The 57,671-nt window shown below is 63.7% G+C and carries 50 protein-coding genes, 1 tRNA gene and 1 pseudogene (2 of these 52 running past the window's edge); 32 read left to right on the top strand and 20 right to left on the bottom strand.

Annotated features, from left to right (window positions below; translation table 11 throughout):
- Positions 1–679 carry the beginning of an arginine/lysine/ornithine decarboxylase gene (locus QZH52_RS21575; protein ID WP_286531817.1) on the bottom strand. 1,652 nt of this gene lie to the left of the window's left edge, so 679 of the gene's 2,331 nt are visible here — the first part of the coding sequence; its start codon is at positions 677–679; its stop codon lies beyond the left edge, outside the window.
- A gap of 163 nt (positions 680–842) precedes the next feature.
- Between QZH52_RS21575 and QZH52_RS21570 the strand changes: the two genes are divergently transcribed.
- Positions 843–933: transfer RNA gene (locus tag QZH52_RS21570), tRNA-Ser, on the top strand.
- Between the two features lie 203 nt (positions 934–1,136).
- Entirely contained in the window at positions 1,137–1,511 is a 375-nt protein-coding gene (locus QZH52_RS21565; protein WP_301812644.1) for a response regulator, read from the top strand.
- Between the two features lie 57 nt (positions 1,512–1,568).
- Here the strand turns inward: QZH52_RS21565 and QZH52_RS21560 are convergent, their stop codons facing one another.
- The 4 genes from QZH52_RS21560 to QZH52_RS21545 all read right to left on the bottom strand — a co-directional run bounded on the left by QZH52_RS21560 (position 1,569) and on the right by QZH52_RS21545 (position 5,309).
- Complete coding sequence (locus QZH52_RS21560; protein ID WP_301812643.1) at positions 1,569–2,774, bottom strand: branched-chain amino acid ABC transporter substrate-binding protein; 1,206 nt, start codon at positions 2,772–2,774, stop codon at positions 1,569–1,571.
- 126 nt (positions 2,775–2,900) lie between these two features.
- On the bottom strand, positions 2,901–3,269 hold the full coding sequence (locus QZH52_RS21555) for a hypothetical protein (RefSeq protein WP_301812703.1): 369 nt from the start codon (positions 3,267–3,269) through the stop codon (positions 2,901–2,903).
- A gap of 112 nt (positions 3,270–3,381) precedes the next feature.
- Positions 3,382–3,822 carry a DNA polymerase III subunit chi gene (locus tag QZH52_RS21550; RefSeq protein WP_301812642.1) on the bottom strand — a complete coding sequence of 147 codons (441 nt, stop codon included), beginning with the start codon at positions 3,820–3,822 and terminating at the stop codon, positions 3,382–3,384.
- Positions 3,819–5,309: a leucyl aminopeptidase gene (locus QZH52_RS21545; protein ID WP_301812641.1), complete on the bottom strand. Its 1,491-nt coding sequence runs from the start codon at positions 5,307–5,309 to the stop codon at positions 3,819–3,821. Before QZH52_RS21545 ends, QZH52_RS21550 begins: the two co-directional genes overlap by 4 nt.
- A 21-nt stretch (positions 5,310–5,330) precedes the next feature.
- Here QZH52_RS21545 and lptF point away from each other — a divergent pair, with 21 nt between their 5' ends.
- The 6 genes from lptF (at position 5,331) to QZH52_RS21515 (ending at position 10,362) form a co-directional block, all read left to right on the top strand.
- Entirely contained in the window at positions 5,331–6,440 is a 1,110-nt protein-coding gene (lptF, locus tag QZH52_RS21540; RefSeq protein ID WP_301812640.1) for an LPS export ABC transporter permease LptF, read from the top strand.
- Positions 6,437–7,543, top strand: a complete 1,107-nt coding sequence (gene lptG / locus QZH52_RS21535) for an LPS export ABC transporter permease LptG (protein WP_301812639.1) — start codon at positions 6,437–6,439, stop codon at positions 7,541–7,543. Before lptF ends, lptG begins: the two co-directional genes overlap by 4 nt.
- A 13-nt stretch (positions 7,544–7,556) precedes the next feature.
- On the top strand, positions 7,557–7,925 hold the full coding sequence (locus QZH52_RS21530) for a sirohydrochlorin chelatase (RefSeq protein WP_301812638.1): 369 nt from the start codon (positions 7,557–7,559) through the stop codon (positions 7,923–7,925).
- A gap of 63 nt (positions 7,926–7,988) precedes the next feature.
- Positions 7,989–8,930 carry a CysB family HTH-type transcriptional regulator gene (locus QZH52_RS21525; protein ID WP_301812637.1) on the top strand — a complete coding sequence of 314 codons (942 nt, stop codon included), beginning with the start codon at positions 7,989–7,991 and terminating at the stop codon, positions 8,928–8,930.
- Complete coding sequence (locus QZH52_RS21520) at positions 8,927–10,093, top strand: pyridoxal phosphate-dependent aminotransferase (RefSeq protein ID WP_301812636.1); 1,167 nt, start codon at positions 8,927–8,929, stop codon at positions 10,091–10,093. Before QZH52_RS21525 ends, QZH52_RS21520 begins: the two co-directional genes overlap by 4 nt.
- Positions 10,094–10,203: 110 nt before the next feature.
- Positions 10,204–10,362, top strand: a complete 159-nt coding sequence (locus tag QZH52_RS21515; RefSeq protein WP_214685614.1) for a DUF3309 family protein — start codon at positions 10,204–10,206, stop codon at positions 10,360–10,362.
- A gap of 64 nt (positions 10,363–10,426) precedes the next feature.
- Here the strand turns inward: QZH52_RS21515 and hrpA are convergent, their stop codons facing one another.
- On the bottom strand, positions 10,427–14,311 hold the full coding sequence (hrpA, locus tag QZH52_RS21510; protein ID WP_301812635.1) for an ATP-dependent RNA helicase HrpA: 3,885 nt from the start codon (positions 14,309–14,311) through the stop codon (positions 10,427–10,429).
- A 75-nt stretch (positions 14,312–14,386) separates the two neighbouring features.
- Between hrpA and QZH52_RS21505 the strand changes: the two genes are divergently transcribed.
- The 11 genes from QZH52_RS21505 to QZH52_RS21455 all read left to right on the top strand — a co-directional run bounded on the left by QZH52_RS21505 (position 14,387) and on the right by QZH52_RS21455 (position 24,974).
- Complete coding sequence (locus tag QZH52_RS21505) at positions 14,387–14,632, top strand: hypothetical protein (RefSeq protein WP_286531806.1); 246 nt, start codon at positions 14,387–14,389, stop codon at positions 14,630–14,632.
- Entirely contained in the window at positions 14,629–15,048 is a 420-nt protein-coding gene (locus QZH52_RS21500) for a PIN domain-containing protein (RefSeq protein ID WP_301812634.1), read from the top strand. The genes QZH52_RS21505 and QZH52_RS21500 overlap by 4 nt, the downstream gene beginning before the upstream one ends.
- A 25-nt stretch (positions 15,049–15,073) precedes the next feature.
- Positions 15,074–16,420 (top strand): amino-acid N-acetyltransferase, encoded by a 1,347-nt coding sequence (gene argA, locus QZH52_RS21495; RefSeq protein WP_301812633.1) that lies wholly within the window; start codon positions 15,074–15,076, stop codon positions 16,418–16,420.
- 58 nt (positions 16,421–16,478) lie between these two features.
- Positions 16,479–17,678, top strand: coding sequence for a succinyldiaminopimelate transaminase (dapC, locus tag QZH52_RS21490; RefSeq protein ID WP_301812632.1), 1,200 nt, complete (start codon positions 16,479–16,481; stop codon positions 17,676–17,678).
- 8 nt (positions 17,679–17,686) lie between these two features.
- The gene (gene dapD, locus QZH52_RS21485) at positions 17,687–18,511 is read left to right on the top strand and encodes a 2,3,4,5-tetrahydropyridine-2,6-dicarboxylate N-succinyltransferase (RefSeq protein WP_301812631.1); all 825 of its coding nucleotides are present in this window, start codon (positions 17,687–17,689) and stop codon (positions 18,509–18,511) included.
- A 76-nt stretch (positions 18,512–18,587) separates the two neighbouring features.
- On the top strand, positions 18,588–19,736 hold the full coding sequence (locus QZH52_RS21480; protein WP_301812630.1) for a PilT/PilU family type 4a pilus ATPase: 1,149 nt from the start codon (positions 18,588–18,590) through the stop codon (positions 19,734–19,736).
- A 17-nt stretch (positions 19,737–19,753) separates the two neighbouring features.
- Positions 19,754–20,923 (top strand): succinyl-diaminopimelate desuccinylase, encoded by a 1,170-nt coding sequence (gene dapE, locus QZH52_RS21475; protein ID WP_301812629.1) that lies wholly within the window; start codon positions 19,754–19,756, stop codon positions 20,921–20,923.
- Positions 20,920–21,801 (top strand): 50S ribosomal protein L3 N(5)-glutamine methyltransferase, encoded by an 882-nt coding sequence (gene prmB, locus QZH52_RS21470; protein ID WP_301812628.1) that lies wholly within the window; start codon positions 20,920–20,922, stop codon positions 21,799–21,801. Before dapE ends, prmB begins: the two co-directional genes overlap by 4 nt.
- Before the next feature lie 131 nt (positions 21,802–21,932).
- A complete protein-coding gene (locus tag QZH52_RS21465) occupies positions 21,933–23,972 on the top strand; it encodes an ABC-F family ATP-binding cassette domain-containing protein (protein ID WP_301812627.1) in 2,040 nt (679 codons plus the stop codon).
- 9 nt (positions 23,973–23,981) lie between these two features.
- Positions 23,982–24,545, top strand: a complete 564-nt coding sequence (locus QZH52_RS21460) for a hypothetical protein (RefSeq protein WP_301812626.1) — start codon at positions 23,982–23,984, stop codon at positions 24,543–24,545.
- A gap of 201 nt (positions 24,546–24,746) precedes the next feature.
- Entirely contained in the window at positions 24,747–24,974 is a 228-nt protein-coding gene (locus QZH52_RS21455; protein WP_301812625.1) for a hypothetical protein, read from the top strand.
- Positions 24,975–25,039: 65 nt separating this feature from the next.
- On the opposite strand, the gene QZH52_RS21450 is transcribed toward QZH52_RS21455, so the two are convergent.
- On the bottom strand, positions 25,040–25,435 hold the full coding sequence (locus QZH52_RS21450; RefSeq protein WP_286531797.1) for a hypothetical protein: 396 nt from the start codon (positions 25,433–25,435) through the stop codon (positions 25,040–25,042).
- 204 nt (positions 25,436–25,639) lie between these two features.
- Between QZH52_RS21450 and QZH52_RS21445 the strand changes: the two genes are divergently transcribed.
- Both QZH52_RS21445 and QZH52_RS21440 read left to right on the top strand, forming a co-directional pair.
- Positions 25,640–25,984, top strand: coding sequence for a hypothetical protein (locus QZH52_RS21445; protein ID WP_301812624.1), 345 nt, complete (start codon positions 25,640–25,642; stop codon positions 25,982–25,984).
- Positions 25,981–26,826, top strand: a complete 846-nt coding sequence (locus QZH52_RS21440; protein ID WP_301812623.1) for a PA4780 family RIO1-like protein kinase — start codon at positions 25,981–25,983, stop codon at positions 26,824–26,826. Before QZH52_RS21445 ends, QZH52_RS21440 begins: the two co-directional genes overlap by 4 nt.
- A gap of 5 nt (positions 26,827–26,831) precedes the next feature.
- On the opposite strand, the gene QZH52_RS21435 is transcribed toward QZH52_RS21440, so the two are convergent.
- A complete protein-coding gene (locus QZH52_RS21435; protein ID WP_301812622.1) occupies positions 26,832–27,179 on the bottom strand; it encodes a hypothetical protein in 348 nt (115 codons plus the stop codon).
- Between the two features lie 255 nt (positions 27,180–27,434).
- Between QZH52_RS21435 and QZH52_RS21430 the strand changes: the two genes are divergently transcribed.
- The gene (locus QZH52_RS21430; protein ID WP_301812621.1) at positions 27,435–28,382 is read left to right on the top strand and encodes a hypothetical protein; all 948 of its coding nucleotides are present in this window, start codon (positions 27,435–27,437) and stop codon (positions 28,380–28,382) included.
- Positions 28,383–28,409: 27 nt separating this feature from the next.
- Here the strand turns inward: QZH52_RS21430 and QZH52_RS21425 are convergent, their stop codons facing one another.
- Complete coding sequence (locus QZH52_RS21425; protein ID WP_301812620.1) at positions 28,410–29,051, bottom strand: glutathione S-transferase family protein; 642 nt, start codon at positions 29,049–29,051, stop codon at positions 28,410–28,412.
- A gap of 1,242 nt (positions 29,052–30,293) precedes the next feature.
- On the opposite strand from QZH52_RS21425, the gene QZH52_RS21420 reads away from it, so the two are divergent.
- The 3 genes from QZH52_RS21420 to QZH52_RS21410 all read left to right on the top strand — a co-directional run bounded on the left by QZH52_RS21420 (position 30,294) and on the right by QZH52_RS21410 (position 35,499).
- Positions 30,294–32,975 (top strand): integrase catalytic domain-containing protein, encoded by a 2,682-nt coding sequence (locus tag QZH52_RS21420; protein ID WP_301812619.1) that lies wholly within the window; start codon positions 30,294–30,296, stop codon positions 32,973–32,975.
- Positions 32,976–32,977: 2 nt separating this feature from the next.
- Positions 32,978–34,030, top strand: coding sequence for an AAA family ATPase (locus QZH52_RS21415; protein WP_301812618.1), 1,053 nt, complete (start codon positions 32,978–32,980; stop codon positions 34,028–34,030).
- Between the two features lie 89 nt (positions 34,031–34,119).
- Entirely contained in the window at positions 34,120–35,499 is a 1,380-nt protein-coding gene (locus QZH52_RS21410; RefSeq protein ID WP_301812617.1) for a TniQ family protein, read from the top strand.
- Positions 35,500–36,266: 767 nt separating this feature from the next.
- Here QZH52_RS21410 and QZH52_RS21405 read toward each other — a convergent pair.
- The 5 genes from QZH52_RS21405 to QZH52_RS21385 form a co-directional block, all read right to left on the bottom strand.
- Complete coding sequence (locus QZH52_RS21405) at positions 36,267–36,506, bottom strand: hypothetical protein (protein WP_301812616.1); 240 nt, start codon at positions 36,504–36,506, stop codon at positions 36,267–36,269.
- Between the two features lie 364 nt (positions 36,507–36,870).
- Positions 36,871–37,191: a hypothetical protein gene (locus tag QZH52_RS21400; RefSeq protein ID WP_301812615.1), complete on the bottom strand. Its 321-nt coding sequence runs from the start codon at positions 37,189–37,191 to the stop codon at positions 36,871–36,873.
- 1,347 nt (positions 37,192–38,538) lie between these two features.
- Positions 38,539–39,054: a hypothetical protein gene (locus QZH52_RS21395; RefSeq protein ID WP_301812614.1), complete on the bottom strand. Its 516-nt coding sequence runs from the start codon at positions 39,052–39,054 to the stop codon at positions 38,539–38,541.
- A gap of 76 nt (positions 39,055–39,130) precedes the next feature.
- A complete protein-coding gene (locus QZH52_RS21390) occupies positions 39,131–39,625 on the bottom strand; it encodes a hypothetical protein (RefSeq protein WP_301812613.1) in 495 nt (164 codons plus the stop codon).
- A 34-nt stretch (positions 39,626–39,659) separates the two neighbouring features.
- Complete coding sequence (locus QZH52_RS21385; protein ID WP_301812612.1) at positions 39,660–39,989, bottom strand: hypothetical protein; 330 nt, start codon at positions 39,987–39,989, stop codon at positions 39,660–39,662.
- A 136-nt stretch (positions 39,990–40,125) separates the two neighbouring features.
- Here QZH52_RS21385 and QZH52_RS21380 point away from each other — a divergent pair, with 136 nt between their 5' ends.
- From QZH52_RS21380 to QZH52_RS21370, 3 genes are read left to right on the top strand one after another with little or no spacing between them, the layout of a single operon-like run.
- Complete coding sequence (locus tag QZH52_RS21380; RefSeq protein ID WP_301812611.1) at positions 40,126–40,647, top strand: P-loop nucleotide/nucleoside kinase family protein; 522 nt, start codon at positions 40,126–40,128, stop codon at positions 40,645–40,647.
- Between the two features lie 54 nt (positions 40,648–40,701).
- Entirely contained in the window at positions 40,702–41,439 is a 738-nt protein-coding gene (locus tag QZH52_RS21375) for a phosphotransferase enzyme family protein (protein ID WP_301812610.1), read from the top strand.
- The gene (locus QZH52_RS21370) at positions 41,388–41,726 is read left to right on the top strand and encodes an aminoglycoside phosphotransferase/kinase family protein (RefSeq protein ID WP_301812609.1); all 339 of its coding nucleotides are present in this window, start codon (positions 41,388–41,390) and stop codon (positions 41,724–41,726) included. The genes QZH52_RS21375 and QZH52_RS21370 overlap by 52 nt, the downstream gene beginning before the upstream one ends.
- Positions 41,727–41,933: 207 nt before the next feature.
- On the opposite strand, the gene QZH52_RS21365 is transcribed toward QZH52_RS21370, so the two are convergent.
- The 5 genes and pseudogenes from QZH52_RS21365 to QZH52_RS21350 form a co-directional block, all read right to left on the bottom strand.
- Positions 41,934–43,076, bottom strand: a complete 1,143-nt coding sequence (locus tag QZH52_RS21365) for a sensor histidine kinase (RefSeq protein ID WP_301812608.1) — start codon at positions 43,074–43,076, stop codon at positions 41,934–41,936.
- 838 nt (positions 43,077–43,914) lie between these two features.
- Positions 43,915–44,190, bottom strand: a complete 276-nt coding sequence (locus tag QZH52_RS21360) for a hypothetical protein (RefSeq protein WP_301812607.1) — start codon at positions 44,188–44,190, stop codon at positions 43,915–43,917.
- Between the two features lie 924 nt (positions 44,191–45,114).
- Complete coding sequence (locus tag QZH52_RS21355; RefSeq protein ID WP_301812606.1) at positions 45,115–45,681, bottom strand: response regulator transcription factor; 567 nt, start codon at positions 45,679–45,681, stop codon at positions 45,115–45,117.
- A gap of 216 nt (positions 45,682–45,897) precedes the next feature.
- Positions 45,898–46,061, bottom strand: a pseudogene (locus tag QZH52_RS38875) (IS5/IS1182 family transposase); the annotation flags it as partial.
- Between the two features lie 114 nt (positions 46,062–46,175).
- Positions 46,176–48,155, bottom strand: coding sequence for a Vgb family protein (locus tag QZH52_RS21350; RefSeq protein ID WP_301812605.1), 1,980 nt, complete (start codon positions 48,153–48,155; stop codon positions 46,176–46,178).
- Between the two features lie 175 nt (positions 48,156–48,330).
- Between QZH52_RS21350 and QZH52_RS21345 the strand changes: the two genes are divergently transcribed.
- The 3 genes from QZH52_RS21345 to QZH52_RS21335 all read left to right on the top strand — a co-directional run bounded on the left by QZH52_RS21345 (position 48,331) and on the right by QZH52_RS21335 (position 52,270).
- Entirely contained in the window at positions 48,331–49,314 is a 984-nt protein-coding gene (locus QZH52_RS21345; RefSeq protein WP_301812604.1) for a LysR family transcriptional regulator, read from the top strand.
- A gap of 539 nt (positions 49,315–49,853) precedes the next feature.
- Entirely contained in the window at positions 49,854–51,116 is a 1,263-nt protein-coding gene (locus QZH52_RS21340) for a site-specific integrase (RefSeq protein WP_301812603.1), read from the top strand.
- 68 nt (positions 51,117–51,184) lie between these two features.
- Entirely contained in the window at positions 51,185–52,270 is a 1,086-nt protein-coding gene (locus QZH52_RS21335) for an IS630 family transposase (protein WP_301812602.1), read from the top strand.
- Between the two features lie 384 nt (positions 52,271–52,654).
- Here QZH52_RS21335 and dsr1 read toward each other — a convergent pair whose 3' ends face one another.
- Positions 52,655–56,476, bottom strand: a complete 3,822-nt coding sequence (dsr1, locus tag QZH52_RS21330) for an anti-phage defense-associated sirtuin Dsr1 (protein ID WP_301812601.1) — start codon at positions 56,474–56,476, stop codon at positions 52,655–52,657.
- 1,186 nt (positions 56,477–57,662) lie between these two features.
- Between dsr1 and QZH52_RS21325 the strand changes: the two genes are divergently transcribed.
- Positions 57,663–57,671: the 5' portion of a hypothetical protein gene (locus QZH52_RS21325; RefSeq protein WP_301812600.1), read on the top strand. 297 nt of this gene lie beyond the right edge of the window; 9 of the gene's 306 nt are visible here — the first part of the coding sequence; it begins with the start codon at positions 57,663–57,665; its stop codon lies beyond the right edge, outside the window.

The raw sequence follows: 57,671 nt of genomic DNA, 5'->3' as shown, positions 1-57,671 counted from the left end.
AGATCCGCGCCGCGTTGCGCTCGCTGGCGGCCACCGGGCCGGTGTGGTCGAGCAACTGGCCGAGTTCCTCGACCGCGTTGCAGACGTCGGCGCGCAGCATGTTCTCGCCGAAGAACTGGTGGAACATCTGGCCCACCGGGCTCTTCAGGAAGGCGACGCCGCCCGAGTGGCCGGGGCAGTGCCACGAGTACGAACCGTCTTCGGCGTAGTCGATCAGCGCCTTGAAGAACGGCGGCTGCACGCCTTCCAGATAGCTCTTCGCTTCCCGAATGATGTGGCGCGCCACGAACTCCGGCGTGTCCTCGAACATGTGGATGAAGCCATGCAGCTCGCGCAGGATGTCGTTCGGGATGTGGCGCGAGGTCTTCGTCTCGCCGTAGATGTAGATCGGCACGTCGGCGTTCTTGCGCCGCACTTCGCCGATGAAGCTGCGCAGGCTCAGCACCGCCGGGTCGAGGTCCGGGCCGACCGTGAACTCCTCGTCGTCGATCGACAGGATGAAGGCGCTGGCGCGGCTTTGCTGCTGCGCGAACTGGCTGAGGTCGCCGTAGCTGGTGACGCCCAGCACCTCGAAGCCTTCGCTCTCGAAGGCCTGCGCCAGGGCGCGAATACCCAGGCCCGACGTGTTCTCGGAGCGGAAGTCCTCGTCGATGATGACGATGGGAAAGCGGAATTTCATGGGGCAGGGCTCCGGACTGGCAAATAGGCGCGAAGTGTACGGAATTCAGATGAAGGATCCGGTCAGCCGGCCGGAGAAGTTGACGACCGGCCCTGCGCGCCCGCGCCCGGCGCCCCCTTCCGCGGCCGAAACCGCCCTCTGTCACTGCTACAATCTAAGGCTCGGAGCGGTGGATGAGCGGTTTAAGTCGCACGCCTGGAAAGCGTGTGAGGGTTAATAGCCCTCCGCGGGTTCGAATCCCGCCTGCTCCGCCAGAAAAATCGTCTCCGGCAGCCTCCAACTGCCCTTCACATCGAAATGGATACGTCCTGAAAGCCCCGCATGCCGGGGCTTTTTTGTGCCTGGACCTCGGGCGAGCGACTCCGTCCGCTTTCTCCTACGCCATCGCAAGCCCTGTGGCCATGACCGCGGTGCCGCGGCCGGCTAGCCTTGCAGATTGGCACTCGCAAGATCCGGCATGGCGCAACTCACCTACCTCGTCGAAGACAACCGGACCATCCGAGACAACCTGATTCCGGCACTCGAAGACCTGGCCGGCGCGCGCGTGCTCGGCATGGCCGAGACCGAAACCGACGCCGCCGCCTGGCTCGCGGCCCATGCCGACGAGTGGCAACTTCTGATCGTGGACCTGTTCCTCAAGGAAGGCTCCGGCCTGGGCGTGCTCAAGGCATGCCTCGACCGGCGGGCCGCGCAGCGCGCGGTGGTGCTGAGCAACTTCGTCAGCGCAGACATCCGTGCCCGCTGCATGGCGCTCGGTGCCGACGCGGTGTTCGACAAGTCCAGGGATCTCGAGGCCTTCTTCGAGTACTGCACCCAATCGGGTGCTGCCTGATCGCGTCCAAGAAAAAAGGGGCCCGAAGGCCCCCTTTTCGTTGCGAGCGCGAAGCGCTCAGCGCACCACGGCGATCTGCGTGCGCGCACCGTTCTTGTAGGTGTAGAGCGTCAGCGCGCCGTTCTTGATGTCGCCCTTTTCGTCGAAGGCGATGGGGCCGGTCAGGCCGTTGTACTGGACCTTGCCGACTTCGGGCAGGTACTTCTCGGGATCGGCCGAGCCGGCCTTGGCCATCGCAGCCGCGAGCACCTGCACGGCGTCGTAGACGTACGGTGCATAGATCTGCACATCGACGCCGTTCTTTTCCTTGAACTTGGTCTTCCAGGCTTCCAGCGGCGCCTTGAAGTCGCCGTCCACGCCGCCGGCTTCGGCACAGACCACCATGTCTTCGCCGATCGCGTCGCCGGCCAGCTTGGCCAGCTCGCCGGTGCACAGGCCGTCGCCGCCCATGAACTTGACGTTCATGCCGAGTTGCTTGACCTGTTTGAGCATCGGGCCGCCGACGGCGTCCATGCCGCCGAAGAACAGGATGTCGGGCTGGGCGCCCTTCAGCTTGGTCAGGATGGCGTTGAAGTCGGTCGACTTGTCGGTCGTGAACTCGTGGCCGACGATGGTGCCGCCGGCGGCCTTGGCGGCCTTCTCGAATTCTTCGGCGACGCCCTGGCCGTAGGCCGTGCGGTCGTCGATCACGGCGATGTTCTTGCCCTTCAGCGTCTCGACGGCGTACTTGCCGAGCGTGCCGCCCAGTTGCGTGTCGTCAGCCACCACGCGGAACGTGGTCTTGAAGCCCTGGCGGGTGTACTTGGGGTTGGTCGCCGACGGCGAGATCTGCGGAATGCCAGCGTCGCTGTAGAGCTTGGATGCCGGGATGGTGGTGCCGGAATTCAGGTGGCCAACGACGCCGTTGACCTTGCTGTCGACCAGCTTCTGGGCCACGGCCGTGCCTTGCTTCGGATCGGCTGCGTCGTCTTCGGCGAGCAGTTCGAACTTGGCGACCTTGTCGCCGATCTTCATGCCCTTGGCATTGAGGTCCTCGATCGCCATGCGAGCGCCGAATTCGTTGTCCTTGCCGAGGTGGGCGATGGCGCCGCTGGTGGGAGCGACGTGGCCGATCTTGACGACCAGGGCATCGGCCGGGGGTGCGGCGGGAGCGGGAGCGGCTGCGGTCGGTGCAGGCGCCGCGGGCGCCGCGGCTTCTTCCTTCTTGCCACAGGCCACGAGCGCGAGAGCGGCCAGGGCGACAGCAGTCCATTTCAATTGCATGGGAAACCTCCAGAACATTGATGAAGTGAGAGTTGAAAACCGGTCTTTGGATCCGGGCACAACCCTTGAGCAAGTATCGCGCCGCGGATGCGCAGCGCCCCCGCGCTTTTCGACCCGGCGCGCAGTTTAGCCCAAGGTTTCGCGTCCGAATGCTGGCGTAGACCCGGGGTTGTCCGAAAGCTCGCGGGCCAGCGCTTCGCTCACCAAAGCACGCAAAACGGCCTCGATTTCACGGCGCAGACCGGGGATCATCGTGTCGAGGTGCTGCTGAACGGCAGCTGACACGGCATCGCTCACGCGCTCTTCGAGCGACAGGTCGACGCGCTGCAGCACGCGGTGCAGCAATTGCTCTTCGAGGCGGAAGGCCTCGGCCTCGGACAGCTTGGCCTCGGGACTCAGCGCGACGGCCTGCGAGGGCTCGGTCACGGCCGCCTGCGCAGCCACGGATGCGGTCGGCGCCTCGGCGGCCGCCTCCTGCGGCGCCGGCTCGAGCACCGTCGTCAAGGTGGGCACGAAGCGCGGCGGCGTACGGGGCGTACCGGTCACAGGGCAACCTCCGTGCTTCGCACTGCGGTGCGAGCCTCCTTCGGAACGGCCGGGCGGGGGCTCATGTGTTGGCCCCCCCCGCGTAGGCATAGGTGCGGATCGCGTAGCCTCGGTCCTTGTAATGACGCCACCGGGCGCGACCGGCCTGGCGGTCGGCGTCGTCGCTGCCGACGATGTCGATCAGCCGCTCGAAGCGCTCGAAACGCGCGGGCAGCTCGGCGCCGAGATTGACGAGGATCGGCCGGTCGGGCAGCGCGGTGGCGGCGCTGTCCACCAGCACCACAGGCGAACGCTCGACGATGGAAGGCGCATCGTCGCCGCGGCAGTGGGCGACGAAATCGGTCGGCGAGAGCGTCCACAAGGCCGTGTCGATCGCCTCCAGCAGGGCCGCGTCCGCCACTACCACAAGCCGCGCGCCATGGGCGCTCACCGCCTTGCGCAGCAGCCGGCAGGCGTAGCCCACCTTGTCGGGCATGTTGTAGTGGCCGTCGATCTCGGTCACTTGCGCGACCGCGGCTTGGCGGCCTTCGGCGTCCAGGCGGGCGCCGCCTTGGCGCCCTGTGCCAGCAGATAGCTCAGCAGCAGGCCCACCGGCCGGCCGGTGGACCCCTTGGCGGCACCGCTCTTCCAGGCCGTGCCGGCGATGTCCAGGTGCGCCCAGGGGTAGTCGCCCGCGAAGCGCTGCAGGAACTTGGCCGCCGTGACGGCACCGCCCGCGCGTCCGGCCACGTTGGCGACGTCCGCGAAATGGGTCTTGAGACCTTCGGCGTAGTCGTCGTCGAGCGGCATCCGCCAGCAGCGATCCTGCGACGCCTCGCCGGCCGCCTCGAGGGCGCCGGCCAACGCGTCGTCGCTCGAGAAGAGCCCGCTGCGCACGCCGCCCAGGGCCACCACGCAGGCCCCGGTGAGGGTGGCGATGTCGATCACCGCCGCCGGCGCGAAGCGCTTGGCATAGGTCAGCGCATCGCACAGGATCAGGCGCCCCTCGGCGTCGGTGTTGAGCACCTCGATGGTCTGGCCGCTCATGCTGGTGACGACGTCGCCCGGCTTGATCGCCCGGCCGTCGTTCATGTTCTCGCACGAGGGCACCAGCCCGACCACGTTGATCGGAGGCTGGATGTCGCCGAGGGCACGGAACACGCCCAGCACGCTGGCGGCGCCGCACATGTCGAACTTCATTTCGTCCATTTCGGCGGCCGGCTTGAGCGAGACGCCGCCGGTGTCGAAGGTGATGCCCTTGCCGACCAGCACCACGGGCGCCTGGTCCTTGGCGGCCCCGTGGTAGCGCAGCACGATGAAGCGCAGCGGCTCGGCCGACCCTTGCGACACGGCGGCAAAGGCGCCCATGCCGAGCTTGGCCACTTCCTTCGGGCCCAGCACTTCGCACTTCACGTTCGGCAGCTCGGCCAGCTTCTTCGCGGCATCGGCCAGCATCGTGGGCGTGCAGTAGTTGCCGGGGCGGTTGCCCCATTCCTTGGCCAGTTCGACCCCGGCAACCGTCGCAGTGGCCTGGTCGAAGGCCTCGCGCAGCGCGGCCGCGTCCGGCACGCCAACGGTCAACTGGCGGATCGTGCGCGGCTCGGGCTTGGACTTGGTCTCGGTGTAGACATAGCTGGCGTCGGCCGAGGCCAGCACCGCGCTGCCCAGGCTGGCCGCGTCGGGCGCGCCGGCGAAGACGATCGCCACCCGCTTCGGGCTCGCGCCCTTGGCGGCGTTGACCGCCGCCAGGACCGCGGTCCGGACCGCAGGCGCGCCGCCGTCCCCCACGGCCGCCAGCAGCACGCGCGCCGCCGCGATGCCGGCCGGCCGATACAGCGCGAGCAGCTTGCCCGCCTTGTCGGGCAGGTCGCCGGCCTTGCGGGCCTCGGCTGCCAGGGTGGAGAGCGCATCTTTGGCGCTGCTGGTTCCGGCGGCCACCAGCACGACGAGGACATCGGCTTTCTCGGTGGCGGCCTGGGCGATGGAGAGGGTCTTGAGTTGAAAGTCCATAATCCTTTTTTTCCCTCGACGATGTTATTCCATTCCTCTCTACGCAAGGAGCTGTCGCGCAGCTTCGGCGCCACGCTGGTGGTGCTGGTCACCATCGTGATGACGATGATGCTGATCCGCACCCTCGGACTGGCGGCCAAGGGCAGCGTGAATCCCTCCGAGGTCTTCCTCGTGATGACCTACACCGTGCTCGGCTACATGCCGACCATCCTCAGCCTCTGCCTGTTCATTTCGATCGTCGGCACGCTGTCGCGCATGTACCGCGACAGCGAGATGGTGATCTGGTTCTCGAGCGGGCGCGGTCTGGCGGAGTTCCTGCGCCCGCTGTTCGGCTTCGCCTGGCCGATCCTGCTGCTGATCGCCCTGTTCTCCCTGGTCGGCTGGCCCTGGGCCAATTCGCAGACCCAGAACATGCGCGAGCGCTACGAGCGGCGCAGCGACATCGAGCGGGTCGCGCCCGGTGAGTTCCGCGAATCGGCCGGCCGGCTGCGGGTCTTCTTCATCGACAAGGACGCCCCGGACAGCGCCACCGCCAGCAACGTGTTCATCTCGTCGATCGAGCGCAACCTGCGCATCGTGACCTCGGCGCGCAGCGGCCGCATGGAGGACCTGGACGGCATCCGCTACCTGATGCTGAGCAACGGCCAGCGCATCGAGGAGCCGCTGCAGCCGACCGGCATCAAGATCAGCGAATTCGAGACCTACGGCGCCCGGGTCGGCGGCCGTTCGGGCGACCCGCTGGACGTGATGCCGGTGCGCGCCCGCACCACGCTGGCCCTGCTGCGCGAGCCGAATCCGGTCAACCGCGCCGAGCTCGCCTGGCGCATCGGCCTGCTGTTCGCGGGCGCCAATTTCGTGCTGCTGGCGCTGGCGCTGTCGAGCGTCAATCCGCGCGTCGGCCGCAGCGGCAACCTGCTGTTCGCGCTGTTCGCCTTCGTCCTCTACTTCAACCTGCTCAATCTCGGCCAGAGCTGGGTCGGGGCGGGGCGCTTCGGCGTCGGCGGCTTCCTGCTCGCACTGCACGGCGGCGTCCTGGTGCTGGGCCTGCTCTGGCTCGCCAAGCGACATTTCAACTGGGGCTTCCCGACGCGCCGCGTCCCGGCGCAGCCTGCAACCACATCGAACGCGTGAAAACCATCCGCCGCCTGATCTACGCGGAGGTGCTGAAGTCGGTCGCCTTCGTCGCCCTGGGCTTCCTGAGCCTGTTCTTCTTCTTCGACTTCGTCGACGAGCTGCAGTCCATCGCCAGTCCCGATTCACTCGGCTACGGCGCGCCCCAGGCGCTCCTCTACGTGGCGCTGCTGATTCCCAGCCATCTCTACGAACTGCTGCCGATCGCGGTGCTGATCGGCACCATCTTCGTCATGGCCCGGCTGGCTCAGAGCTCCGAATTCACGATCCTTCGCACCAGCGGCCTCGGCCCCTGGCGGGCCCTGCGCACGCTGCTGCTGCTCGGGGCCGCCTTCGTGGTGCTGACCTTCGCGGTCGGCGACTACGTGGCGCCCGTGACGGACCGCGCGGCCCAGTTGCTCAAGGCCCGCTACCAGGGTCCGCTCGCGCTGATCGGCAACACCGGCGCCTGGCTCAAGGAGCGCCAGGGCGACACCTCCTTCGCGGTCAACGTGGTGTCGATGGGGCGCAACGGCATCCTGAAGGATCCCCGGATCCTCGAGTTCGACGGCCAGGGCTTCCTGGTCTCGCAAACCTCCGCGCCCGGCGCAACGGTCGACCGCGGCCACTGGACCCTGATCAACGCCGAGCGCCAGCTGTATGAAACGCGGGGCCCCGGGGCCCCGCGCATCGTCCGCACCACGGTGCCGGTGCTCGAGTGGCCGACTTCGCTGAGCAACGAGATGGTGTCGGTCGCGCTGCTGCGCCCCGAGCGCATGCGCACGCTGGACCTGTTCGACTACATCCGCCACCTCGACGCCAACGGCCAGACCGCGCAGCGCTACGAGATCGAGTTCTGGCGCAAGGTCTTCTATCCCCTGTCCTGCCTGGTGATGATCGTGCTGGCCCTGCCCTTCGCCTACCTGCACTTCCGGCAGGCCGGCATCGCCACCTACATGTTTGGCGGAGTGATGATCGGAATCAGCTTCTTCCTGTTGAACAACGTCTTCGGCTACCTGGGCAACCTCGGCAACTGGTGGCCATGGATCACGGCGGCGGCACCCGGCCTGATCTATTCCGTGATGTCGCTCGGCGCCTTCACCTGGCTGGTGCTGAGACGCTAGCGACCGAAGCGCCATGCAGACACCCTTGGGCATCGTGCTGTTCGCGCACGGTTCGCGCGACGAACGCTGGCGGGCGCCGGTCGAGGCGGTGGCGCGCCAGGTCGCCGTGCTCGACCCCACGGCCCGGATCGCCTGCGCCTACCTCGAACTGGTCGCGCCCGACCTGCGCACCGCGGTGCAGGCGCTGATCGTCGCCGGCGCCCGGCGCATCCGGATCGTCCCGCTGTTCCTGGGCATGGGCCGGCACGTCCGCGAAGACTTGCCGCGGCTGGTCGACGAACTCCAGGCCCTCCATCCGGGCGTCGCGTTCTCGCTTCGCCCGGCTGTCGGCGAGGACCCCGAAGTGATCGCCCTGCTGGCGAAGAAAGCACTCGAATCCTGAACTTGCAGTGATTTTCATAGACCGAGAAGGCATAATGAATCCGAAAATAATACGGAATCTGTTATGAATCTCCATCAGTTCAAGTTTGTTCAGGAAGCCGTCAGGCGCAACCTGAATCTGACCGAAGCTGCCAAGGCGCTCCACACCTCGCAGCCGGGCGTGTCGAAGGCGATCATCGAGCTCGAGGAAGAACTCGGCGTCGAGATCTTCGCCCGCCACGGCAAGCGCCTGAAGCGCATCACCGAACCCGGCCAGCATGTGCTGGCCAGCATCGAACTCATCATGCGCGAGGTCGGCAATCTCAAGCGCATCGGCGAGCAGTTCAGCGCCCAGGACAGCGGCACCCTGTCGATCGCCACCACCCACACCCAGGCCCGCTACGTCCTGCCGGTGCCCGTCGCGAAACTGCGCGAAGCCTATCCGAAGGTCAATGTAAGCCTGCACCAGGGCTCGCCCGACCAGGTGGCGCGGATGGTGATCGACGAGGTGGCCGAGATCGGCATCGCCACCGAATCGCTGGCCGACTACGCCGAACTCGTGACCATGCCCTGCTACGAATGGCAGCACGTGCTGGTGCTGCCGCAGGGCCATCCGCTGGCGGACAAGGAGCGCATCTCGCTCGAGGACCTGGCCAACGAGCCGATCATCACCTACCACCCGTCGTTCACCGGGCGCACCCGCATCGACCACGCCTTCGCGCAAAAGAAGCTGACCCCGCGCATCGCGCTCGAGGCGATCGACTCGGACGTCATCAAGACCTACGTGCGGCTCGGGCTGGGCGTCGGCATCGTGGCCGAGATGGCGGTGCGCGACGACACCAACGCCGATCTCGTGGTGCGGCCGATGGGCCACATCTTCGGCGTCAACATCGCCCGCGTCGCCTTCAAGCGCAGCGCCTACCTGCGCAACTTCGTCTTCAAATTCGCCGAGCTGCTCTCCGACCGGCTCGATCGCAACCTGATCGCCAAGGCCTTGAGCGGTCAACACCAGGACTACGAACTGTGAGCCGAGCGACCGTCCGCACCCCCGAAGTGCAAACCAAGCTGCCCGCCGTGGGCACGACGATCTTTACCGTGATGTCGGCTCTGGCCGCCGAGAAGAACGCGGTCAATCTCGGCCAGGGCTTCCCGGATTTCAATTGCGATCCGCAACTGCTGCAGGCCGTGACCGACGCCATGGCGGCGGGCCACAACCAGTATCCGCCGATGCCCGGCATCCTTGCGCTGCGCGAGGCGATCGCGGCCAAGATCGAAAACCTGTACGGCCACCGTTACGACCCGCAGAGCGAGATCACCATCACCGCCGGCGCCACCCAGGCCATCATCACGGCGATCCTCGCCGTTGTTCGTCCAGGCGACGAGGTGATCGTGCTGGAACCCTGCTACGACAGCTACGTGCCGAACATCGATCTGGCCGGCGGCACCGTGGTGCGCGTGCCGCTCACGCCCGGAAGCTTCCGCCCCGATTTCGCGAAGATCTCCGCGGCGCTCACCCCGCGCACCCGCGCCATCATCGTCAACACGCCGCACAACCCGAGCGCCACAGTCTGGACCGAGGCCGAGATGCGCCAGCTCGAGGACCTGCTGGCGCCGACCGATGTGCTGGTGATCAGCGACGAGGTGTACGAGCACATGGTCTACGCCGGTGCCCGCCACGAGAGCGCGGCGCGCTTCCCGGGCCTGGCGGCGCGCAGCTTCATCGTCAGCAGTTTCGGCAAGACCTACCACGTGACCGGCTGGAAGGTCGGCTACTTGGCGGCGCCGGCGGCGCTGAGCGCCGAGTTCCGCAAGGTGCACCAGTTCAACGTCTTCACGGTCAATACGCCGATGCAGCATGCGCTGGCCCGCTACATGGCCGATCCGGCGCCGTACCTGGAGCTGCCGGCCTTCTACCAGCGCAAGCGCGACCTGTTCGCCGAGGGCCTGGCGAAGACGCGCTTCAAGCTGCTGCCCAGCGCCGGCACCTATTTCCAGTGCGTCGACATCAGCGAGGTCAGCGCGCTCGGCGAATCGGATTTCTGCCAGTGGCTCACGAGCGAGATCGGGGTCGCCGCGATCCCGCTGTCGGCCTTCTACGGTGACGGCTTCGATCAGCGCGTGGTGCGCTTCTGCTTCGCCAAGAAGGACGAAACCCTGCAGGCCGCGATCGGACGACTGGCCCGGCTCTGACACGAACGGTAGGAGAGTCCTGACCGCGGGAGGGGGCCGCTTCCCGCGATCGCCGGGCGCCCGGGGGCAGAGGATGAGGGCTTCAAAACATACCGCCCTAGGAGAAGTCCATGTCCCTCTCGTTGATTCTGCTGATCGTCCTGATCCTGCTGCTGGTGGGCGCGCTGCCGAGCTGGGGCTACAGCCGCAGCTGGGGCTATGGGCCCAGCGGCGGTCTTGGCCTGGTGCTGCTTGTGGTGATCGTGCTGCTGCTGATGGGTCGGATATAGCCCTCGGCGCCTGCCGCACGGAAAGCCCGCTTCGGCGGGCTTTTTGCTGTCTGGCTGCAAAGGCTCAATGCCCCAGCTGGGCCCAGAGCTTGTCCAGCCGCTTCACGCTGACCGGCTGCGGCGTGCGCAGCTCCTGGGCGAAGAAGCTCACGCGCAGTTCCTCGAGCAGCCAGCGGAACTCGCTCATGCGCTCGTCGGCCGCGCCCTTGCGCTCGGCGAGCAGGCGCCAGTAGCGCTGCTCCTGCGGCCGCAGTTCGGCCAGCCGCTGGGCATCGCGCGCCGGGTCGGCGCGCAACTTGTCGAGCCGCAGGATGATCGCCTTCAGGTAGCGCGCGAAATGCTGCAGCCGCGGCCAGGGCGTGTCGGCGATGAAGCGCTTGCCCACCAGCCGCTGCAGTTGCTGCGCCGCATCGCCAGTGGCCTCGGGCTGCACCTTGGTGTCCTTGATCTTGCGCAGCGCCAGCCCGTACTCGACCAGGATCGTGCCGGCCAGCCGGGCCACCTCGTTGGCGATCAGCGTCAGGCGCCCACGTCCCTCCTCCAGCCGCCGCTTGAAGGCGAACTCGTCGGCCGGCAGCGGCTCCTGCAGGAAGGCGCGGTCGATCGCCACCTCGATGACCTGCGCCCGCAGTTCCTCGGCGGTGCCGAGCGGCATGAAGGCAACCGCCATCTTCTGCAGCTCGGGGATGTTCTTCTCGAGGTACTTCAGGGCATCCTTGAGCTGCAGGGCGAACAACCGGCGCAGGCCCGCCCGATGTTTCGCCGCGGCCACGGCCGGCTCGTCGAAGACCTCGATCGTCACCGCATCGCTGCCGTCGACCAGCGCCGGGAACCCGATCAGCGATTGCGCTCCGCGCCGCACTTCCATCAGCTCGGGAAGCTCGCCGAAGGTCCAGGCGGTGTAGCGCTGGCCTGCTGGCAGGGTGGGCGTCGCCGGCGCCTCGACCGCGGCTTTTGCTGCGGGCGGGGCCTGTCCCCCTGCCCCTGCCCCGGTCTGGGCCGGCTCCGGCGAAGCCCGCACATTGAGCCCGGCCAGCGCCTGGAAGGCTCCGCGCGCCTGCGTGCCCAGCTCGGCCTTCAGTGCGCCGAGATTGCGCCCCATGCCGAGCTGCCGGCCATGCTCGTCGACCACCCGCAGGTTCATGAACAGATGCGGCGGCAGCATGTCGAGCTTGAAGTCGGCGCGCTTGACGTCGAGGCTGGTCTGGTCGCGCACCCGCTTCAAGAGCGCGTCGGTCAGCGAGCCGTGGCCGAAGGCCTCGGGCGTCGACAGCACCTCGGTGAAGCGCGCAGCCGACTCGGGCAGCGGCACCAGCCGCGCGCGCGGCTTCTGCGGCAGGCTCTTCAGCAGCGCCTGGATCTTGTCCTTGAGCATGCCGGTCACCAGCCATTCGCAGCGCTCGTCGCTGACCTGGTTCAGCACGAACAGCGGCACGCTGACGGTCAGCCCGTCCTTGGCATCGCCCGGCTCGTGCAGGTAGGTGGCCGCGCAGTCGACGCCGCCCAGTCGCAAGGTCGGCGGGAAGGACTGGGTCGTGATGCCGGCGGCCTGGTGGCGCATCAGCTCGTCGCGCGTCAGGTAGAGCAGCCTGGGCTGCTCGCGCGACTGGCCGCGATACCAGTTCTCGAACGTGAGGCCGCTCGACACGTCGGCCGGCAGCTGGGCGTCGTAGAAGGCGTAGATCAGCTCGTCGTCGACCAGCACGTCCTGGCGCCGCGACTTGTGCTCCAGGCCCTCGACCTCGCGCACCAGCTTGCGGTTGGCCGCCAGGAACGGCAGCTTGCTTTCCCACTGCCCGCCGACCAGCGCCTCGCGGATGAATATCTCACGCGCCGCGACCGGATCGACCTTGCTGAAATCGACCCGGCGCCCGCTGTAGATCACCAGTCCGTAGAGCGTGGCGCGCTCCAGCGCCGCGACCTGGGCGCCCTTCTTCTCCCAGTGCGGGTCGAGCAGCTGCTTCTTCAGCAGGTGGCCCGCCACCTGTTCGAGCCACTGCGGCTCGATGTTGGCGATGCCGCGGCCGAACAGCCGCGTGGTCTCGACCAGCTCGGAAGCGACGATCCAGCGGCCCGGCTTCTTCTTGAGGTGGGCACCGGGATGGCGGTAGAACTTGATGCCGCGCGCACCCAGGTAGGCCTCGTCGTCCTCGAGCTTCCAGCCGATGTTGCCGAGCAGGCCCGAGAGCATCGACAGGTGCAGCGGCTCGTAGCCGGCCGGCTGGGTGTTGATGCGCCATTTGTGCTCGGTCACCACCGTGAGCAGCTGCGAATGGATGTCGCGCCACTCGCGCACCCGGCGGATGTTGATGAAGTTCTGGCGCAGCAGTTGCTCGTATTGCCGGTTGCTGAGCTTGTGCGTGTCACCATGGCCGCCGCGCGCATCCAGGATCCACTTCCACAGCCGCAGGTAGCCGCTGAACTCGCTCTTCTCGTCGTCGAACTTCGAATGCGCCTGGTCGGCCTGCTGCTGCATCTCCATCGGCCGGTCGCGCACGTCCTGCACCGACAGGGCGCTGGCGATCACCAGCACCTCCTCGAGCGCGCCGCGCGTGCGGGCCTCGATGATCATGCGCGCGACCCGCGGGTCGAGCGGCAGCCGGGCCAGCTCGGCGCCCATCGGCGTCAGCTCGTTGGCATCGTCGACCGCGCCGAGTTCGTTCAGCAGCTGGTAGCCGTCGGCGATCGCGCGCCGCTGCGGCGCCTCCAGGAACGGAAAGCGCTCGACATCGCCCAGGTGCAGCGACTTCATGCGCAGGATCACGCCGGCCAGCGAGGAGCGCAGGATTTCCGGGTCGGTGAAGCGCGGCCGACCCTCGAAGTCCTTCTCGTCGTAGAGCCGGATGCAGATGCCGTTGGCGACCCGCCCGCAGCGTCCGGCGCGCTGGTTGGCCGCCGCCTGGCTGATCGGCTCGACCAGCAACTGCTCGACCTTGCTGCGGAACGAATAGCGCTTGACCCGCGCGGTGCCGGTGTCGATCACGTAGCGGATGCCCGGCACGGTCAGCGAAGTCTCGGCCACGTTGGTGGCCAGCACGATGCGCCGCCCGCTGTGGCTGTCGAAGATGCGCTCCTGCTCGGCCTGCGACAGCCGCGCGAACAAGGGCAGCACCTCGGCGCTGCGCATCAGCGGCTGGTGGCTCAGGTGGCGGCGCAAATGGTCGGCGGCCTCGCGGATCTCGCGCTCGCCGGGCAGGAAGACCAGGATGTCGCCGGCGTTGTGCGGATCGCGCCAGAGTTCGTCGACCCCGTCGGCGATGGCGTCATTGAGGTCGTGGTCGCGCGACTCCTCGAAGGGACGGTATCGCTGCTCGACCGGGAAGGTCCGCCCCGACACCATGATGGTTGGCGCCGGCCCCTTCGCGGATGCAAAGTGCTGCGCGAAGCGGTCGGCATCGATGGTGGCCGAGGTCACGATCACCTTCAGATCCGGCCGCCGCGGCAGGATCTCGCGCAGGTAGCCGAGCAGGAAGTCGATGTTCAGCGAGCGCTCGTGGGCCTCGTCGATGATGATCGTGTCGTAGGCCTTGAGCAGCGGGTCGGTCTGGGTCTCGGCCAGCAGGATGCCGTCGGTCATCAGCTTGACCGAGGCATCGCGGGACAACCGGTCCTGGAAGCGCACCTTGTAGCCGACCACCTCGCCCAGCGGCGTCTTCAGCTCCTCGGCGATGCGCTTGGCGACCGAGGTCGCGGCGATCCGGCGCGGCTGGGTGTGGCCGATCAGCCGGCCCTTGCCTGGCGGGGCGTTCAGCTTGCCGCGGCCGAGCTCCAGCACGATCTTCGGCAGCTGCGTGGTCTTGCCCGAGCCAGTCTCGCCGCAGACGATGACGACCTGGTGGGCAGCGATCGCCTTGGCGATTTCGTCTCGGCGAGCCGAAACCGGCAGCGATTCGGGGAATTCGATGGCGAGCGGACTGGCGCGGCGGGTTTCTGGCGGGAGGGAACTCATGGGAAGGCGCATTATCGCACTTCACGGGTTCACGTGCTACACTTGTTCTCGTGGAGCCTTCCGGAGTCGCCTGACATGACCAACCTCACCATCGCCATCGACGAGACCATCGTGCGCAAGGCGCGCGTGCGCGCCATCAACGAAGGCACCTCCGTGAGCGCGCGCGTGCGCGAATTCCTTGCCGACTATGCGCAGGGCAACGACCGCCGCCAGATCGCCGGCGAGGCCTTCATTGCCGCGGCGCGGCGCAGCAAGGCCAACAGCGAGGGCGCGAGCTGGTCGCGCGACGATGCCCACGATCGGCCCTACCCCGCCGAATGAACATTTTCTTCGACACCAACGTGCTGGTGTACGCCGTCGATGCCGGCGATCCGGTGCGCAAGGAAATCGCCATCGACCGCTTCGCCCGGGCGGTCAAGGACGACACGGTCATGCTCAGCACCCAGGTGCTGCAGGAGTTCTACAACATCACGACGCGCAAGCTGAAGCCGCCGCTGAGCGCGCGCGAAGCGGTCGGCCAGCTGTCCCAGCTGTGCGCCTTCGAGGTCATCGGATCGAGCGCCGACAGCGTGCTCGCCGCTTCCGAACTGGCGCAGAAGCACCGCCTCCAGTGGTGGGATGCGCTGATCCTCGAAGCCGCGATTCGCGGCAACGCCGACGTCCTGGTGTCGCAGGACGGCCAGCACGGCCAGCGCTTCGGCAAGCTTGTCGTCGAGAATCCGTTCTCGCCGACCTGACACACGCCTCATTCACAGTCCCTTCATGTCCACCGTCTTCAACTTCACCTTCGTCCCCTGGTTCCGCTCGGTCGCGCCCTACATCCACATGCATCGCGGCAAGACCTTCGTGGTCGCGATGGCCGGCGAGGCGATCGCCGCCGGCAAGCTGGCCAGCATCGCGCAGGACCTGGCGCTGATCCAGAGCATGGGCGTCAAGGTCGTGCTGGTGCACGGCTTCCGGCCCCAGGTCAACGAGCAGCTGCGCGCCAAGGGTCATGAGGCGAAGTACTCGCACGGCATCCGCATCACCGACGAGGTGGCGCTCGACTGCGCCCAGGAGGCGGCCGGCCAGCTGCGCTACGAGATCGAGGCCGCCTTCAGCCAGGGCCTGCCCAACACCCCGATGGCCGGCTCCACCATCCGCGTGATCTCCGGCAACTTCATCACCGCCCGGCCGGTCGGCGTGGTCGACGGCGTCGACTTCCAGCATTCGGGGCTGGTGCGCAAGGTCGACGCCGCCGGCATCCGCCGTGCGCTCGACTTCGGCTCGATGGTGCTGATGTCGCCTTTCGGCTTCTCGCCCACCGGCGAGGCCTTCAACCTCACGATGGAAGAAGTCGCGACCAGCGTGGCGATCTCGATCCAGGCCGACAAGCTGATCTTCATGACCGAGGTGCCGGGCATCGCCCAGGACCCGTCCCTGCCGATCAGCGAGGACAACCCCATCGACACCGAACTGCCGCTCGACGCCGCCCGCAAGCTGCTGGCGGCGCTGCCACCGGCCCAGCGCCCGACCGACACCGCCTTCTACCTGCAGCACTGCGTCAAGGCCTGCGAGGCCGGCATCGAGCGCAACCACATCCTGCCCTTCTCGGTCGACGGCTCGCTGCTGCTCGAGGTCTACGTGCACGACGGCATCGGCACCATGGTGATCGACGAAAAGCTCGAATCGCTGCGCGAGGCCACCGCCGACGACATCGGCGGCATCCTGCAGCTCATCGAGCCCTTCGAGCGCGACGGCACGCTGGTCAAGCGCAGCCGCACCGAGATCGAGCGCGACATCGGCCAGTACACGGTGATCGAGCACGACGGCGTGATCTTCGGCTGCGCCGCGCTGTACCCCTACCCCGAGGCGCGCACCGCCGAGATGGCCGCCTTGACCGTGTCCCCGCAATCGCAGGCCCAGGGCGACGGCGAGCGCATCCTGAAACGGGTCGAGCAGCGCGCCAAGGCGTCGGGACTGGACAGCATCTTCGTGCTCACCACCCGCACCATGCACTGGTTCCTCAAGCGCGGCTTCCAGCAGGTCAACCCCGACTGGCTTCCCGAGGCCCGCAAGCGCAAGTACAACTGGGACCGCAAGAGCCAGGTGCTGGTGAAGAAACTCTAGGGATCAACACGATGATCGCCCGCTCCTGGTTCCGGCGCTGCCACGATAATCGAGGATCATGAATCCCCTGCTCGCCAAACTGCAGCCCTACCCCTTCGAGCGGCTGCGACAACTGTTCGCCGGCGTCACCCCGAACCCTGATTTCGCGCCGATCAGCCTCGGCATCGGCGAACCCAAGCACCCGACCCCGGCCTTCATCCAGGATGCGCTGGCGGCCGGCATGGGCGCCCTCGCGACCTACCCGGCCACCGCCGGCGACCTGCCGCTGCGCCAGTCGTTCACCGGCTGGCTGGAGCGTCGCTATGGCCTGGCGCTCGATCCGGCCACCCAGGTGCTGCCGGTCAACGGCTCGCGCGAGGCCCTGTTCGCCCTGGCCCAGACCGTGGTCGACGCCAGCCGGACGCCGGCGCCGGTGGTGCTGTCGCCCAACCCGTTCTATCAAATCTACGAAGGCGCGGCGCTGCTTTCGGGCGCCGAGCCGTACTACGTGCCGAGCGTGCCGGCGCGCAATTTCGCGGTCGACTGGGACAGCGTGCCGGACGCGATCTGGGCCCGCACGCAACTGGTCTTCGTCTGCTCGCCGGGCAATCCGACCGGTGCCGTGATGCCGATCGGCGAGTGGGAAAAACTCTTCGCCCTGTCCGACCGGCACGGTTTCGTGATCGCGGCCGACGAGTGCTACAGCGAGATCTACTTCCGCGACGAGCCCCCGCTCGGCGGGCTCGAGGCCGCAGCCAGGCTCGGCCGCAGCGACTTCCGCAACCTGATCGCCCTGACCTCGCTGTCCAAGCGCAGCAACGTGCCGGGTCTGCGCAGCGGTTTCGTGGCCGGCGACGCCGCGATCATCAAGTCCTTCCTGCTCTATCGCACCTACCACGGCAGCGCCATGAGCGGCACCGTGGCCGCCGCCAGCATCGCGGCCTGGAACGACGAGCTCCACGTGGTCGACAACCGCGCCCAGTACCGCTCCAAGTTCGCCGCCGTGACGCCGCTGCTCGAGCCGGTGCTCGACGTCCGCCTGCCCGACGCCAGCTTCTACCTCTGGGCCGGCATTCCGCCCGCGTGGCAAGGCGACGACGCCGCCTTCGCCCGGGCGCTCTACGCTCAATACAATGTGACGGTGCTGCCCGGCAGCTACCTCGCGCGCGAGGTCGGCGGCGCCAACCCGGGCCGCGGGCGCATCCGCATGGCGCTGGTCGCCGACACGGCCGAATGCACCGAGGCCGCGAAACGCATCGTGAATTTCATCCAGAACTGAGCTCTTCCATGACCCAACAACTCCAGCAGACCATCGACGCCGCGTGGGAAGACCGCGCCAACATCTCGGCCACCAGCGCTTCCAAGGAAGTGCGCGACGCCGTCGACCACGTGATCGCCGAGCTCAACAACGGCCACCTGCGGGTCGCCACCCGCGAAGCCGTCGGCCAGTGGACCGTGCATCAGTGGATCAAGAAGGCCGTGCTGCTGTCCTTCCGCCTCAAGGACAACGAACAGATCCAGGCCGGCGCGCTGGGCTTCTACGACAAGGTGCCGACCAAGTTCTCGCATCTGTCGGCCAACGAGCTCAAGGAAGCCGGCGTGCGCATCGTCCCGCCGGCCGTGGCGCGCCGCGGCAGCTACATCGCCAAGGGCGCGATCCTGATGCCCTCCTACGTCAACATCGGCGCCTACGTCGGCGAAGGCACCATGGTCGACACCTGGGCCACGGTCGGCTCCTGCGCCCAGATCGGCGCCAACGTCCACCTGTCGGGCGGCGTCGGCATCGGCGGCGTGCTCGAGCCGCTGCAGGCCGGCCCGACCATCATCGAGGACAACTGCTTCATCGGCGCCCGCTCCGAGGTGGTCGAGGGCGTCATCGTCGAAGAGAACTCGGTGCTGTCGATGGGTGTCTTCATCGGCCAGAGCACGCCCATCTACGACCGCGCCACCGACACCGTCAGCTTCGGCCGCGTTCCGGCCGGCTCGGTGGTCGTCGCCGGCACCTTGCCCAAGCCGGGCGGCAAGTACAGCACCTACGCCGCCATCATCATGAAGAAGGTCGATGCCAAGACGCGCTCGTCGACTTCGCTGAACGACCTGCTGCGCGACTGACGACCCGGGCCGCCTGAGGGGGCGGCCCCCCGCGAGCCACCTGATCCAGAACCACAACGCCGAGGAGAGAGAGCCGATGAACACGATGGAGCGAATTCTTCGTCTGATGGCCGAGCGCAAGGCTTCGGACATCTATCTTTCGGCCAACTCCCCGGCCCTGATCCGGATCAACGGCAACTGCATGCCGATCAACGCCCAGGTGCTGCCGCCCGAGGCACCGCTCAGCCTGCTGTCCGAGGTGGTGCAGGAGAACCGCATCGCCGAACTGGAGCGCACCGGCGAGCTCAACATGGCGATCGCGCTCGAAGGCTCCGGCAACTTCCGCATCAGCGCCATGCGCCAGCGCGGCAGCTACGCGGTGGTGGTGCGGCACATCGCCTCGACCATCCCGAGCTTCGAGGACCTCAACCTGCCCGAGATCCTCAAGACCCTGGTCATGGAAAAGCGCGGCCTGATCCTCATGGTCGGCTCGACCGGCGCCGGCAAGAGCACCACCCTGGCCTCGATGCTCGACTACCGCAACGAGAACGCCACCGGCCACATCCTCACGGTCGAGGAGCCGATCGAATTCACCTTCACCAACAAGAAGTCTATGGTGAACCAGCGCGACGTCGGCAGCGACACCCAGTCGCTGCAGATCGCGCTCAAGAACGCGCTGCGCCAGGCGCCCGACGTGATCCAGATCGGCGAGATCCGCGACCGCGAGACCATGACCGCCGCGATCGCCTACGCACAGTCGGGCCACCTGTGCGTGGCCACGCTGCACGCCAACAACAGCTACCGGGCGCTGAACCGCATCCTGAGCTTCTACCCGGTCGAAGTGCGCGCCACGCTGCTGGGCGACCTCGGCGGCGCGCTGCGCGCCATCGTGGCCCAGCGCCTGCTGCGCACGCCCAGCGGTGCCCGCGTGCCGGCGCTCGAAGTGCTGCTGAACACCGCGCTGGTGGCCGAACTGATCGGCAAGGGCGACTTCTCGGCGGTCAAGGAAGCCATGGAACAATCGATGGCCGAAGGGTCCCAGACCTTCGAGGAAGACATCGCGCGGCTCATCACCGAAAATCTGGTGACGCGCGAGGAAGGCCTGTCCCAGGCCGATTCGCCGACCAACCTGATGTGGCGCCTGCAGAACCGCAAGGCGCCGCCCGCGCGCAACGAAGAACGCTCCCTCCTCGACCAGGTCGAGGAACCCACCTTCACGGACATCACGCTCGACGTGCGTCCCTGAGCCACCTGCCCCTGTCGATGTCCCGAACGCTTCAGCTCGCCGAACAACTGATCTCCCGCCCCTCGGTCACCCCCGACGACGGCGGCTGCCAGCAGATCCTCGGCGAGCGCCTGGCGCGGCTCGGATTCCGGCTTGAGACCATCGAAAGCGGCCCTGCCGACTTCCGTGTCACCAACCTGTGGGCGGTGCGGCCAGGCGGCGCAGACCAGCCGAAGACCATGGCCTTCGCCGGCCATACCGACGTCGTGCCGACCGGTCCGATCGAGCAGTGGAGCAGCCACCCGTTCACCCCGACCCACCGTGACGGCCGCCTGTACGGCCGCGGCGCCTGCGACATGAAGACCTCGCTGGCCGCCTTCGTGGTCGCCATCGAGGAGTTCCTGGCCGCCACGCCCGACCCGCGTCTCACCTTGGCGCTGCTCCTCACCAGCGACGAGGAAGGCCCCGGCATCGACGGCACGGTGGTGGTCTGCAACCAGCTGGCGGCGCGCGGCGAGGCGATCGACTACTGCATCGTCGGCGAGCCGACCTCGGTCGAGCGCTGCGGCGACATGATCAAGAACGGCCGCCGCGGCACCATGAGCGGCCGGCTGACGGTCAACGGCGTCCAGGGCCACATTGCCTACCCGCACCTGGCGAAGAACCCGGTGCACGCCTTCGCGCCGGCGCTGGCCGAACTGGTCGCGCTCAACGCGGCGGGCGGCTGGGATGCCGGCAACGATCATTTCCAGCCGACCAGCTGGCAGATCAGCAACATCCATGCGGGCACCGGCGCCAGCAACGTGATCCCGGGCGCGGCCGTGATCGATTTCAACTTCCGCTTCTCGACCGAGTCGACCCCCGAGTCGCTGCAGCAGCGCGTGGCCTCGGTGCTCGACGCCCACGGCCTCGACTACACGCTGGCCTGGACGGTCGGCGGCCTGCCCTTCCTCACCGTGCCCGGCGCGCTGGTCGAAGCCGTGCAGCAGGCGATCCGCGACGAGACCGGCCTCCAGACCGAGCTGTCGACCAGCGGCGGCACCAGCGATGCGCGCTTCATCGCCAAGATCTGCCGGCAGGTGGTCGAACTCGGCCCGGTCAACGCCAGCATCCACAAGATCGACGAGCACATCGCGGTGGCCGACATCGAGCCGCTCAAGAACATCTACCGCCGCACGCTCGAACGGCTCGAAGCGCTGACCGCATGAGCACGGTCATCGCCTTGATCCAGGCCGGCGCCAGGCAGCTGGCCGAAGCCGGCGTGGCGTTCGGCCACGGCACCGACAACGCCTTCGACGAAGCGGTCTGGCTGGTGCTGTGGCGCCTGGGCCTGCCGCTCGACGAACTCGACGCGGTGGCCGAGCGGCCGGTGTCTCCCGCCGACGCGGCGCGCATCGGCGAACTGTTCGCGCAGCGCATCGCGACCCGCAAGCCGGCGGCCTATCTGACGCGTGAGGCCTGGCTGCAGGGCGTGCCCTTCTACGTCGACGAACGCGCCATCGTGCCGCGCAGCTTCATCGCCGAACTGATCGCCGACGGCTCCATCGACTACTGGCTCGGCGACCACACCCGGCGCGTGCTCGACCTGTGCACCGGCAACGGCAGCCTCGCGATCCTCGCCGCCCTGACCTATCCGGAGGTGAGCGTGGACGCCGCCGACCTGTCGCTCGAGGCGCTCGAGGTGGCGGCGATCAACGTCACCCGGCACCAGCTCGACGCCCGCGTCCGCCTGATCCATTCCGATGGCCTGGCCGAAGTGCGCGGTCCGTACGACCTGGTGCTGTGCAACCCGCCCTACGTCAACAGCGCGAGCATGGCCGCCCTGCCCGCCGAGTACCGGGCCGAGCCCGAACTCGCGCTGGCCGGCGGCAGCGACGGCATGGACTTCGTGCGCCGGCTGTTCGCCGACGCGCCGTCGCGCATGAGCGAGCAGGCCGTGCTGGTGCTCGAGATCGGCAACGAGCGGGCGAACTTCGAAGCCGCGTTTGCGCAGCTCGAAGTCGTCTGGCTCGAAAGCTCGGCCGGCGAGGACCAGGTCCTGCTGGTGACCCGCGAGGCCCTGCTGGCGGGTGCCGGCGAGCCTTAGCGGCGCCCGTCTTTCGCCGCCTTCCCCGCAGCCTCGGCTGCGCCCCCTTCATCGGGCTGATGTGCCCTATGCCCCCTCGCGCCAGGCCGCCTGGACGCGCACGGGATAATCGCCCCTACGGTCCCCTATCCATGATCACTCTCAGAAACGTCATTCTTCGCCGCAGCGCCAAGGTCCTGCTCGACGGCGCGACCGTCACCCTCAACCCGGGCGAGAAGGTCGGCCTGGTGGGGCGCAACGGTGCCGGCAAGTCCACCTTGTTCGCCCTGCTCAACGGCACGCTGCACGAGGACGGCGGCGACTTTTCCGTGCCCAGGCACTGGCGCATGGCCCAGGTGGCGCAAAACATGCCCGAGACCGACGAATCGGCAACCGACTTCGTGGTCGGCGGCGACACCCGGCTCGGCGAACTGCGCGCGGCGCTGGCGGCCATCGAAGCCGCCTACGAAGCCAACCCGGACGACCCCGACATCGGCATGGAGCTGGCCCACGCCTACACCGACCTGGCCGACGCCGGCGAGCATGACGCCGTGCCGCGCGCCCAGGCGCTGATCCTCGGCCTGGGCTTCAAGTCGCACGAGCTCGACGAGCCCGTCAACAGCTTCTCGGGCGGCTGGCGCATGCGGCTGCAGCTGGCGCGCGCCCTGATGTGCCCGAGCGACCTGCTGCTGCTCGACGAACCCACCAACCACCTGGACCTCGACGCGCTGGTCTGGCTCGAAGCCTGGCTGCAGCGCTATGCCGGCACCATGATCGTGATCAGCCACGACCGCGAGTTCCTCGACGCCGTGACCGATGTCACCCTGCACATCGCCAACGCCCAGCTCACGCGCTACGGCGGCAACTACAGCAAGTTCGAGGACATGCGCGCGCTGCAGATGGAACAGCAGCAAGTCGCCTTCAGCAAGCAGCAGGACAAGATCGCCCACCTGCAGAAGTTCATCGACCGCTTCAAGGCCAAGGCCAGCAAGGCCAAGCAGGCGCAGAGCCGGGTCAAGGCGCTCGAGCGCATGGAGCGGGTCGCGCCGCTGCTGGCCGAGGCCGACTTCACCTTCGAATTCAAGGAGCCGGGCAACATCCCTAATCCGATGCTGTCGATCAGCGACGCGAGCTTCGGCTACGAGATCGAGGACGAGCCGCCGAAGACCATCCTGCGCGGCGTCAACCGCTCGGTGCTGGCCGGCCAGCGGATCGGCATCCTGGGCGCCAACGGCCAGGGCAAGTCGACGCTGGTGAAGACCATCGCGCGCGAAATGGGCGCGCTCGCCGGCACCGTCACGGAGGGCAAGGGCCTCAACATCGGCTACTTCGCGCAGCAGGAACTCGACGTGCTGCGCCCCCAGGACAACCCGTTGGAGCACATGGTGCGCATGGCGCGCGAACTCGGCAGCGCTGCCCGGGAAGGCACTGGCGAGCAGGCGCTGCGCGGCTTCCTCGGTAGCTTCAACTTCAGCGGCGACATGGTCAAGCAGCCGGTCGGCACCATGAGCGGCGGCGAAAAGGCGCGGCTGGTGCTGGCCATGATGGTCTGGCAGCGCCCCAACCTGCTGCTGCTCGACGAGCCCACGAACCACCTGGACCTGGCGACGCGCGAGGCGCTTGCCGTGGCGCTCAACGAGTTCGAAGGCACCTTGATGCTGGTCAGCCACGACCGCGCGCTGCTGCGCTCGGTCTGCGACGAGTTCTGGCTGGTCGGCCGGGGCGTGGTCACGGATTTCGACGGCGACCTCGACGACTACCAGCGCTACCTCCTCGACGAGGCCAAGCGCCTGCGCGAGGAGGCCAAGGTGGCGACCCGCGATGCCGCCGCCGCCGTGGCGGTCGAAGCCGCCGCCGCGCCGGCCGAAGCCCCGGCGGCGAGCGCACCGGTGCCCAGGGCGGCCGACAGCGCCCCCGCGGGCAAGAACCAGCGCAAGCAGGACGCGCAGGATCGCCAGCAGCGCAGCGACCAGGCCAAGCCCCTGAAGCGCGAGCTGACCCAGGTCGACCAGCGCCTGGCGGCCGCCAGCAGCGAGAAGGCGACGCTGGAAGCACGGCTCGCCCAGGCCCTGCCGGCGCCGGAAATAGCCGAGGCAGGCAAGCGCCTGAAGGCGCTCGGCGACGAGATCGCGAGCCTCGAGGAGCGCTGGCTGGCGCTGTCGGACCAACTCGAGGCGCTCGCAACCTCATAATGGGGCGGAATGTCTTCCGCCATCGAACTCGCGCAGGGTGACCCACAGCTGATTGCCGCGATCCGGCGCAGTCGCCGCCTGCTGGGCCGCAAGGCGATGATGGCGGCCGCCGTCGGCGCGATGCCCATTCCGGGCCTCGACTGGGCTGCCGACGCGGCCCTGCTGGCCCGCGTGGTGCCTCAGATCAGCACCGAGTTCGGGCTTTCAGTGACCCAGGTCGAGCGCCTGGCGCCGCACGAGCGCGAGCGCATCCGCAAGGCCGCAGCCACCGTCGGAGCACTGCTGGTCGGGCGCCTGGTCACCCGCGACCTGCTGGTCGCTCTGGCGCGCCATGCCGGCGTCAAGCTGACCGCCAGCCAGGCGGCCCGCTTCATTCCCCTTGCCGGCCAAGTGGTCTCTGCCACGCTCAGCTACGCCGCGCTCCGCTCGCTGGGCGAATTGCACATCAAGGACTGCGTCCGGGTGGCGCAGGCCGTCCGGCATCAGTTGCCGCCACCCCAGGGCGGGCGAACGGAACCGCTCGCACGGCCGTCCAGGTTGACCAGCGCGTGGAATCGACTTCGGCTTCGCTGAGCCAATACCAAAGAACTCGAAAATTATCAACCTGAACGAGTTGTTGGCCTACGACGACATCGGATGGGGAGCTATTGTGCAAGCAGGCGGATAATGCGATGACTTGCACACTTGGCGGCCGGATGCGTCAAGCGTGTGACAAAAGGGAAGTCGAGATCAAACCAAGGTCGTATCCGCGCGACTGGTTCGGAGGAGCGGAATATGAACGAGACAGACCTCGCAGCGTCGGTCGAGAGGCTCATGGCCAGAGTCGACTACTACCTGCATTGCGAATTGGACGAAGAGTACGACCACGACCGGCCGGACACGGCCCGCAGGTTGCTCGAGGCCGCCTTGCGGCAAGAATTGCTGCGTGCCAGCGCCGTGGGCGTGGTGTCCTCGATCGCGGGCGCGCGCCACGCCGCGCTGGACGGCAGCGAGGCCGCTTAGGACCCGATCAAGCAAACCCTAGGCCGTCTCGAACGGCCTTTTTGTTGTGCGGCTTCAGGTCTCGATCAGTCTCGATCGCCCCATCCCCGGCGTTCTTCACGGCGCTCATGCCGCCAGTCGCGATGGTCCCAGCGCCGACCATCGTTCCACTCGGAGCGATAGAAACGCCGCCCCTCGCCACGGTACCCCGGCTCGTAATAGACCGGCGCGGGCGCGTAGGCCACAGGCGGGGCAGCGCGATACACGGGCGCCGGCTGGTAGTACACCGGAGCCGGAGGCGCATAGACAGGCGCCGGCTCGTAGTAGCGCGCCGGCTCGCCCGCGCCGACGACCACGCCGGGGACTGCGATACCCACTGACCAGTTTGTGCCGGCGCTGGCTGAAGCGGCACCTGCGAGGGCTGCGACGGCGAGGACGCCGACCGCTGCCAACTTGACCAACACTGAGCGACCTGCCTGCATGTAAATCTCCTGTTCGAGGCAACTGCCCCGTACACAGTCAACGCGGGTGCGTCGAACAGCGTGCACCGAGGGATTGCAAAGCTGGCGTAAACCCACGCAACCGACCCTGACACCGCTTCCATGAGCGACATCCGCGCGTCATGCCTCGCCTACAGACAAAGTAATTCGAATGTATTACTTTGCGATGTCACTAAAGGACGCGCCGTGGACTCGAATGACCGAGCTGAGCTCGCCCGCCTCTGGGCGGCGTGGCTCGAGTGCAGGGCAAGCGCAGCCGCCGAGCGAGAGCGCCTGATCGAACAGGCCGGCGACCACCTGTGCACCGGGTGCCCGGCCCCGAGCGAGAAGGAGGTCGCGGCCCTCGATGCACTGGAACACGGGCACCGCGCGGCATGGGCGGCGTACTCGGCCTGCCTGCTTCGTATCTATGCCGTTGCGTCCTGGGTGTCCCGGCTCGACCTGGACAAGCCCTCGGCGGCCTTGCCATCGAAACAGCCCTCGGCCTCCTTGACGCGAGGCGAAGCGCCGGACAGGCAGAATGCGCCATGAAAGCACCCCCTCGACTACAGGCGCTCATCGACGAAGGACTGATCGACAGCGTGGTTCGCCAGCTCATGAGCGGCAAGGAGGCGACCGTCTACGTGGTGCGCTGCGGCGACGACACGCGCTGCGCCAAGATCTACAAGGAAGCGACCCAGCGCAGCTTTCGCCAGGCCGTCGACTACACCGAGAATCGCAAGGTCAAGAACACGCGCCTGCAGCGCGCGATGGCCAAGGGCACGAAATTCGGACGGCAGGCCACCGAGGCAGCGTGGCAAAGCGCCGAGGTCGACGCCCTCTACAGGCTGGCGGCCGCCGGCGTCCGCGTTCCGGAACCCTACAACTTCTGCGACGGCGTGCTGCTGATGGAATTGGTCGCGGACGCGCAGGGCGATGCCGCACCGCGCCTGAACGACGTGGTGTTCTCGCCCGAGGACGCGCGGCTGCACCATGCGACGCTGCTCGCCGAAGTGGTCCGCATGCTGTGTGCGGGCGTGGTGCATGGCGACCTCTCGGAGTTCAATGTGTTGCTGGCCGCCGACGGCCCTGTGATCATCGACTTGCCGCAGGCGGTCGATGCCGCGGGCAACAACCACGCGCGGCGGATGCTGCTGCGCGACGTCGCGAACCTCGCGGACTTTTTCGGTCAGGTGGCGCCCGAGTTGCTTTCCTCCCGCTATGGCGAGGAGATATGGAACCTCTACGAACGCGGCGAGCTGCACACCGGCTCGGCGCTGACGGGCACCTTCGTACGCCCGAGCGGACCGGTGGATCTGGGCGGCGTACTGCGCGAGGTCGACGACGCGCGCGCCGAAGAAGCGGCCCGGCTCGTGCGCATGGCTGCGCGCTGATAACGCTATGCGGGAGTCCGCACGCCCGGGCTCGCCACCCGACGGGGCGTCGCTCCGGCCTTGTCCGAACGTCGAGCTTTCAATGGCGCCAGAGCATCCAGCGCCCGGCGCAGGTCGCCATCGCTGAGCTTCTGAAGCGAATGGAGCCCGGCTCTCAGGAGCTCTCCCTGCTTGGCGGGACGACCGAACCCCGCGGCGCGTTCCTTCAGGCCGTCAATCAAATCGAAGTCGAGCCTCGGCATCTTGAAGCTGTCCTTCACGATTTTTGTCTGGCTCCTGGTGAGAGGCTTCGTCGGCTCCAGTGCGACCTCGGGCGCCGCAGGCACTGAATCGGCAACTGGCGGTTTCGTCATCTTTGCGCTCCTCGCTCATAGGACCTACGAGCAAGCATGCATGGTGGCGGGCGGCAGGCCGGGCCCGATTGACGGATATCAAAGATTCCAAGCCTCGTACATCGCCGTCGCGAGGCCTGCGCCCTTGGTTGTTCAAACGACAGCCTCATCGATGTTGCACGCTCGTTGATGTGCATCAAGCTCTCCGCAGGGAGCCGGACGGATGATCGATTCAGCCCAAAGGGTGCAGAGATCTTCTCCGTTTGAAAGCCCTACATGCAGATCCTCAGCCGAGTCCTCCCCGAGAGCAACGCCAGGAACGGGCGCTGCGACGACGAACTGGATCGACTGCTTGCCCGCGTGCTTCGCATCAATCCTTGCCTGCAGCGGGCGCACGGCCACGAGGAGCATCTGCGAGCGGCGCTGGCATCGTCTGCAGGTTTCCTGAACAGGGTGGTTTCGCAGCTTCCCTTGCCGCGCGTGCTGAACGCGCAAAGCTGGGCGAGCGATCCCTGTCTGCGCGCCTTCTTCGACACAACCGATCAAGTGGCCGCCACGTTGGCGAACGCCCGCGAGCTGACCCGGATCTTCCAGGCATCGCGTCCTCCGGATCATGCCTACGCAGTGCTGGCAATGGAGATGGCGCAAAGCACCCCCCATCTGCGCGCCTGCCAGACCGACAGAACGGCGCTGCAAAAGGAGATCGTCGACTGCCTCGTCGATCAGCTGGCCCTCGAGGCACTCGGAATGATCGTGACGAAGGCCGATCGGCGCGACATGCTCGAATGCGAGCTTGCGCTGTTCAGCAAGCGCGTGGCGATCCTGAAGCGCCTGGGCATCGGCATGGGTACAGTCGTCGGCAGCGCACCACAGGACAGCGCCGAACGGCGCCGGCTGGAAGCGCTGGTCGATGGAAGCGATCATGATCTGCGCGGCCTGGGCTTGCTCCCGGAGGCATTCGAGCGTCAGGTCCAGCGTTTCTGCAGCGTGCTCCTGAGGGCGGACCGGCATATCCGCGTGGGGACGAAGCCGGCGCCGGTCGATCGGTCGTGCGGCCTGTCCGCAGTTGCTTCTGCGCACGCCGAATCACCCGCGCCACTGACAGTGTTCCGCATCGCGGACAACCCCTCGCGGGAATTTGCAGCCACCTTGGTGCGCGTGGCCATGGTCGACATGCCGCGGCCGATGAATGCGTGCGACCAGCCGCCCCGCCTCTTCGGTTGATGGAAGCACCCCGACCCGGGCGAGCCTTCAGGTCAGCAACAGTGGCATGCCCGGGTCGCCCTTTCGCATGGCGCGCTGGTAGGCGTCCCGCCCTGCAATGCGCTGCAGGTAGGCCAGGATGTTCGGATAAGGCGTGAGGTCGAAGGGCATGAAGTACCGCATCGTCGTCAGCGAGAAGAACGTCATGATGTCGGCGGCGGTGAAGTTCTCGCCGGCCAGGAACGGTACGTCGCCGAGGCGCTTCTCTATCAGCGCGAACGCCCCGGCGAGCCGGCCGTTCAGGCGGGCTGCGATAGGATTGTCAGGCGGCAGGTGCAGTCTCCGCAGGAGCATGTTGCGCCCCATGTTCGGCTGGAAGTTCCCGTTGGCGTAGTGCCACCAGAAGATGTAGTCGACGTAGTCCGGATGGTTCGGGCCGAACGCAAGCCGGCCATGGCCGTAGTTTGCGATGATGTACTCGACGATGGCGCCCGACTCGGCAAGCAGGAGATCTCCGTCGCTGATCACGGGCGCGGTGCCGAGCGGGTGCAGTGCGACGAGTTCTGGTGGGGCCAGCGCGGTGACCGGATCCCGCACATAGTGCTTCAGCTCGTACGTCAGGCCGAGCTCCTCACAGAGCCACACGATTCGCTCTGATTGCGATTTGCCGAGATGGTGGACAGTCAGCACGGTGCTTCCTTGAAACTGAGTCCTCGATCATGGCAGATGCGTTTGGGGGCCATTTTGTCCCCAAAAGGAAAAAGTCCGCTATCGAATTGTGTGGATGCCGGCATATTTCGATCACCAATTCCGGCAATTAATGCGTGAAAATCGGCCTCAAGAGCCGCCCAATTGACCGGAGCGCACCCCCCTTTCCGGCAATTAATGCTCAACTTTCGATTATTCCGGCAATACATGCGCATGCTTCAAATGCGCGAATGTGTCCACTTCGGCCCAATAGAGCGATGAAAGAGCGCAATGAGATTAGCCGGGAACGGTACTAGGTATCAGAGGGAAAGCGCGGTACGTCAAGTTCCCTTCCGAAGCGTTTACACGCTCGTGGACCTGAGGCGAGGTGAACTCGCCAAGACCAGTGCTACGCCCTACCCAAAGCACAGCTGACCTGACAACATTGCAATCGACCCGACCGCGAAGTCGGGCTTCAGGTAGGTACCAACTCAACAACACAGCCCCCAAGCCCGAACTACAAAACACCATAGAGGAGCTCATCGAGTTGCCCCGGGGATAGAAGTACGGCGTCACGAAGACCCGTTTCAACGTTGGCGCAAGACTCAGCGTCCCTGCCCTCTTGATAGGCCAGGGACACAAGCACACCAACATCAACAAGAACCTTAGCCAAGCTCTCATAGAGAAAACTATCGCACACCCTCGAGGCATGAGCAAGCCCTTTTTTTGGCCCAGTGCGCCTGCACCGCCAGCCAACCAGGAACGTGCCCAGAACAACGCTTCATACCTATCGACTTCATTCGGAAAGAACAATGGTCATCATGATCAGCGTAAAACTCCACTTGCAATTTACTGGCGCAATGACAATAATTCCAACCACTCCAATTTGCAGATGGCTGGAAAACATTCGCATCTGTTTCAGGCATTTTTTAGTGAAACTGTCAATTGGAGATTACACCAAGAGCCAGCGCGCCTAAGCCCGCTAGGATTTTGCGTATGACCCCAGAGAATCTCACGAAGCCTTCAGAAATTGATGGCAAGCTTTTGACGCAAGGACGGCGCGACTTTTACGATCAACTCCAGCAAATCTCATCTTGAACGACTCTCGCGCGAAATGTGCCCAAGGGTCGTTCATGGGATTCAGCCTGCTGTCTTGCACGCCAGAACACGTCCACGCCACTGCACGAACATCCGTTCGCACAGATCGAGCAGCGTTTCCCGTAAAACTCCAATGCGCGAGGTCGCATGTTTAAGGAGTTCTCAAGGGAGCGCTTAGACAAGCTTCTGCGAAAATATCCAATCTCCGACGCCGGAAGAGAGTACGTCGAAAAAACGCTTGGGAATGGATGGTCCCAGAAATCAGTCGGCACCACTCACAACACGCCGAGCACAATCCCGTGCCCCAAAATGGGATGGACATCCGCATCGGCCACATGGAGTCGCGAGCACCCTGCGACGCTGCAACGTATCTTCGACGAGGAGGTGGTCGGCTACGTCAATCAAGCAGAGCCTATCGAAATCATCTACGACGGGAAAAACGGCCACAAAGTACGAACCACATTTCGCCCTGACTTTTTGGTATTTCATGAGCATCGCGGCGTGGTCGTCGAAGAATGGAGGCCAGCAGACTTCCGGGGACGCCTCTTAGAACGGGTGCCAGGGCGCTACGATCTCTTGGCAGATGGCGCCTATTCCTCGCATCCGATCAATGAAGCATTGCGGCCGATGGGGATCGGCTATAGCCTACACTTTTCCGATGAAATCCCTCAGACCGCAACGCTGAATCGGCGCTACCTTTTTAGCTACTTAGCACGCGCAGCCAGTGAGGTCTATCGATCCCGCCTCCCCGAGCTTCTAGATAGGGTCTCCCGGCCGGGAGGAACTGCTTTAGCCGATTTATTGAGCGATGGGATCGAGCGCGACACGTTGAATTGGGCTCTGGCTCAGGGCTATATATTTACCGACCTTGACGGCGCAAGACTTTCTGACGACCCGGAGGATTTGCCGGTCTTTGCCCATGCGGAAACGGCGAAGGCCTGGATCCAGGCACTTCGCCCCGACGGCACGAGACCGCGACCCATCGCCCCTGGGGCCGAGCGCAAGCTGGCAAAGGGGGATGTTTTCCTCTTCGACGGGGTTCGGCTTACAGTCGAATTTTCGGGCCAGACCGCGATCTATGCTCGTGATTCAGCGGATCAGCCTGTTGAATTGCTGCACTCTCTACTAGCCGCAGCACCTGGCCGCTTGGTCTTGCCGGAAAGTCTAACGACCCACCCGCGCAGCATCTTTTGGAACACCTCTGCCGAGTCCCTAATCCGCGCCCGTCGACGTCGTGAAATCCTCGAAAAGATCGATCAAGACCTAAAACTCAACGCTGATGAAAAGTACTCGGACTCCACCATCCGGCGCTGGCGCAATCAAGTCGAAGATGGAAAAACCAGAGGCCTCAGCGCGCTGGAGTCGCTAATCGACGCTGGCGACGATAAGGGCTATAGTGGACCCCACGTCGACGCGACCCTCGACAAAAAGCTTACCGAGCTGATTGATGAAGGAATCGAGGCACGTCCCAAGAAGAATACTCTTGAAATCTACTTCGCAGTAGAAGAAGCAATTCAAGCGCTCGGATACAAGATGATCGCCAAGTCATCTTTTTACGAGCGGGTTGCAAAACGGCGCACTCCGGCCACAACCACTAGCGCGGAAGGCCACAAGCTCGGAAAACATAGTGAACCAGTCCATTGGATGTTGGACGGCGACACGCCGATTCACATGGAACGCGCGTTGGAATTGGTTCATATTGATAGTACCCTCCTCGACGTTCTGCTCAAGAGTTCACTGACCGGTGAAATCTTGGGTCGCCCTTGGCTCACTTTGGCCGTTTGCGCCCACACGCGAAAGGTTGTCGGGATGCACCTCTCGTTCAGGCCGCCATCCTATATCAGTTCGATGCTTGTGCTCTTGGATATTGTAGAGCAATGCAATCGTTTGCCGGACGCGATCATTCATGATCACGGTAGCGAATTCAAGAAGAAAGAGTTTGCACAGGCGCTGAACGACTTAGAAATAATACGTCATACGCGCCCCAAGAGCAGTCCGCGCTTCGGCGCCATCATTGAGCGCATGTTCGGTACAACGACAACGATGCTATTAAACGGCATTGCGGGAAGCACTCAGAGCTTAAAAAAAGTCCGAACATCCACAAAACAGACCGATCCCTCCTCACATAGCGCGCATACGCTGCTTGATCTTTACGTGGGACTGAGGGGATTTTTCGAAATCTTCAACAACCGCAAGCATTCGACAACCCTGATGAAACCGACCGCGGCATATGACCAATCGCTACAGATGCACGGGTTCCGACTGCATCGCACACGCGGCGTGGAGGACGTATTGCCAATTCTTCTGCCCACGGCGCCTGGCCGACCTCGATCAATCGACCCCACACGCGGCCTCACAGTCAATTACAGACAGTATGGCCACGCTCACCTGACGCCGCAACATTTGAAAGGAAAGAGGGTGGCTGTCAAACCTCATGCATTTGACCCATCCATTGTGATCGCACATCTTGACCGCAATTGGATCGAATGCAAGGCACAGAACCACAGCGAAATCTCTCGCGTCCATCCCTTGGTTCGTCGTGCGATATATGAAGAATGGCTCGTAGAACAACGTCTTGTGGAAACGGCGGGAAAGGATGCACATCGCAAGCTCCGCAAATTGCTGGAAGAAATGACCGAGAAGGCGAAGAAAAACATCGAATATTGGCGTGATCGAAACGCTATCAATATCATGGGTACTGCACCCCTACCGTCGCCTGAAATTCTCCCTGATGACGCACGCAATACTCTCGCCAATCTCAATCAAATGATGAAAAACGCTATTGAAGCCGCCAAAAAATCACCCACTCTCGGAAAATTGATGAATTGATCATGACGCAAAACATCATTAGAATTCCCCAGCTTCGAAATTTTAGCCACGATGAAATTGTGGAGCACTTCCAGACAACGGTGGTGGTCGATCACGCAGAAAGTCGCCGCGTTCAAGAAAAGCTAGAAAACGCTGCCAATCCGCAATTTCACCGGAAACTGATTTGCCTGGTGGGACCGACCGGCGTGGGCAAATCTGTTGCCATGCGCAACCTCGCAAAAAAGCGTTGCGCGGCCGATACCGCCCCCTTTCGTCACCGCGGAATCTTCCTAGAAGCCGAGGAGCCCATCAGAGGTCAATTCAATTTCGGACCGATGGCGTTGGAAGCACTTCAGCAAATGAATGTACCTTTGGCAGAACGCACGCTTCCGTTTGTTTCAAGGGACGCCGGTGGTGAATCTCTTTCCACTCTTGCCATCGAGGGCTTCGCAAGAAAACCCGGTGACGATGCATTGGTGAGGCGTTGGCATAGAGAGACCATTGAAAGAAAGACGGACGTAATTTGCATCGACGAAGCAGTTCATTGTTTCGACATTGGGCGTGCAAAGACGCAAGCGGACAAGACTCTACGACTGAAGGCACAGGCAGCAAAACTCCGCACGATGTCGAACAAATGGCCTTCCGCCTTTATCTTGGGAGGGGCTTTTGATTTCTTTGACATGACACTTGTCTCTGCCCAACTTGCACGCCGCTCCCTAGTCATCCTCTATGAGCCATACCACGCAGACCAGAAAGGAATACACGAATTCACTCTTGCCTTTTGTGGACTCATCGAAAACTGTCCCATCGAAGTCAATGATGATCTTTTAGACAACGCGATCGAAGTCTTTCTTAACTCGCTCGGTTGCGTTGGAATTGCTGCAGGCTTTATGAACTATGGGATTTCAGCAGCATTGAGGGACGCCAAGCCGTTAAGCATCGCCCATCTGCGTCCAGCATACTATCCAAAATCTCAGCTGATGGTAATGCAAGAGGAGCAGCAAGAAGGTGTGCAACGCGTGAAAGCCCATTTGGAGGCTGGGGAACTAGCTGTCTTGTCTACCAAGACCATTTAAATAGTGCGCACCGCCATTCAAATGCAACTGGCGCATATGGCGTTTTTAATCCGAAACATTTCTGGCAACGCTGTCGTGAATGCTAACGAATGAAATCTACCTCAGACAAGGCGACAAACCCATGCGCGGTGTTTCGGTCTCCACCCGCAGCAGAGTCATCGCGCGGCGAGCAGGAATCGCTGCGCTCGTGGATCCGCCGTTTGGCCGAATTCAATCACTTGGCCTTGGCGGACGTATTGAAGTATTATGTTCTTCCGATTCCAGGGACTGGGTTCGCGCTCGCCTTCGAGGGTGGCGCTACGCATCTCATCGATCGCGGAGCCTCTTTATCCCGCGGAATTATTGAGAAATTAGAGCGCGTCACCCTGCTCGCTGGGCTCGAAGATTTCACATTACAGTCGCTACTGGCGATTAACGGCGTGGCGCCCATTGTGGCGTCAAGATACCGCAAATGGTGTGGCATCTGTTTCAACGAGGATCGGCACACAGAAGCAGGCCCGTTTGAAAGATTGCTTTGGAGCATCAACGATGTTGTAGTGTGTCCAAAACACCGCTTCAACCTGACTTCGACGTGCCCATCTTGCGGGTACTCAAAGATTCCGGCCTTGACTGTGCTAGAGATTTCAGGATTTTGTCCGAAATGTCGCAAATGGCTGGGGGCCGAGAGCCACGAGAACGCAGAGGTTCCCAAGGATTTTCATGTTTGGGTCGCCGAATCGTTCAGCCAAGTCTTGAATCATCCCGACACACACAATCTCGATGCTAGCGAGAGCATTCGCCGCGTGCTAAACGAGGCTCGCAATGTATTTTACGACGGCAATTTTTCCAAATTTGCTAGCGATCTTGGAAAGAACAAATCGGCGACACATTATTGGATCCACGGGCTTGCTATGCCTCAATGGAATCATTTGTGCGAGATTGCTTATGCATTGCATATCTCCCTTCTCGATCTGCTATGCGGTCGCGTTCACTCCCTTCCACCGCTGAGTGTGCAGTTGATGCGCACCGCAATACAGGCAAGAGTGGCCACTCTGTCGACTATCCGAAAACCATTCGCTCCAAGGCGCTTGGACGCTTCAGGGGCAATCGCTGCGTTCAGCGAACTGAGAGCGGGCGGGCATCCGCACATTATTTCGCTCGCCGCACTTTCGAATTATCTCAAAGTTGATCGGTCTGTCCTGTCAAAGTTTATTTCAAAGCACGATCCGGCATTCATGGAGGTTCTCGATGACAGACTTGCCGCACTGAACAAAACTAAGCGGGATGCCCACGACACCAAGTTGAATGAAAAGATATTGCTTATTGCGCACCAGTTTGTCAAAGAACGAGAGTCCTATACACGGCGCTCTGCTGCGGACAAATTACGTGGTGAGGGTCTCCGCTTGTCGTACCAGGAATATCCGATCGCCTATAGAAGAATCCAAGAATGTATCGCCCAAATCCTGAAGCAGCGGCCTGAACAGGTCTGAGTTGCGCTCATCTTATGCTGGTCTCCGTGCCGAACTGTCGCGGACAGGTCGAAGACTTGTGCGACATCCATCGCGATCCGGTGCGCCTCGGCGTTGCTCGGGGAGGCGTTCGTCGATGTCGCCTTGGTTGCACCGAGACCGCGCGCAAAAGACTGTCGCACCAATCATTGAATGCCTGGGCCCGAAGATTTGCGGGCGGCCGTGAAATCCGCCCGTCGCATCGAGTGGACCCCCATGCCCAATGGAGCGGTTCCTACTTCATGGAAGCGACAGTGACGAAAACAATGGACTATGCGCTGATAGTCGAGGAGTCCATACCCGGGCACTTTTACTAAACCGTTGTCTGGCGGACGCGTGTGGTCGACTATGCCCGCGGCCCGATGCCGACTCACGACTCTGCGACCTCCGCTGGCCTCGCTGCGATTCGATTGCATCAGGCGGATTACTTGCCAGCAGGCGTGAAGACCGCCTTGCGGCGGGTGGCGAGGAAGCGCACTGAATGGGTCACAGAGACGAAGTCGGCCGAACTGTAGTCAGGCCAGTCCTCAGAAGGAGAAACGCTCGCGGGACGGGCTCGCGCGAATTCGGTCACGATCAACCAAAGCCGTTCAACAGTACGCGTGGCCGCGTTGCGTCGCACGGCTGGAAGCATCCTGCTGGCTGGTTGATGGAAACCGATAACGACGCTCTACCAGGAAGCCAAGTCCAGCGTGCTGATCTTCACCAATTCCAGACCGCCCGTCGGCCAAGTCGCCGACGAACTCGAGTCACCCGTGATGCTCCTGCACGTCGACCATGTTGCGTGCAGCGGCGACGACCCGGAGCGGGTCAGTGGCGACCAGTTCGCGCGGACGCATTCCTCCAAGAAAGCGCGAGGTGCTATCAAACCATCCTGCGAGCAATGCGGGGTGATGGCCGGCCAGCACCGCCAAGATCTCCTTGATCACAGGAAGAGGACGAAGTTCCGCGCCCAGGGCGTACTTCGGGTAGTAGTTTTTGGCGAGCATTGCCCTTGCTGCTTCCAGCGGCTGACGGTCCCGGTCGGGTTCACCGGCCCCAGGCTAGCGAGATTGGCGATTTCGGCAGCCGTCAGCCAGTCCGTGCCATGGCGGATTGCGCGCAGGGCCTGGGTCTTCAGGCGAGCCCGTTTCATGTGCACGGACGTGGGCGGGACCGCATCCGGATCGGTCATCATGCCGGACATGTTGCCTCGCCCTCGCCGGATACGCGACACCAGGCAGCGGAGCGCTCAAACCTTCGCCGTCGAGGCAATGCTTGGGCAGAGGCCATGTCCTGAGACCGATCGTGAAGGCCCTACTTCTCGCCTCTCGAAAGCTATGGAGCTCATCAAAGGCTCGCCTCGACCCTGTTTCATTCGGGTAACGCGCACGCGCGTCCTGAAATCCACTGAATCTCCGCATTCGACAGTCCCCAGTTCTTCCGCTGGAGGCCACTGGCAAGCTTTGCCTGGAGCTCGGCGCGGGACCAATCCGGATGTTCGGCACGCTTCCTCTGCGCGTAGGAGGCCAGTTGCACGACCAGATCGGCGCATAGCTGGTAGCGTTCCTGCGCCTCGTCGGTGACGGCATCGTTGATGTATCGGCCATCGATGAGACGCACCAAGATCTTTGGCTGCACTCCAGGCACTGCACCGATCACTGGCAACGGAAAATCTTCAGGGATGCTGTCCATTTCGTGCGCCTCTCAGTTCCAACGCCCGACGGCAGGTCGAGCCTCCCGTATCGGGCAAGTACGGGCGCCACCGACATCGTCAGCCTCGAAGAGATACGGCGCTCATGCAGAACCATACCGGACTTCGAATTTCTGTCGAAAAACATAAACTCAAATGCGACGCAATGACGCGACAGCGCCACAACTTTTCGGGTCGCGCCGGGCTCAACTTGGGTGCGCCGACGACACGCCTCCCGCGATCGGCTTGAGAATCAGGCTGCATCGCCTACCCACCAAACAGAGCGAAGGCCCCACCGATTTCCGCGTTTCGAAAGCGTCGTGGTCGAGGTGCGTTGCTGCCACCACTTCAGCCGCTGACCAGGATCACAAAATCGACGGCCCTGGAACGGGCTGCACTTGGCGCTTCTCTTTGTGCAGTTCCACCAAGCCGCAGCGAGCCATCGCCTTCAACGCCCCCGAAGTATGGTCTGAATGAAGGCACGATGAAGTTGCCAGTTCCGATATGGAGCGAGGCGTCGTGTCCTGGACACCTGTAGCAAGGTTCGGTTCGAGTCGCTCAGTACTTTGGCCATCGAGCGCATCTGAACCAGATCTTAGGCTCGCCACGCTTGGGCTTGTACTCACCCTTGGCGATGGCCATCGCCCTGGCCCGAATCTTGTCTTGCGGCATGACGCCAATCACCATCGACTTCATCGCATCCTCGGCATTTGGCGGCAAGGATCCCGGCGCGAATACCTAGGACCCTTCGAATTCGCCATTCGCGCATGGTAGGCACACCTTCAAAGGCCTGGCAAGGCTGGGCGGCAACGCCGGCAAGCGGGTGCGGCCTGCTGGCATTTATGAGCACAACCCGCCGAGGGTTCGAACCGGCTTCGAGCACATCCCCTTTCTCTGACTAAAGTAATCGGGGTTGGGATCGATAAGCGCGCCTTATCGCCCACTCGGCGCATCGAGCCCCAGTCGCCCTCCCATGGCGACGCGAAATCGCGGCCCTGTGCCAGCAGCCTCACTCTAGGCTCCAGCGACACGCGGCGAGCGTCGATCCCATCGGCATGCGAGCTCGAGGTTGGTCTGAGCCCCGGACCGATCCCGCGCTCAATTGCTGGACGACGGCCTGGCAGCAGCGCTTGCCGCCCTTCCCGGGTCACTCGTCGACCCGACGTTGTCAGCCCGATTCGGGTCATCCAAGTGCCGGGGATCCCTCGGTGTCGACGGCCGGTCCCAAGGGGCATTGCAGTCATAGCCCCCTGCTCGCCCTCTAGCGACCTTGCCCTTGAAAAGTTGAACGTCTGCTCTGTCCGCCATCGAAATGGGAGTTCGGGCCCTAAGCCGAACTCTGGATTTCTCTAAAGCAGTCGTTCTTTCCAATCGCTCAGAAGCTCCGCGTCGATGCGAAGCATCTCCAAGCCACCCCGATTCGGGTTGCTCACGCGCCACCAAGAACCGTCAGGTTCCTCGTAGTAGCCCATCAGGTGCTCACCGTCTCGCTCACCGAGGTAAGGCGAGGGATGGCGGGCGGAAACCTGAAATTGGTCAATCTGTCGCATGTAACGACGAATCAGCCACTGCGCTCGGTAGTAATCGAGGATGCTTCGCTCGTCAGGCGACGGCGGTCGCTGCGGCTCCTCTAGCCGAGCGCGACGCTCTGCAACAGACGGCGGGAGGGTTCCATCATCGACATAGGCAAAGAACCCTGCCCAATCTCGCGGCTCGCGCCATGAAGTCTGATAGACGCGGCGTTCGTCCGCTGAACGTGCTTGATACCAGGCGGTCCAGCGTTGCATATACGGCTCACCGTGGCCCATGCGCCAGCCGGCGCTCCCCATCGGAATGTCGGGAAACTCAACCCAAGGTGGATTCATGGCGCGCAATGAAGGTCTGGTTGTAGCCGCATTCTGCCGTAGCTCATCGGCCTCCGGCCGGTACCGAGGATTCCCACTACGATGGCGCGCCCTCAAGCAGCTTCAAGTCATCGAGGTGCTTCTGACGCTCTGCGCCGACTGCGGACTCGGCTGCGTGCGACTTCATGCGCCTGAGGGCCACTACGGAGGCAAGGCGTACCGGAATCTGGAAAAGCCGGGCATGGGCCGCATCCCCCTCGGCCTCGGCGTAGGTCATGCCGCCATCCTTGGGGGTCAGCAACTCGGCGTAGAAGCTGGCGTTCTTCAGCGGGACCTGGAGCCCAAGTCGAGCGAAGGCGGTCTTCGGGACGTCTGTCAGCCCGAGGCCGCTGAGGGCGTTGGCAACTCTCTCCGAGTTCTCAGGCGTGGGGTCGAGCAATAGGTCCGCGTCGTCCGCTTCCCGCTCGGGGCAGTGCCAGGCCATGGCAAGGCCACCGACGACCATGAACCTCGCGCCAGCGGCGTCCAGGGCACGAATCAGCTGCTCGTTGCCGCCGAAGTGGACCAGGTTGTCGCCGATGCGGTTGCCCATATGCGTGTACGTCTCTTGTCAGCGACTGCGGCGGTCAGTGGCTCTCAGTACGAGCGTTCGAAACGTCGCGGTACTTGCTTTCGACGTAGATAGTCGAGAGGTCCCAGAGCAGTGCGATGTCCCTGTCCCAGGTCGCTGCGCCGGCAGGTGGCGGTCGGTCGTTGATTCCATCGCGGTGAAAGAGGGTTCGGATGCTAGAAGCGGCCTGTGCCTGTGCTTCCCAATCAGTCGCCTGGCGCAATGTCGATACGACATTCCAGAGATGCCTTGATGGCCCCCCATCGCCCAACGCCGTCGCAACGCGCTCACACGCACCTAGCAACGCGTCCTTCTCGATAAGAAACTGATTCTCGACGGGTGTCATGCCGCATTCCCTCACGACGTGCGCTCAAGTTAATACGAATCCGGGTTAGCGCGCGGCCAGAACAGCCATATGCAACCCGCCCCGTGAGGCGGGTTTTTTCTGTCTCCCGAGGCATTCAGCGTCACAGGAGATTGGAATGAAAACACTCCGGACAATTGAGACCACCGCAGGTCTTTCCGCGCCGGCGGTGCTTCACATGGTCTGCGGAAAAATCGGGGCCGGGAAGTCAACGCTCACCAAGCGCCTCGCGACGGACCCGAAGACGGTTCTCATCAGCGAAGACGCTTGGCTCGCACGTCTTTATCCGAACGAGATTCAAACCATCGCGGACTACGCCCGCTGTGCCGGTAGGTTGCGCGAGGCAATGGCAGCCCACATCGAGACGTTGCTCGCAGCCGGCACGTCGGTAGTGCTCGATTTCCCCTCGAACACCATCACCACGCGAGCTTGGGCCCGCGGCGTTTTCGAGAGAGCTGGGGCAGCCCATTGCCTGCACTACTTGGACATTCCCGACGAAGTCTGCAAAGCGCGCCTGCGTGCTCGCAACCTCTCGGGAGAACACCCCTTTGAGACGACGGATGAGGAGTTCGACCAAATCACGAGTCGTTTCGTCGCGCCGACGGTGGAGGAAGGCTACAACGTCGTCCGCTATGGCTGAACGAAATACACATCGCCGACCTTCGGAGGCACGGCGCGGAATGGAGAATGAGCGATGCCCGATTCCCGCCCACACGACCCTGCTCTCGTACCCACTCATACCACTGCGGCAACTTCCTCCATCGCACACTGGGTCACGCGGCACCATGGCATTCCAGTACAACAGTGCCACCTCATTCGCCGCGGCCTGAACGACAACTACGCACTCCGTTCGGCCGACGGAATTCGCTACGTGGCGCGCCTGTACTCCATCCGGCCGCGGGGCGGCTTCAACGTCCAATTTGAAATCTCGCTGCTGGCGCACCTGGAAGCCAAAGGTGTTGGCGTGGCCGCGCCGGTACCGACGGCGAACGGGCGCGCGCACATCCAACTGCAGTTTCCCGAAGGGCCGCGTGCCCTGGTGCTGTTCCGGCACGCCGAAGGCGTGGTTCCGGATACGTTGGAGGAACTCGAACTAACTGGCCGTACGCTGGCCCACATCCACGAGTCGGCACGCGACTACGCAGGCCCACCAAGCCGCTACACGCTGGACGGCCACCACTTGGCCGGCCGGACCTTGGGCTACCTAGCGGCGTACCCGGAGATAGGCGCGGAGTTGCTGGAAACGTATCGCCTCTTGGTGCACCGTCTGTTTGAAGAGCTGGCCGCGGCCGAGGGTGGGCTGACGCGCGTGGTCTGCCACGGCGACACGCACGGCTTCAACAACCATGTGTACACAGACGCCGCGGTACCAGGAAGACCGTGTTCTTCGACTTCGACGATGCCGGCCCGGGCTTCTTGGCCTACGACCTGAGCGTGCTTCCCTGGTCGTACCTGTTTCGCAAAAGCCTTAAGGAACCCGACGATGTGCTGCGCGAGCGTTGGATGCACTACCTGCACGGGTACCGTGTGGGCGGTGGCGAGGTGAGCGAGAGTGACTTGGCGGCGTTGCCGCTGTTCCTGCAGCTTCGGCACCTATGGAACCTTGGTGAAGCAGCCGGGCGGCTTCACCATTGGGGCACGAATTCGGTTCCTGTGGATTGGCTGCAGAAGCAGGTGCAGGTGTTTGTGGCATGGAAAGGGCTGGACCTGCGCGCCTGATGACCAAGTGACTGTTTTGGGGTGGTTCACTAACCGCTCAAGGTCGAGTGCCGCTGTGCCGCGTGTGGCAGGATGCGGCCCACTACCGGACCTTCGAGTACCGCTTCCAATCGAACGGCTGCCGGTAACTTCTTGGTCCGGCGGCGCGTGAGCCGTCCTTGCCGCGGGGGTGCTGGGATGGTTGGCCTAAAGACCAGGTGCTACTCGCTAGTGAAGCACCCTGCGCGGAAGCTTGATGGTGAAAACGCACCCTTGCCCAGGCAGGTCCCGAACCGTCAAGACGCCTCCATCGGCCTCCGCGCTTCGGCGGGCGATGGAAAGGCCGAGTCCCAACCCGCTCTTGTTCTCGCCGACTTGAACAAAGGGCTGGAAGATGCGCGAGGCACTGCCTGGCGGGAGTCCTCCGCACTGGTCCTCGACGTTGACCAGGACATAGTCGCCCTCGGCATGGGCGCTCAATGTGACCTCTGAGTTAGCGTGGGTGAACTTCAGGGCGTTCTGCAGCAAGTTGACCAATGCCGCCAGGAGGCGGTCCCGATTGCCGGAAATGCCCAGCGCCGCATCGACATCGTGGACCGAGAGCGTGCAACCCCTGGCGCTCGCGTCGAGCAAGGCGACGTTCCTGGCCTCCGCGACCAACGATGCGACCGAGAAGGCCGTCGCCTGTGGGGCTTCGGCCGTGCCCCTGACCTGAGACAGCGACAGGTTGAGCAGGGCCGCTAACGATGTCAGGCTCCTTTTCAACACCGCCCCGGTCGAACCTCCAATGGGCAGGCGTCCCGACTCTAGCGCTGCAAACGCCAGCGATGCGGTGTGCAGGTGATTTCGCAGTTCATGCACAAGCATGCCGAGCCGCTCATTCTCCTCGGCAGACTGTTGGAGAGCGACGCTGGCGTCACGCCAGAAGCCGAACTCGGTGACGGCATCAGCGATGGCGTTGTCCAGGCAGCGGTTCAGCGTTCGGAACTCATCCACCGAGAACGGCGCATCGCGCTCGACGGCGAGGTCCGTGATGGCTTGGCAAAGGTCGCCGTAGTCGTGCACGACCTGGTCCACCGAATAGCCAAGCCCCAGGAGCTCCTTCCCATGCGCAGCCGCGCTTAGCCCCATTTCTGACAAAGCGGCGGCGTCCCCGCCCGCGGCACCGGAAATCCGGAAGCTCTCGTCAACCTCACCGTTGTCCTGTGCTTCCAGCGTTTGAATCAACTGGGCCAGGAACATTGGAATGCCGTTGGCGAGTTGCGCCGCGGTCGCGGCCCTCTTGGGCCGCTGAGCGACCTTGGCTTTGCAACGTGAAATCAGCTCGTCGCGATTGTTTGATAGAAATCGATGCATCTGGTCCTCCGTCATGGCCCCGGTTCGACAAAGTCGAAGCAGTGGGAAATGCCGGTGTCCCGTGCATGTTCACGAATTCCTGACAATCTTCACATTCTGCGCCCTACGTGAGCGCGATCGAACACACCTCGCGGAGAGGGCGCGCTGGGGCAGGCGACTGCTGTCTCTCAACGAAGTACACGTAAGACCCCGGAGAGCGAAACGAAGTTCCGTCTTCTCTGCCAAGCACAAGCGAAGGGCGACTTTGGAGTGGGCGGCGCTGACGGCCACGGCTCGAAACAGTAGCAGTTCCGGCGCCGGGCGAAGCGCCCATGAAAAAGCCGCCGAAGCGGGCAAGACCTTAGATGGTCGGAGGAGGAAGCATTCATCGGAAACCCGGCCCTGAACCGGGCCTGAATGTCCCTGAAACAAAAAGGCATGATTGTGCGGCCCTGTGAGTGCGGCGCAACCGGGCAAGTGCAGGGGCTACCAAAAACGCCACCATGGTCGCCGGCTTATGGGCAAGGCCGCCAGTGGCGCGGCCATGGTGGTGGCTGCTTTAAATCGGCGTCTGGCTTCCGCTTCCAAGACACGGGCTTGGTGCAGAGCGTTCTGGTCACCTGCCGTCGCTTGCACGCGAAGCACTTGGCAGTTTCGGAAAAGCTCGTCGTCGGAGAGGCCTGATGGGTCCATCACGCATTGTTGCGTGGCTCCTCGACTCCGCAATCACCCGGCGATCGGATCGACACGTTCGGACGGACTTATGTCACCCATTTGCTCGCCTCAAGTCGCCACACTCCGGCCCCAAAATTCACTTTCCGCGTCCTTCGAGCGGTCGAGCCGACCGGAGGGTCCGTCAGCGCGAGGCGGCGGGCTACAACCCTCTGAAGGGCCGGCGCACCGCGGTCGCCTGGATCGGCGCGGGCCGCGACGCTTTCGCCTCGACGGACTCCAGCGATTGCGGAGCCGCGCCGCTGGTTTCACGGCTTAAAAATTCGGCAATCCACGCCCGTGCCTTTTCTGCCACTTTTGAACGTCCTCGTTCGGAGTCCGGACTGGCGGTGGAAAGTCGGCACATCTCTATCGCATTGCGCGAGATCACGCAGATGCATTGGGATATTTCGCCCTCGGTCTCGAAGACGAGCTTCATCGACCATTCAGGCGGAGCTGGAGGCGAGGTAGTGGGGGAAGGGTGGAGATTCATCGCACCAAATGCAAGGGTGCGATGACAAGACGGAACGGCGTCAGAACCAGGCCAAGAGCACGAGATTTGGCCTCCGATGATTTCTCATATTACTACCAGACATCCGCTGAGGCACGAGGGGTTGTCCTTGTAGGACCAGACCGATCGTCTCCGGCTGGGTCTTGCGCGCCTAAACGAAACCTGAATCCGCATCCCAGCACCCCGGCAGGATTCGTGAACAATGACCGAATTCAAGTAGTACTTTTGGCTACACTCGGTTACATGAACGATTCACGGTGCGACGCCGAGTGGCTGAGCCAGAAAGCCGAGCACGGAGAATCTTCGCCACGACGGATTTGTAGGCGTCAAAACAGCCCGCGGCTGGCCTGCGGGGGTGGCGCGGCTGGGCGTTGCTCGTGGGCTTGGTCGTTGCCCTGGCGTGGACCCTGAAGTTGGCAATGGGCCTTTGAGGCTGCGGAGCCCTCGCTTGCGATCCGAACCCGGACGAACCAACCGCCTTCATGCGGGCCAAAAGCGGTCGCGTTCGCCTGCGAGGTCTAACTCGCCCGAATCTGGTGCTTGACGCGGTCCCGCCGTCAGGTGGGAACCAGCTGGAGGGCCTTGTGAATGGCGTCCATCAACTGCTGTTGTGGGTTCGGCTTTTGCAGGAAGTCCACTGCGCCGTCCTCAGGCCCAATTTCGGGGGACCATCCGGTGAGGTATTTCAGCAGCCTGCTAATGGACAGTCCCCCCGTGACCGAGCGAGACATTGGTTGGGGCCTCGGATGGGGAGTTGAAGCAACTGACGGCACATTCTTCCAATGGGGAAAGATGGATGGCATCAGGGCCTTCGCAATGGGCAATCCAAAAACGCAGTCAGCCGTCGTCCTGCTAACCAATAGCAATCGCGGCCTTCGCTTGATGGATGCGGCGGCAGAAGCTACTCTGCCAGGCGAACATCCTGCCTTCACCTGGCTGCGAGCGTGCGTCACAGAGTGAACCGCCTCCGACGGCCAACAACGGACGTTCGACTCCTCCGACCGGTTTGTCGGGTCCGACTGCTAGCTTCAGTCGACGACACGCTTCAGGAGGGTCCCGACGTAGTGCCTTGTCAATGGCGTCCAGCAACTTGTTCTCGGGATACGGCTTCTGCAAGAAGTCTACGGCGCCATCTCTGATGGCCTGGAACGCTGTCGGTATGTCGACGCTACCGCTGATGAACACAATCGGCATATGGATGCCTAGCTCGTGCAGGCGTTGCTGCAGCACGCGGCCATTCATACGGGGCATGTGCAAGTCGAGGATAAGGCACCCCTGCCAAGTGGCGTCGAAAGCCGTCAGGAATTCGACCGCAGAACTGAAGACCGCCACCGAAAGTCCGGCTGCGCTGACGAGTTCGCGAACGGAGTCGCGACAAGCAGCGTCGTCGTCGACGACGAATACAGTGGCTTGGCTCACCTCTTCCACCTCAACGGCTGTGCTTGCAGCCGGCCAACCCGGTCTCTCAGCCCCAGCGCATTCTTGTAGTTTGAAATGTTGCCACGCTAGCCCAAACGGGAATGCGGGGATATTGCCCTTTGGTGCATCAAACACGAGCTAGAGGCGACCCTCCACAGTTTTGATGAGGTTTCGTCCGCAACCATGCGTGGCCCAGTCAGACCCAGGCGGTCGCGGCAGTGATGTGGCAGGATGCGGCCCCGTCGCCGCTGGCTCGACGCCGTCGAATCCCAGTGTCTGCAGATAACTCGCACCGGGTTGTCCTCACCGATATAGTCATCAAGGCATTCGGGCAGCAGCATCACCTGCCGTCGCTCTTCGCCTTCGATGAATCGCTTCATGGGCCACCTCGCTCCAAGCGGGATGGCGAATTTTATTTTGAGTGAGACGATCGACGAAGCGTTTTCACACGACCTCGGCCAGGAGCCGAAATTGGCAATCAGAGCGACCTGTAACTAAGGCAGCGCCGCACGCACTTCTCCCTGCAACGGGTTGATCACGGGCTTCGCGACCCCGTAGACGATCAGGATGCCGGTGCCGCCTCCTTTGGTAGAGATGTATCGATCCGGATTCTTCTCGGTCAGTGCCTTGGGATCGTTCCAGTTGTTGGCGACCCACACATTGCCGGCGGAATCAATGACCGCGTCGGTCGGCATTTGCAGCACGCCCGAGCGGTACTTGTGAATCAGGTCACCCGGCTTCGTTCCTGCGGGGCATTGGCTCGCCATCCCGCAATAGAGGTTCAGGCTCATCCCATAGATTCCCGCCACCCAGGCATTGTCCTGACCGTCGATGCTGACGCCCCAGGGAGCGAAGATGCCGCGGTTGCCGACGTTTTCCAGGAGCGTCTTGCCGTCCTTGTCGAACACGGTGATAACACCCGTCGGATGTTCGACGCTGTACTTGTCCTCGACGAACTTGGCGCCGATGAGGAACTGCTGGAGAATGCCGACCCCCTTGGGATACTCGGGCAGCGGATCCCCCGGCGTGAAGTTGCTGCCGGCCCAGAGATTGCCCTTCGAGTCCAGCGCGATCCCGCGCACGCTGATGCCGGCCCGGAGGCTTTGCGCCTTTTCGGGCGCATCCCCCGGAAAGCGCACGACAGTCGCTCCGCCGCTGTTGGAGACCCACACCACGTTGTTCCGATCGATCGTGATCGCGAACGGCGCTGCAAGCCCGGCCACCTCGACCAGCCGGCCCTTCTGCGGATCGCCGCCTGGGAAATGAACCAGCTTGTCGCCGGTCGAATCGACGATCCACACATCGCCGTTCGGCGCATAGCCGACGCCATGCATCATCCCGAGCTTGCCGTCGAAGTTGATCCCCGCCGGACCCGTGAGCGGCTTGCCCTTCAGATCGAAGACCGCGATCGTGCGCGCGAAACTGCTGGCCCAAACCTTGTCGGACGAGATCCCGGTGCCCCATCCGATGCCGTCCAGGCCGGGTATCGTGAATCCCGTAATGCTCGGCGACAAGGTGTCGCCCGAGGGCGACAGCTTCACCACGCCACCGCCGATGGACTGATAGAGGCTGTTCTGCGCGCCGGCCATCCAGTTGAGGCCGCTCCACAGGTTGCCTTCTTGGTCGAACGCGAGCTTGCCCGGCGAGTAGATGCCGCCGCCCATGAAGCGCACGATGAGCGCGAAGTCCTCAGGCGGGTACTGCAGGTAGGGCACCGGCGCGTCCTTGCGACGCCCAGCTCTCTCGGGGAAGGGATAACTGCTCGAGAACAGCTCGAACAACGCGGGCGCATTGACCCACGGCTGGCGCGCGAGCGTCTGCAGCGCATCGAGCGTGTCCGACGAGTTCGTGAGTCGCAGGAACTCTTTGCAACCTGCTTCCTGGTGGTGGCGGCCGCACAAGGCGACGAGTGCGACCAGCGTGTTCATGCGCCCGACAGTTTCGGACTGGGCCAGGTTCGAACCATCGAGCACCGTACGGCCGAAGCCGCCGGAACCGACATCCACCAGGTTCGGGACCTGGGCGCGGCCGATCTTCAACCCGACAGGAGTGCCCCGCAGCTTGTCGCCGTCCAGCAGTTGCGCGTTGGGCCAGACCGAGCCGACCGTCGTGAGTTCGTTGATCGTGATCCTGGCGGGCGGCACGGCCGGTAAGACGGCCATCAGTTTCAATGCCGGAGCTTCCTGGCCATTCACTCGTCCGCCTTCGGTGACCACATAGTGAACGGCCGCGGCATTCGATGGGTCGACGCGGAGCGTGAATCGACCGTCGGCGGCGCTTACCACTTCCCTGAGCTTTGCTGGACTCTGGCCCGCCGCACTGCGCCACAGGCTGACCCTGGCTCCGACTACGGGCAGGTCCACGCCGAGCACAGTTCCCGTGACCTCGGATGCCATCGCCGGCAACGTGAAGACGCATAGAGCCGCCAGTGCAGCGGAAGCGATGTGTTTAAGCGGCCTGGTAACCGAGAACATGGTCAATCTCCAATGACATCGTTCGCCTCCACGACGAGGATTCCGTCAGCCGTATCGCATCCGATGATCTTTTGAAGCACGGCCCCGCGCAGGGAGGAAAAGCGCGCGAAGCCGGATTATTCGAGCGTGGTAAAAAATAGTCCAACGCAAAAACAGCCCGAGTACATTGCGCTTCATGCAATCCGATCCCAAGCTCGCCACAGACCTGCGGCGCTTGACTCACCTGATCGCCCTGGCGGAAGAGGGGCGCTTCTCGCGCGCGGCCGTGCGGGTTCACTTGAGCGAAGCAGCCTTCGGTCGCAGCATCAAGAGCCTTGAAGACCAGGTGGGTATGCACTTGTTCGACCGTAATGCTCAACGGGTCTCGCTGACCCGCGCGGGCGAGATGGTGCTGGAACGCGCACGCGCCCTGGTTTTCGACAGCAGCTGCCTTCAGCGCGACATCGAGCTGATGCGGCAAGGGGACGCGGGTGAAATCGCGATCGGCGCCGCGCCCATTCCGGCGGCCACCATCATGCCTCGCCTGCTATCGGAACTTGGCCGCAGCAGTCCCCAGCTCGTCACGCGCGTACGCCTTGGCAACCTCATCGGGTTGATCGAGAAACTCGAAGCGCAAGAGCTCGATTTCTGCCTCGGTGAGCCCAAGCTGCTCGCTCGCAGCGACCGCTATGTCAGCGTGCTGGTGGGCGTGCAAGCCGGTGCCCTGTTCTGCCGCGCCGGACATCCGATCGAGGGCAACAATAAGATCGGCGTCGACGCGCTGCGCCGGTACGGCATCGCCGGCATATCTGCAACGCACTCGATGATGGAACAGATCGCGGCCAGCTACGGCTTCGCCTCGGCGCAAGAATTTCCGTTGACCGTGGAATGCGACGATCTGAATCTCCTCAGTCGTCTGGTTGCCGATTCCGATGTGATCGGCTTGTTGCCCGATGACCTAGAGGCTGCAAGCAGGCTGGATTTACGGCAGCTCGAAGTCAAGTTGAAGAAGCCGGTGGTCGTAAACCTGCATGCCATCTGGCTGAAGGGCCGAACTATGTCGCCGGCTGCACTACGCGCCGTGAGCCTGGCGCAGACGATTGCGAATCGGCGAACAGGAGCTGACTCGCCGGTCATGCGACGCGCGCGGCCCAGTGCTGGCTCACCGCGCGCGTACTAACGTGCCGCTGCGCAAGACGTGAAAGCGATCATGGGGCATTCCATTTCCAAAATGGGAAGCAGCCTGCGACGTCAGTAGCAACGACCGCTTCGGAGCGTGATGTATACCCGCTTTGGGCCCGGAACGCCAGTTCGCGAAATTCGGAAGCAGCCCTCCAGGCGCGACTTCGTCCTGATCGCCCGTTGTCGCCCGCGCTCGGACACCGGCGGCGTCGGTGACAGTCATGTTCCAACGTAGAGCGGCCGTGCCCAGTCGCTCAGCGACGCGGCAGCTTACCCTGCGCTGGGCCCGAGCTACGGGGTGGGCTCGACGGACGAGCACTCGGTGCGTCCTGTGTACTTTGTACATCCTTCGTTGTTGATTGCACATTTCGCGTCGCGCCGGACGTCCAACGGCTCCACCGGTTTCCCGCGGGACGGCCGGCGTCGGGTCCGGTAAGACTCCTTTATCGCCCTCCCGCCAGACCCCGCCGCAACCCCCTCCCCTGGCGCAATGCCCTGCGGCGCGGCATGATGACCAGTTGCTTCAGGAGCGTCGTCATGGCTTCTCGTCGTCGCGTTGATCATCCCCAGCCGCTCGCCTCCTCGGCGCTGAGCCTCGCCCTGGACGCGCCGCCGGCAGCAGCACAGACGCCCGCTGTCCCGGTGCATTTGCATGCGGCCCAACCTGGCTCGACTGTCGGCTCAGCAGTCGACCCTCGAGCTCTGGCAGCCCTCCGACCGCTGAACATCCCTACCCTGGCGCCGGAGGCACTTTCGAGCCTTACCGAAGCTTCTGTGCGAGAACTGCTGCAGCAGGGTCAATCCTCGAACACCCAAGCGTCCTATGCCGCGGCTATGCGCTACTGGGGTGCTTGGTTCGCAGCGAGATACGGCCACGCACTGGATTTTCCCGTGCCCGTCCCCGCAGTGCTGCAGTTCATCGTCGATCATGCCGAGCGCGTGGACGTCGACGACGAGCAGCGCGACCTCCCTTGCCGGCCTGCCCGTCTTCTGCATGACCTGCCGGATGCCATCGACGAACTGCTGGTCGCCACGCGTTTCAAAGGCAAGCGTGGGCCGTTGGCATTGAACACCTTGGCCCACCGACTCTCTGTTCTCTCCAAGGCGCATCAGCTCCGCAATTTGGACAACCCTTGTGCAGATGTCGGCGTGCGCGAGGTGTTGCGTACCGTGCGCGTCGGCTACGCTCGACGTCAGGTCCGTCCACGTCAGCAAGCCGCCCTCACCCGCGATCTTCTGGAGCCCTTGCTGAACACCTGCGACATGTCGCCCTGTGGCGTGCGCGATCGGGCATTGATTCTCTTTGCGTGGGCCAGCGGCGGGCGCCGGCGCTCAGAGGTTTCCTCGGCCACCCTTGAGAACCTGACCGATCACGGCGCACGCGGCTACGTCTATCTACTGACGTATTCCAAGAGCAACCAAGAGGGGCGAGTTGACGACTCGACCCAAAAACCGGTTGTAGGGCGCGCTGCAGATGCGCTCAGAAGCTGGCTGCAGTTGAGCGGATCGCAACGAGGGCCAATCTTCAGGCGCATCCTGAAGAGCGGCCAGATTCTCGATGAGCCGCTGGCACCTCGAGCAGTTCGCAAGATTGTCATGGCTCGAGCGAAACTTGCAGGACTTGAGGGACGCTTCTCAGCGCATTCATTGCGCTCCGGCTTCGTCACGGAGGCGGGGCGGCGTCAGATGCCGCCTGAAGAAGCCATGAAGATGACGGGGCATCGGAATTTTGAGGTTTTCATGGGCTACTACCGAGCGGGCGACCTGCTCAACAGCAAAACGGCGCGCATGCTCGACTAGTGCGGTGCGCTCGAAATAGTGGAACTTAATAGATGCGGCACACTCCGACCTCGATGGAGGTCGCAGCCATGCGCATTGCCCCGAAGATCGAACTGGATGCCGCTGTTCAACGAGAGCTGACGGCCTTGGCGCGACGAGGCCGCGTCGAGGCTCGTGTGCAGCAACGAGCCAAGATCGTGTTGCTGGCTGCCGAGGGCTGGCAGAACAAGGACATCGCCGCCGAGGTCGATCTGGATCGGCGCCAGGTGGCCTTGTGGCGCCAGCGCTTCCTGGAAGGCGGGGTGGAAGCCCTGATGCATGACGCGCCGCGCCCCGGGCGTACCCCCAGCGTGACCACCGCCGAGTTTGAGTCGAGCATTGTGGACATGACGCTTCACGAAAAGCCCATCGCCGCCACGCACTGGAGCACGCGCACGCTGGCCGCGCAACTCGGTGTAGGGCCGACCACCATCCGCCGCGTCTGGAAGCGCAACGGTCTGAAGCCGCATCGGCAAAGCACCTTCAAGCTCTCGCGCGACCCCCGCTTCGAGGACAAGCTGCTGGATGTCGTGGGGCTGTACCTCAATCCTCCCGAGCGCGCCCTGGTTCTGAGCTGCGACGAAAAGAGCCAGATCCAGGCGCTCAACCGCACCCAGCCGGGCTTGCCGATGAAGAAAGGCCGCGCCGGCACCGTCACCCACGACTACAAGCGCCACGGTACGACCACGCTGTTCGCCGCCTTGAACACCCTGGACGGCACCGTGATCTCGATGTGCCAGCCGCAACACCGCCACGCCGAGTGGCTGCAGTTCCTGCGGCTGATCCAGCGCAAGACGCCCAAGCACCTGCAGTTGCACCTGATCGTGGACAACTACGGCACCCACACGCACCCGGACGTGCAGGCTTGGCTGGCCAAGCACCCGCGCTTCGTCATGCACTTCACGCCCACCAGTGCCTCGTGGCTGAACATGGTCGAGCGCTTCTTCCGCGACATCTCGGAGAACCGCATCCGGCGCGACAGCTTCACCAGCGTGGCCGAACTGGAGTTCGCCATCGATCTGTACGTGGCCCACCACAACGCCAACCCCAAACCCTTCATCTGGACCAAGAGCGCGACCGACATCTTGGCCAAGGTCACGCGCGCCAAGGCGGCGCTGGCACGGAGCACACGATAAGTACATATTTACGTGGCGCACTGCACTAGCGTTCGTCGGCGCGTGGTGATGAACGTCTACCGAGCAGCGATTTCCGCCCTCCCTCTCCAACCGTTGAACACGCTGAGTTGCCAGTTCCAGGTTCAAACTGCCAATGAGACTTGCGCCCGACGACCGGTTTCGAGGTGCCCCGACGTAGCCAAACAAAGACGCTTCGGAACAGGCGAGGCCCATGGCCGGGCACGACGTCGATTCCTGACCAGAAGTTTGCACCCCAAGATGCCGAGCTTACGTCCCGTTCCCGGCCTACGTCTCGACCTTCCGAGGGGCGAGTGTCAGGCGACATCAGGAACTGCCCCCTGGGGGCAGTTTGTCGTGTCGCCTAACAGCGAGTCAATGCGTCCTTCACAACCCTCGCCTCCGTGAGTATTCGAACAGTCGCGCGTAGCGGGGGTCTTGAGCAAGCTGTCCCGCGGCGCGGGCGATCTGCTCCAAGCACGTCACCAACTCCTCCGGCGCCCACTGCTGGTCGGAAATGATCGCATCCAAAAGACTCAGCGCATCCGCCGGGAATCGGGTACATAGCTGGGATTCGTGCAGCAAGTGCACAACGTAGTGCGGGTGTTCCAACGGCTTCAACCAGTCGTGGATCGCAGCTTGAGCGGCCGGGAACTCGCCTCCCGCTGCGATGATCAGCCGGGCCAGTGAGTCGGCCATTCGCGGGGTGGCAAGGTCGCGGGATTTGGGCCAAGCGTGCTGCCACAGCGGCTGTATACGGTTCTTCCAGTAGTCCTCCCGCTGATCGGCTGCGCCTTCAAGGGCCTGAGAAAGCGCTTGTGCGGCTTCCTCAAGCCCCTCTTGAGGCAGAGAACTGAGCGCGGACCTGTAGTCGTCAACGGTGTATCCCTCGGTAGGACCTATCGCTGCGTAGGTCAGGAAGGCAGCGAACTGTTGGGCGTGCTCCCCCAAGTCTGCATAGTGCTTTGCGGTGTCGAGAAACTGCTGCTTGAATGCAACCAGCAGCGGTTGATACAAACGTGGCGACCATAGGAAACCTTCCCACGTGGCTCGTGCTTCAACCGGATTTGCCCAATCGAACAGCGGCAACAGGTGATTCTCGGTCCACACCCGGTCCACGCGGAATAGCGCGATCAACCTCGAACCCAGTATTACGCGGCCATGACGAAATCGGTCAACCTCCACATTGCACAAGTTTTTGAAGAGCGGCTCGATGTCCGACGGAAGCAGGTCGTTGTCGTTCGGGTTCCGTTTAAACCACAGGTTGATAAGAGCCTGCGTAATGTGTCCGACCGGATGGTTGATGGCCTCGGTTACGGGCTCATCTAGGGGCTTGCCATCGCGCGTCATTCCGGTGCCGGGTTCGAGAGGAAGCGCCAGCATGCGCCCGCTCAAGTTCAACAGAACTTCGTCTTGACTCTTGATAGATTTCGAAACAGTGTCGAGCCAACCTGCCACACTGTGTGAGATCTCCTGCATAACAGAGTCGGGCATGGTCTGCACCAGCGGCGCGGCGTATCGCCACGACCGCGCCACCATCCCTTCTTCGCTCCAGGCTTGCAATGCTTCGCGCCATCGTTCGAGTGGCCAAAGATCGTCCCGGGAGAGGTCGCACAATGCGTACAGACTGTTCAGCAGGTGCTTTCGGCAAACTTGACGCCAGGTGTCTTCAGAGAACCCATGTGGTTCGGGCGTCGTTTCTTTGAGCCACTGCACGAGTTCGCGGCGCTTGAGAGGGGCGACGTCGACATTCCGAAATTCCGCGTAGTCCGCTTCACCGGTGCCGCTCATCCAGATTGAGAACTCATCGCGTTCGTTCGGTGTCAACTGCCATAGTGGGTTGGCGCTGGACAGGCTATTCAACCGTGCTTGAGCGCTGGGAGAAAGTGTGAGGCCGGACGAACCGAGTTTGGCAAGATGCAGCCAGACGGCACGCGTCACATAGCCTTGCCACTGGGCAGGATCAAAGTCATCCGGGGCCATCTCGCGCGGTGGGCCTGTGAGGATGGCCGCTTCCAGACGCAGCTGATCGGGCTCAGTCAGGAGGTGCCCCTGCTGAACGAAGAGCCTTAGCACCTCCCGCTTCGTATTCACGGACCATAGCCACCGCGCACGATCAGCCAACAGCCAGTCCACCCACTGAACGGGCGCAATGCAAGCATCCTGACTGGCAGCGAACAGGGCCAGTCGTTTGAAGGTGGGATAGGGAACGTCAAACCACGTAAGAGCGATGTTTGACGCGCGAGCGCCATCCGTAGCGAGAACTGCCAACCAGGCGTCCCGGAGCAACTCAATCAGGCTCACCCAGTCGCGGAAGCCGCGGTTCTGTCGATGGTCGGCTATCGAAGGAAGGTCCCAGTTGGACCTGTCGCTAAAGTTGTCTGCGCCTCCGAGTTCGCGCAGCAAGTCGAGCGCATCCCGCAGAAGTTGCTGAAAGTCCTCCAACAATAGTGGCAAGGCATCCGCCCATCGCTCGCCAGATAGGTCGCGCAGAGACGAATGCACGTGATCTGCGGCGAGTACCAGTTCCCAGTCGACTAATTGCCCGATTCGAGTAGGTTCATCCGTCTCTGTCGCATCGCCCCAATGAAAAGGCCTTTTCAAGGCGACCTGGGGCGCGAGGAACCGTCGCAGTTCCAGGCGCAGCGTGGTCGTCAGCCCCTCCCGCTTCATTCGGCTCCGCCAGTTGTAAAAGTCAGATTGGGGCCATGGCGACTTCACCCGGCCGCTGAGAAGCAGGCGCCATAGCGTTCGCATCATGGGACCGGGGACGGCTCTTGGAGCCTGGGAGCGAATCTCATCGAGCTCGGCAGTCTTACCGTCGTGCTCAAGCGAGGCAAGGCGGTCCAACTCGTGCTCTACTAGCCAAGGCAAGCGCTCGTGTAGCCGGCCACCGCGCTCTGCAATCCAGAGGACCAACCTAGGGTCATCCAGGTGACGGAGCAGCCAGTGAGCCAGATGAGACATCACGTCATCCCACCTAGTGCCGGTATGGCCGCCCGACACCAGCAGCATCGGCGGAGCTAGGTCATAGGGGGCAGGTCGGCGAACCAAGCTGAAGCGCAACTTGTCGTCGATCTCGCCGTTCGGGGCCACTTTGAAGCGACCCAGATCGGTATGCCGAAAACGCTCATCTGAAAAGGCCTCCACCAACCAGTCAAGCGAGGGGACGGGGTTAAATTCGGCGAAGCGCTTCGCCGGCAGCCCGGACTTGTCTGACAAGGCCCACAACATCCGGCCGACGAAATCGTCTTGCTGCGTACTGGCCGCAGGACGTGCCAGAGCATGACTAACGACGATGCGTTCCTTTCCCAGTACGCCATCGCGCCAGGTCGATGCCCACGCCCCCAGGGTCCTGTGCAGCGCTGAATGGTCATGGCTCCCTGCGGGCACTTCGTAAAGAATCGGCGCGACGCCTTTGGCTTCCCACTCGATGGCTTTGCGACGCTCTTGCCCCGGCTCGCAGTCACCCAGCGCCCAAGCCTGCGGCGTGGTTTCTCCGAGCATGCGGTCGGCGGCCAGCGCATCCATCATGTAGCGCAGCACCGGATCGTTGATGCTGTAGCCAACGAAGCAGACGACGTAGTTGCGAAATAGCTCGCTCACAAAGCGGGCCGCCCAACGCTCAGTGAGGTAGGCCAGACCGAAGTCACCGCTTGTGACCACCAACCGATTCAGCGCCGCGTCGTCCTCTTTTTCCGACAGCAGGCCGTGCAGGTAGACCAGTCCGTTCCAGCGGCTGTTCTTCGGGATTGGCAGCATCGGCGCCGAATACGTCTGAAAAGCTTGTCCGGTACGCTTGGCCGCTGTGTGGAACACACGATCGAAATTGGTGGTCACTAGGCGGAGCGCACCTTCACGGCTATGTGCCAACCGCAGCAGCGCCGCGTGAGTATCTGTTGCGCCCTTGCGACGCAAGTTGGGTTTGAGTGCTTGGGCAAGCGCTCGCCGGACCGCCAGGCGCCGGCCTGGTAAGCGATGCTCCAACAAGTCGAGCGTGGCATCAAAGTGCTCACCGTCGAAGGCTTCGCGCTCGATGTCTGAGAAAGATGTTCCGTTCAGCCGATAGATCTGCTCGACCAGCCCCTTGAAGCCCGGCAGGCCGGCAGGGTAGGAGATGCCGGCGCCACAGAAGAACGCCACTCGGCCTTCTTCGTGCGCCTGCAAGAGGGAATCGGGAATGTCTGGGCCATGGGTGATGAATTGCACTGTGTTGTCTTTTTGTGCTGATTTTTCTGCTGGATAGCGTAACAGTTGCTGCGTCGGCTTATGCCTTGGAGCCACAGATGTTCATGCCGCCGTCGATCCCAGACTGCTCCTTCATTTTCACTAGGTAGTCGGACCCGATAGGCTCGGCTTGAGCCCTCCACCGCGGAGGGCGCCGGCCTCCTCGACCACTTCCTCCAATTGCACACCGCGCGGCCCTCGCCGCCGGACCGGGATTCGAGATTCGGACGCCGTGACGCCCGTGGTGCCAGGATTCATCGACGGCCCCCGATCGGGGTCGATAAAGGGGCTGTTATCGCGCATTTGGGAACTGGCCGCCGCGCGTAGGACGCAGATCGGCCATTGGACGAAACCGCTCGCGCGGTAGCCCGCCGTTGAGGCTGCGGTGGATGTCAAACGTTGCGCCCCTGTCTATGTTGAGGAGCGAGGCAATCGGCCTCGTTCTTCGACAGGAGCACGATCATGACCCCAGCGACACCAGCGGTCTCTGCGTTGCGCCAACGCATGCTCGACGACATGCGCATGCGCATCCGCGCGCCGCCTCGACAGGCTCAGGCACCATGAGTACGAACTTGCATCACCGTCCCGTCCCGCCTCGATTCCTGCAGAGTCGATGCAGGGCAGTATTGCCTTTGCGCTCGACGCAAGTCCTTGCTGCGCGTCACGTCACCGCACAACTCGACGTACCGGCGCCCATCGGTGGTGTCCCCCCTACGTCATGGGCCGGCCCCTGGGGCCAGTCGACATCGCCAGCCCAATCGCCGCCGCCCGATTCCCCATAGCCTCGTCGCCTTCTCGCGCTCCCGTGGTGCATTGCGCGGTTTCCTCCCTTGGGGCTTGTCCAACACCTGCCCTCAGGTTGCTGTCGTGTTTGGCGCAGTGCGTCGCAAGGGCAGGTATCGGACAACCCTCAACAGAACCAGTCATTCGCCGCCTGTGCTCAATTCGCCCGATAGCCGACCGTGGGCCGCCACCTCCACAGTTGTGATGAGGTTTCATCGGCAGTAGTACGCCGCTCGACCGGACCCACGAGGCCGGGGCAGTTGCCATGGCAGGATGCGGGGGCCAATTCCGGACGTTAAGAGGCAGTGCAAAATGCGACGGGTCGCGCCGCCGATTTTGGAAGGGAAAGATGTCGAGCGCCTTGTGCAGAACCATCGTGGCAGCTATGAGCGTC

The organism is Variovorax ginsengisoli (genome assembly GCF_030486595.1).
Lineage (GTDB): Bacteria > Pseudomonadota > Gammaproteobacteria > Burkholderiales > Burkholderiaceae_C > Variovorax > Variovorax ginsengisoli_B.
This window is presented reverse-complemented; position numbering and strand designations above follow the sequence as displayed.

Excerpts from the sequence above, each read along its gene's own strand:
- QZH52_RS21565 (WP_301812644.1), top strand. The coding sequence starts at position 1,137 with ATGGCGCAACTCACCTACCTCGTCGAAGACAACCGGACCATCCGAGAC.
- QZH52_RS21560 (WP_301812643.1), bottom strand. The coding sequence starts at position 2,774 with ATGCAATTGAAATGGACTGCTGTCGCCCTGGCCGCTCTCGCGCTCGTG.
- QZH52_RS21545 (WP_301812641.1), bottom strand. The coding sequence starts at position 5,309 with ATGGACTTTCAACTCAAGACCCTCTCCATCGCCCAGGCCGCCACCGAG.
- lptF (WP_301812640.1), top strand. The coding sequence starts at position 5,331 with ATGTTATTCCATTCCTCTCTACGCAAGGAGCTGTCGCGCAGCTTCGGC.
- QZH52_RS21530 (WP_301812638.1), top strand. The coding sequence starts at position 7,557 with ATGCAGACACCCTTGGGCATCGTGCTGTTCGCGCACGGTTCGCGCGAC.
- QZH52_RS21525 (WP_301812637.1), top strand. The coding sequence starts at position 7,989 with ATGAATCTCCATCAGTTCAAGTTTGTTCAGGAAGCCGTCAGGCGCAAC.
- QZH52_RS21515 (WP_214685614.1), top strand. The coding sequence starts at position 10,204 with ATGTCCCTCTCGTTGATTCTGCTGATCGTCCTGATCCTGCTGCTGGTG.
- hrpA (WP_301812635.1), bottom strand. The coding sequence starts at position 14,311 with ATGAGTTCCCTCCCGCCAGAAACCCGCCGCGCCAGTCCGCTCGCCATC.
- QZH52_RS21505 (WP_286531806.1), top strand. The coding sequence starts at position 14,387 with ATGACCAACCTCACCATCGCCATCGACGAGACCATCGTGCGCAAGGCG.
- QZH52_RS21500 (WP_301812634.1), top strand. The coding sequence starts at position 14,629 with ATGAACATTTTCTTCGACACCAACGTGCTGGTGTACGCCGTCGATGCC.
- argA (WP_301812633.1), top strand. The coding sequence starts at position 15,074 with ATGTCCACCGTCTTCAACTTCACCTTCGTCCCCTGGTTCCGCTCGGTC.
- dapC (WP_301812632.1), top strand. The coding sequence starts at position 16,479 with ATGAATCCCCTGCTCGCCAAACTGCAGCCCTACCCCTTCGAGCGGCTG.
- dapD (WP_301812631.1), top strand. The coding sequence starts at position 17,687 with ATGACCCAACAACTCCAGCAGACCATCGACGCCGCGTGGGAAGACCGC.
- QZH52_RS21480 (WP_301812630.1), top strand. The coding sequence starts at position 18,588 with ATGAACACGATGGAGCGAATTCTTCGTCTGATGGCCGAGCGCAAGGCT.
- dapE (WP_301812629.1), top strand. The coding sequence starts at position 19,754 with ATGTCCCGAACGCTTCAGCTCGCCGAACAACTGATCTCCCGCCCCTCG.
- prmB (WP_301812628.1), top strand. The coding sequence starts at position 20,920 with ATGAGCACGGTCATCGCCTTGATCCAGGCCGGCGCCAGGCAGCTGGCC.
- QZH52_RS21465 (WP_301812627.1), top strand. The coding sequence starts at position 21,933 with ATGATCACTCTCAGAAACGTCATTCTTCGCCGCAGCGCCAAGGTCCTG.
- QZH52_RS21460 (WP_301812626.1), top strand. The coding sequence starts at position 23,982 with ATGTCTTCCGCCATCGAACTCGCGCAGGGTGACCCACAGCTGATTGCC.
- QZH52_RS21455 (WP_301812625.1), top strand. The coding sequence starts at position 24,747 with ATGAACGAGACAGACCTCGCAGCGTCGGTCGAGAGGCTCATGGCCAGA.
- QZH52_RS21450 (WP_286531797.1), bottom strand. The coding sequence starts at position 25,435 with ATGCAGGCAGGTCGCTCAGTGTTGGTCAAGTTGGCAGCGGTCGGCGTC.
- QZH52_RS21440 (WP_301812623.1), top strand. The coding sequence starts at position 25,981 with ATGAAAGCACCCCCTCGACTACAGGCGCTCATCGACGAAGGACTGATC.
- QZH52_RS21435 (WP_301812622.1), bottom strand. The coding sequence starts at position 27,179 with ATGACGAAACCGCCAGTTGCCGATTCAGTGCCTGCGGCGCCCGAGGTC.
- QZH52_RS21430 (WP_301812621.1), top strand. The coding sequence starts at position 27,435 with ATGCAGATCCTCAGCCGAGTCCTCCCCGAGAGCAACGCCAGGAACGGG.
- QZH52_RS21420 (WP_301812619.1), top strand. The coding sequence starts at position 30,294 with ATGTTTAAGGAGTTCTCAAGGGAGCGCTTAGACAAGCTTCTGCGAAAA.
- QZH52_RS21415 (WP_301812618.1), top strand. The coding sequence starts at position 32,978 with ATGACGCAAAACATCATTAGAATTCCCCAGCTTCGAAATTTTAGCCAC.
- QZH52_RS21410 (WP_301812617.1), top strand. The coding sequence starts at position 34,120 with ATGAAATCTACCTCAGACAAGGCGACAAACCCATGCGCGGTGTTTCGG.
- QZH52_RS21405 (WP_301812616.1), bottom strand. The coding sequence starts at position 36,506 with ATGCTCGCCAAAAACTACTACCCGAAGTACGCCCTGGGCGCGGAACTT.
- QZH52_RS21400 (WP_301812615.1), bottom strand. The coding sequence starts at position 37,191 with ATGGACAGCATCCCTGAAGATTTTCCGTTGCCAGTGATCGGTGCAGTG.
- QZH52_RS21395 (WP_301812614.1), bottom strand. The coding sequence starts at position 39,054 with ATGAATCCACCTTGGGTTGAGTTTCCCGACATTCCGATGGGGAGCGCC.
- QZH52_RS21390 (WP_301812613.1), bottom strand. The coding sequence starts at position 39,625 with ATGGGCAACCGCATCGGCGACAACCTGGTCCACTTCGGCGGCAACGAG.
- QZH52_RS21385 (WP_301812612.1), bottom strand. The coding sequence starts at position 39,989 with ATGACACCCGTCGAGAATCAGTTTCTTATCGAGAAGGACGCGTTGCTA.
- QZH52_RS21380 (WP_301812611.1), top strand. The coding sequence starts at position 40,126 with ATGAAAACACTCCGGACAATTGAGACCACCGCAGGTCTTTCCGCGCCG.
- QZH52_RS21375 (WP_301812610.1), top strand. The coding sequence starts at position 40,702 with ATGCCCGATTCCCGCCCACACGACCCTGCTCTCGTACCCACTCATACC.
- QZH52_RS21365 (WP_301812608.1), bottom strand. The coding sequence starts at position 43,076 with ATGACGGAGGACCAGATGCATCGATTTCTATCAAACAATCGCGACGAG.
- QZH52_RS21360 (WP_301812607.1), bottom strand. The coding sequence starts at position 44,190 with ATGAAGCTCGTCTTCGAGACCGAGGGCGAAATATCCCAATGCATCTGC.
- QZH52_RS21350 (WP_301812605.1), bottom strand. The coding sequence starts at position 48,155 with ATGTTCTCGGTTACCAGGCCGCTTAAACACATCGCTTCCGCTGCACTG.
- QZH52_RS21345 (WP_301812604.1), top strand. The coding sequence starts at position 48,331 with ATGCAATCCGATCCCAAGCTCGCCACAGACCTGCGGCGCTTGACTCAC.
- QZH52_RS21340 (WP_301812603.1), top strand. The coding sequence starts at position 49,854 with ATGGCTTCTCGTCGTCGCGTTGATCATCCCCAGCCGCTCGCCTCCTCG.
- QZH52_RS21335 (WP_301812602.1), top strand. The coding sequence starts at position 51,185 with ATGCGCATTGCCCCGAAGATCGAACTGGATGCCGCTGTTCAACGAGAG.